The sequence below is a fragment of the Pseudoalteromonas luteoviolacea NCIMB 1944 genome (assembly GCF_001625565.1).
GTDB classification, from domain to species: domain Bacteria; phylum Pseudomonadota; class Gammaproteobacteria; order Enterobacterales; family Alteromonadaceae; genus Pseudoalteromonas; species Pseudoalteromonas luteoviolacea_F.
In genome coordinates, this window is the sequence record NZ_AUXS01000016.1 from 461,373 (window position 1) to 509,955 (window position 48,583).

A 48,583-nucleotide genomic window follows, 5' to 3' on the forward strand; every position below is an offset into this window, starting at 1 on the left:
TTGCGACCACGAATGACGGTTCGGAAGCCCCCATTGTCGAACTCTGTAAAAAGAATAAAATAAAATATTATCAAGGCAGCACCGAAGATGTGTTATCGCGTTATTACGAAGCGGCGACTCTATTTGGAGCCACCGACGATACAACCATAGTGAGGCTGACAAGTGATTGCCCTCTCATTGACCCTCAATTAACGAGACAAGTGATAGAGAAGCATCGTCAATCTCAATATGATGTTGTCAACCTAGGACCGCACAGCGGATACCCTAGAGGGTTAGATTGCACCGCTTTTTCATATCAATTATTGAAAAAGACCCATCTCTTGGCCACCAGCGCGCCCGATAGAGAACACGTGACACTTGGTATGGCAAAGTTTTGCTCAATATCAACGTACTCATTTGCCGAAGGAGAGTCTTTGGATCACTGGCGTCTCACGCTTGATGAACCAGATGACTATACGGCAATTAAAGCAATTTACGCTCAGTTCGGCGATAACCTTGATTTTTCCTATCTCGAGCTAAAAAAACAATTAAAGGAAAAGCCTGAACTTACCGATATAAATAAACACGTAAGTCAAAAAACTGTTTAGGGGAAACAATGGAATATATTATTTATGGTGCGGGTGGCAATGGTAAGGCCATTTTCGACGCCATGTCTAAACAGGGTGACAATGTATTATTTTTCATTGACTTATACTCAACTGAAGATAGCTACAAAGGCGTCCCAATTTATAAACCTGATGCCGTAGAGCCGAGTGAAACGCCAGTTTTAGTGTCGCTTTCTTGCCTAAGCCAAGTGGTCAAAAAGCAACTTGAACTCAAAGGCTTTAAAAACTGTTATAACTTAAATGAGGTGATGACAGGGTTTAAATATATATTTGACGCCTTTTTTGACGTTTCACATAAGCAAGCACTACAGCAAAGTGAAATTCAGTTTGTTGACAAATTAGATAACCTTCACAGTAAACTTGCCAATGCTCAAAGCAAGCAGTGTTTAGAGCGGATCAGAAAATTTAGGCAAAACCCAAATTATGACACCTATTTGGAAAATGATTGGGAAACCCAATATTTTCCAAAAGAGCTAATGTCGAAAGGCCTCGTTCAATCGCCATTTAAAATGGTTGATTGTGGCGCCTTTAACGGGGATACGCTGCAGCTCGCCACAAACATTACGCAGCAATATGATATTGAGTTCGACAGTATCGTTTGTTTTGAACCCGACCCAAAAAACTATCAAAATTTAATGACTAGACTCAGAGGAAAGAACGGCGTATTTCCTCGCGTTTTTACACAGCAAGCCGGAGTGTGGTCTAAAAATACAACCCTGAGCTTTAGCTCATGCGGAGACCAAAGCAAAATAACAGAAGATGCGAACGCACAGAGCAATAGTCTGCAGGTCGCAAAAATAGATGATGTTTGTTATGGACTCGCACCCAACTACATAAAAATGGATGTGGAAGGCGCAGAAATTGAAGCCTTAAAAGGGGCATCTGAGATTATTACCGATTTTAAGCCGAACCTGGCAATTTCAGTGTACCACCATCCAGAACACTTATGGCAAATAGCTGAGTTAATTGAAGAACTCCACAGCGAATATCAATTTTACTTACATGCACACGGCGATTTTTGTAATGAGATCGTGCTCTATGCAATAGCAGAGTAATACAGTAATTCCGAGCAGAGAAAACATGAAAGAGAAAACGATTTTAGTAACTGGTGCAACAGGCTACAAAGGCACCGTTTTAGTACCTAAGCTTTTAAATAAAGGCTATCGTGTCGTCGCTTTAGACACACAGTGGTTTGGCAACTTCCTACCTACACACCCTAATCTTACTGTTGTAAAAGGTGATGTGAGAGACACTCATTCAATTGATTTAGCTGGTATCGATAGCATTATTCATTTGGCCTCTATCGCCAATGACCCATGTGGCGACTTAAACCCTAAATTAACTTGGGAAGTCAGTGCATTGGCCACTATGCAACTCGCTGATAAAGCCAAAAAGTCTGGCATCAAACAGTTTATTTATGCCTCTTCAGGCAGTGTATACGGCGTTAAAGATGAAGAGCAAGTAACTGAAGACCTGTCTCTTGAACCTATTTCAGAATACAACAAGACCAAAATGGTTGCTGAACGAGTGCTACTGAGCTATGCCGATGATATGGCAGTACAAATCGTTAGGCCCGCAACCGTATGTGGCCTCTCAGCGCGTATGCGCCTTGATGTCTCTGTCAATATGTTGACAATGCAAGCGCTTAAAAACAAGAAGATCACTGTGTTTGGTGGTGCGCAAGTTCGTCCTAATATACACATTGATGATATTACCGACCTGTATATCTATATGCTTGAGCACCCAGAAAAAACTTCTGGCATATTTAATGCTGGTTTTGAAAATATCTCGATCATGGATATTGCCAAAATGGTACAAAGCAAAGTGGATTGCGAAATAGAAGTAACGCCTTCCAATGACCCTAGGTGCTACAGAATCAACTCTGACAAACTATTGGCAACCGGTTTTAAACCTAAAAAGGATGTAAACACCGCCATCGGCGAATTGATCACTGCTTTTGAAAATGGAGAGTTGGAAGATCAAGACCGTTTTTACAACCTAAAGTGGATGCAACGAGAAGTACTATGAGCAATAAACAAGGTGCAGTTTCTGAACTGCCAGTCCAACACCCTGCAGAATCCATAGCGCAAGCGTACACCGATACACTTAGCTGCGTGTTACAACAACTCGATACAAAGCAAATAGCACGACTTGTTGACAGTCTACTGGAAATGAAAAGGCAAAACGGCACCTTATTTATTTGTGGCAATGGGGGCTCAGCAGCCAATGCCATTCACTTAGCTAACGATTTCACTTTTGGCATTAACCCTCAAGGCAATGCCATTAAAGTAGAAGCGCTTGCCGCCAATAGTTCAGTATTAACATGTCTTGGTAACGATATTGGTTACGAAAACATATTCAGTCACCAACTTAAAGTCAAAGCAGGTTCAAATGACCTGTTATTGGTTTTATCGGGTAGTGGCAACTCTCAGAACATCATTAATGCTATCTCACAAGCTCAGACCATTGGGATGACGACTGTCGGCATTCTTGGCTTCAAAGGGGGTAAGGCTAAGCCCATGTTAGACCAAGTATTTCACTTTGATGTTCAAGACATGCAAATCTCAGAAGATACACAAGTTATTATTGGCCATATATTGATGAAAGCGCTTTATCAGGAATTAAAAAATGTCTAATTCTCCTATATTAGTACTGGGAAGCAATTCCTTCTCTGGCGCTTCTTTTTGTGCCCATATGCTCTCTCAAGAGCATCAGGTCATAGCCGCTAGTCGCTCAGAAGAGCCACATACTGCCTTACTGCCTTACAGCTGGCAAAAAAACCGTGACGCACTGGACTTTCATCAGCTTGATTTAAATCATCACTTAGATGAAATTATTGCGCTGGTCAAAAAGCACAAGATCAAACACGTATACAATTTTGCAGCGCAAAGCATGGTTGGACAAAGTTGGGATTACCCTGAACATTGGTTCATGACCAATTGTGTTTCTACTATCCAGCTTCACAACCAACTAAGACATATTGACCACTTAGACAGATATATTCATATCTCGACTCCTGAAGTATATGGCAGCTGTGAAGGGCTAGTACCAGAGCATAGAAATTACAATCCAAGTACGCCATATGCCGTTTCAAGGGCTGCTGCGGATATGAGCTTACACACCTTTTTTGACGTGCATCAGTTTCCTGTGCTTTATACCCGTGCGGCAAACGTTTACGGTGAAGGTCAGCAGCTCTATCGCATCATTCCACGCACCATTTTATTTGCCTTGTTAGGTAAAGTGCTTCCGCTCCATGGTGGAGGACACTCGACTCGCTCCTTCATCCATATTGACGATGTCTCTCGTGCTACCCAAGCCATTGCACAACACGGCCAACTTGGTGATATCTATCACATATCTACCGAGCGAACCATCTCTATTAGAGCGCTGGTTGAGCTACTTTGTGACATGCTACAAGTGCCATTTGAACAAGTTTGTGAAGTTACAGAAGACCGCCTCGGCAAAGATGCTGCATATTTGCTTGATGCAAGAAAACTACGTGACGAGTTAAATTGGCAAGATCAAGTATCGTTAGAAAATGGACTAGAGCGCACAATTGCGTGGGTTCAAAAACACCTTGACGATTTAAAACAACTACCAGATTCATATATTCATAAACCGTGAGAACTCTATGCTAGGACAAGAAATAGACCTATTGAAAAACTACCCAAAGTCAAAACGAGACACTAAGGGCAGAGCGAATGTGATCACCGAAGCTGACAGGGAAATTGCAAGGCAATACGGCAAAGACTTTTTTGATGGCGACCGCACTTATGGCTATGGTGGTTTTAGCTACTTTTCTCGCTTTTGGCAACCGGTTGTTCCTGACTTAAAAGCACATTTTGGATTGAGCGAGCAAACCAGCTTACTGGATGTTGGCTGTGCCAAAGGCTTTATGTTGTACGACTTACAGCAACTTATCCCAGGGATAAAACTACATGGTATAGACATTTCTGAGTATGCACTCGAAAATGCCAAAGAAGAAGTGAAGGATATCCTGACTCAAGGAAATGCAAAATCACTGCCGTTTGACGACAACAGTTTTGACGTTGTGATGTCAATTAACACCATCCACAACTTAGATGAGCAAGAATGTGCGCTTGCGTTAAAGGAAATTGAACGTGTGAGTCGTGGAAAATCCTTCATCACTGTAGATGCCTATCGCAATGATGAAGAAAAAGAGCGCATGCTCGAGTGGGCCTTGACTGCCAAAACTATCATGCATGTTGATGATTGGAAACAATTTTTCCTAGACAACGGCTACACTGGCGATTTTTATTGGTTTATACCTTAAATACGCACTCAACAAATACCTAGCAGGAGAATGACCATGCAAAACTTACTCCTTGGAAATATCCCAAGTCATGAGCGCCTTAACTTAGCGTTGCCTCATTACAACCTCATTGACAACTTAGACAAAAGCTTTGTCACGTTTGGCAGTTGTTTTGCCTCCTCAGTGAGTAGAGGGCTCTGGCGGCTAGGGTTTGACACTTATTTTTCTGAAGAAGAGAGCTTTCACTACTCACCAAATTCGATTAAACAATATTTTGAGCAGCTTTCTTCTTCAGCAAAAGATTTAGAAGATTATGTCGTCCCACTGGAGGATGGCAAGTTTAAATCTGTTGCGACACGGTATGTATCAGAGCCCGGCCAAAGCCTTGAGTCATTTTGTTCGTTTCTAAAAAACTCTAATCAACAAATGAAGCAGCGTATTGAAAAGGCTGACTTTATTGTACTTACTTTGGGCAATGCTACCTATCAAAAACTGAAAACTTCAGGCCTGACACTATGCCATGGTGGTGGATTACCAACCGATTTATATGAAGTCATTAAGAGCCCGTATGAAGAAGTACTCGGTGACCTAACTTCATGCTTAAAGCAATTGAAAGCGTTCAATGCATCTTGTCAGGTTATTCTCACTGTATCTCCACAGAGGTACGGTTGGTTGATGAATGCAAACTTGTCTACTGGCATTAACGAAATTTTAGATTTAGATAAAACGGCAGCCACTAATTGGCTATTAAATAGCAATATTGATAAAGCTAAGCTAAGGCTTGCTATCGACTCCATGATCGAAAGCAATTCTGTCGAGCACATGCATTATTTCCCTTCATTTGAAATCGTTATGGATGAGCTCAGAGATTACGAGGGCTTTAACCATGACGTTAAAGATTTAATGCACGTTAACATGCCAAATACGCCCAACTTCGTTATTAATAAGTTTTTAAACTCATTTTGTGATGAGCAGCTTAGAGAAGTATTAGCTTTCTTTAGAACAACACTCGATATTCTGATTGATATCTATCCGTCACGTCTAAAGAAAATGAGCAGTGAACAGGCAAAAAAATACATTGAAGATAAGCTGCCAATCATCTCAAAATATGTTGATGCAGTGCAGTGTGACAAGCTCGCTGGTTATGTTCTCAGAGGCATGATGATTGCTTTTCCTACCATCACCGCAGAGACTATTACAGCGCATAAATTGAAAAATCTTGAATCGTATTTGTCAGATCCGATGAAAGACAAGATATCACAGATAGCCGCATTACAATCCGAAAGCATATGCGTGATTGGCAATACTCAAGACTTAGATACGCTGTGCAAGTCGTCAGCGCTGTTAAATAAAAATGTAACGCGTATTCTTACCACCAACCAAGATGATAAGCTCTGGGGCATCCCTGTGGAGAGTGTAACTCCTGATACCCACATAGAAGAACAAGTTGTCTTAGTACTGGATGGCAACCTGCAACACCAACTTGAAGAGCAAGGTAAGTTACGCGCGAAGGTAATGATATAATGAAGTACACCGAAACCGCATCACAAATTAGACATACACTGTGTGATGTTTCTAGCAAGACAAAAACGCCCCACCTTGGGAGCTGCCTATCGTGTGTTGATATCTTGGTAGCTCTATATTGGGAGATCATGAATATAGATCCAAAGGCACCGACAATGCCTGATAGAGATTATTTTTTGCTCGGCAAAGGCCATGCAGCCAGTGCGTTGTACACCACTCTGGCCTATCGAGGTTATTTTTCTATAGAGTCTCTATATCAGCATGGTCAAACCAATAGTCAATTTGAAGAACACCCAGGCATTCACGCGCCTGCCGGTGTCGAAACCGTATCAGGCTCATTGGGCCACGCACTTTCTCTGGCTGCAGGTATGGCTCTGAGCACCCGTCTAAGTGGGAAAGAAAATCGCTTTTTCACACTACTTGGTGACGGTGAACTGAACGAAGGAACTATCTGGGAAGCCGCGATGTTTGCCGGGGGGAAAAAATTGAGCAACCTTGTTGCCATTGTCGACTTCAACAAACTTCAAGGTACGGGTGAAAGTTGTGAGATCATGCACTTAGAGCCATTAGAAGACAAATGGTCGGCTTTCGGGTGGCACACAATTCGAGTTGATGGCCATGATATAGCGGCGCTGATCAGCGCTCTTGCAGAAGCAGGCAAGCACGATAAACCGACCTGTATTATCGCCGATACGGTGAAAGGTAAAGGGATTTCCTTTATGGAAAATGACAATAACTGGCACTATCGGATCCCCAAAGCAGAAGAAGTAGAGAAAGCAAAGCAGGAGTTATCAGTCTGATGAGAAATGCATTCGCCAAAGTATTAACGGAACTTGCAAAACAAGACAGCCGACTCTTATTGTATTACGCTGATATTGGCAACCGTCTGTTCAATCCGCTAAAAGAATTTGCCGCCGACAGAGCTATAAATGCGGGTATTGCCGAAGCGAATATGGCTTCTATGGCAGCTGGCAGTGCCATGATGGGGCACAAACCTTTTATTTATACAATTACTCCTTTTACCACTGCCAGAAACTTTGAACAAATAAAAATAGATATCGCTTATCAAAATCAGCCTGTCATTATCGTTGGCACCGGTTCTGGTTTGTCATACGCTAATTTGGGACCAACCCATCATTCGTTTGAAGATATTGCCTTAATGCGTTCGCTTCCCAATATGAATATAGTCTGCCCTGCAGATGCGGACGAACTTGAAATATTAATGCCACAGCTAATTGCGCTTAATAAACCCTGCTATTTTAGGATAGGTAAAAAGAACGAGCCACAGGTTCACCCAAGTCGCCCAGAATTGAAATTTGGCAAAGCACATGTCATGCATCAAGGTGAACAAATCGCGATCATAGCAACTGGTACGATTATGCCATTAGGACAAGCGCTTTATGGCAAATTGGCTGAGTGTGGGCTTTCACCAGAGCTGGTCAGCTTACATACAGTAAAACCGCTCGATAAAGAATATTTGAATGGCTGTATGAGCCGCTTTAAGCATGTGATCACACTTGAGGAGCACAATGTAAATGGGGGTATGGGCAGCGCGGTACTAGAATATTTTAACGATCAAAATCACCAAATAGCGGTGCATCGATTCGGGATCCCTGATCATTTTATTGACCAAGTGCACAGCCCTGACGATGCAAGAGAAAAAGCAGGGCTAACGCTCGACGCTATTTCAAAAAGCCTGACCGAGCGAGGCGTTTTATGATCATTGGCGTTGATTTCGATAATACAATAGCAAACTACACTGGCGTATTTTACCAAGTTGCGCTCGATCTCGGGTGGATCCCAAAACAGACAGGGAAATCCAAACAGGAGGTGAAACAGTATTTCATTTCACAAGACAACGAAAAAAAATGGACCGAGCTACAAGGCATTGTCTACGGAAAAGAAATTTCAAATGCCAAGCCTTACCCTGAGAGCCTCACCCATTTAAAAGCGTTAAAGGCACAAGGGCATCAACTAAAATTAATATCACACAAAACCAAGTACCCTATCATTGGTGATAAAGTCAATTTTCACGATGCGGCCAAAGGGTGGCTTGAAACACATGGTTTTGTCAATTGCCCCAATGCCCCTTTTGATCCGGAACAGGTTTTTTTTAATGAAACCAAAGATAAGAAGGTCATGTTAATTGAATCGTTAGCATGTGACTTCTTTATTGATGACTTAGAAAGCATACTACTACACAAACATTTTCCCGCTGCGTGCAAAGGCATCCTATTCTCACCCGATAAAGTGAGTCAATCACCTCATTTGCAAGCCCAAGCATGGACACAAATTCCAGCACTCATTGTATGATTGAGACCAGTATCCTCAAATGGCTACAGGAAGTAGTCAACAACGAGCAGGTTTTGCTTACCCCGATTAATGGGGGCGCAAACAATCAAGGTTTTCGTGTCAGTTCAGGAACGGAGCAATTCTTTTTAAAGTGCTTTGAACCGCACAATAGCCGCTCACTGTCTAAATTGCGTAATGAATACGCCTTTGCGAGCCACTTATGCAAAGCTGAAATACACAATATTGGTAAACCCATTGCGTACAGTGAGGAATTGAAGGTATCGTTATTCTCATTTATTGATGGCCAGACAATTTCCAAATTAACGGCGAGTCACATAGATGCAGCCTTAGCCTTTATCGAAGTAATTAATACTCCGGCAATCTTTGATGAATCTCTGCCAGTGGCCAGCGAAAGCCCTGCGACCTTATATGGGTTTGTTGACATTATAGACAAACGACTCGAGAGGTTTGCTCAACTGAGCTTAAATGACAATCATCAGTTACAATCGTTGCTTCAAGCCATTGCATCTCGCACCCGGCAAATCGCAGAGACTGTTGAGCCTAGCTGGCATGAGCCGTTGCAAAAAACAATCCTCTCACCTTCGGATTTTGGATTTCACAATGCAATTGAAACATCCTCTGATATATATTTTATCGATTTTGAGTATGCTGGCCGTGACACTGTTTGGAAACTGTTAAGCGATTTTTTTGCTCAGCCTGCAATACCAGTCCCTTTGGAAAATATCACGCGCTTTTTGCAAAGCGCTGTATTTTCACAAATAAGCCAACGAAGGCAAGAATTTGTCACAATTTACGAGCTAACATTGATGAAGTGGTGTTTGATCATGCTCAACGAGTTTATTCCTGTCATTGAACAGCGAAGGCGATTTTCATGGAACAATTCTTGCTTGAACATAAACAATGATGTGCTCAGTCAAAAAAAACAGAGTCAGCTTGAAAAAAGTATGCGCTACTTTGCACATATACCTGAAAAGATTAAAACTTTAGATAAATATCTATGAAAAAACATATGAAAGCCGCCGTGCTTTTTGAAACCGGCAAACCTTTAAAATTGATTTCAAATATTAAAGTACCCGCACTCACAGCCGGACAAGTACGCGTCGAGATCCTTTACAGTGGATTGTGCCACTCCCAATTGATGGAAGTAAAAGGCGGCAGAGGCGAGGACAAATACTTACCTCACTTACTTGGTCATGAGGGCGTAGGTTTTGTCACCGAGGTGGGTGAAGGTGTCACAAAGGTAGCAGTAGGTGACAAAGTCATTATTGGTTGGATCAAAGGCCAAGGACTAGATGCACCCGGGGGGAAATACCCCCATGAAGACTACCTAATTAACTCTGGCAGTGCCACCACACTGACAGAACAATCCATTGTCGCTGAGAACCGCTTGGTAAAACTACCGGAGGGCTTTCCCGAAAAACTCGCAGTACTATTGGGGTGCGCTCTGCCAACAGGACTTGGATTGGTATTTAATGAATTAAAACCACTTCCAAATAAGACCATCGCTGTTTTCGGCCTAGGAGGCATAGGTCTAAGTGCGTTACTAGCGGCGAAATTGAGTCAGCCTACCAAGTTAATTGCCATTGATGTAAACCCAGATAAACTGGCACTTGCGAAACAACTTGGTGCGACACATTGCATCAACTCTTTAGAAGTTGATCCTGTCACCGAAATATACCGTCTCACTGAACAACAAGGTGTAGATTACAGCTTGGAAGCTGGCGGCACTACACAAACGATTGAGCAGGCTTTTGAAAGCGTTCGCGATGGCGGCGGCCAATGTATATTTGCATCTCATCCAAGTGACGACTTAAAAATACAATTAGAGCCGCATGCATTCCACCGCGGAAAGTCGATCCGAGGAAGTTGGGGAGGTGGCGCTCAACCTGATAAAGATATTCCGCTTTTTGCCGATATGTACTTTGAAGGAAGGTTAAACCTAGAGCCTCTGATCAGCAAGGAATACACGCTAGACGAAATCAATGAGGCAATTGACGATCTCGACAATAAAAAAATCGTCAGAGCTTTGATTAAAGTCACGCAAAGGTAATTCTATGAGTGAGAAAAAAATTCCGGTGCCCCATTTACCGCCTAGGTTATTGATGGATCTGTATACTGATTGTAACTTGAAGTGTCCGATGTGCATTGTTCACGGGCAACCAGATGCACCAGAATTAAAGGGGATGCTGAAAAAGAGCATGACATTGGCAAACGCCAAGAAAATTCTCGATGAAGCGATGCCTGCAGCACCCGCTGTTGGCCCCACGCTGTGGAGCGAGCCATTGATGAGCAAAGATATACTCATTCATCTCAAAAGTATGAAAATGAGAAATATGAATATATCCATGAACACAAATGGCTTATTGATGAACAAAAAAATGTCAAAAGCCCTCATTGAGATTGGTGTCGATAGTATTACTGTGAGTGTTGATGCCACGACACCGGATGTCTTAGAACAAGTTCGAGGCATTAAGAACCTAGATAAAATCAAAAATAATCTATTTACTCTGTTAGAGCTACGTGGCGAACACTCATTACCGCGGATCGGGGTTTCTTTGACTAAGCAAGATTGTAACCTACATCAGGTTGATGAATTTGTTGATTATTGGGTCGACATTGTCGATTTTGTTCGCATTGGTGAGATCTTTGAAGAAGGTACTTTTCCTAATGTGTCAGTAGATCATAGCCAACGTAAGCCCTGTCCAGAAATTTACTCGACGATGCCAATTCATACCGATGGCGATGTATCACTTTGCTGCCTTGATGGTTTCAAAGACCAGATCGTCGGCAATGTACTGGAAGACGGTGTATCGGGTGTTTGGAATGGTGATAAACTTAACGAAATCAGACACTACCATGAAACAGGTCAATGGGATAAAGTGCCATTCTGTAAATCATGCGAGCGCTGGTCTTCTTCAGATTACACCGAAGAAGTCATAGGAGAAGTCTTGATCAGACGCTCTACAGAATATACTTTCTATAACGATATCCATAAGCTAAACAACTGGCGTGAAAATTGTCGGCATGAAAGGGAACAGCAATCCCAACAAATAAATATAAAAATGGTGGATTAACTAATGCATGTTGGCATTTTTACTTACCAAACAGGACATTTGAAGACCTATCAAATGATCCAAAAATTTTTGGCAAAATCTTATAAAGTTTCACTTTTTGCATTTCCATTTCAACATAGGCCGCATCAAGCGCGCGCCTTTGAAGAGCGTCCGTATCAAATTATTCCACTAGATATCAAATCGTTCTGTCAAAAAGCTGGTGTGGACTATATTGAAGTCCCAGGGTGGGATGAAACAGGAGCTTCTGTGGTAAACAGCGTCGCACAAAAGCCCGATTACTTTATTACTGTGATCGCCAAGATTATTCCTCAACATTTTATTGACGGCAATACCATTATCAATGCCCACCCTGGCCTTCTGCCTGAAAATAGAGGTGTTGATGCATTTAAATGGTCTATTGTGAATCAAGCACCAGTCGGTATCAGTTTGCATGTAATTAACCGACATATTGATGCCGGACGTGTACTTAAAAGATTGGAAGTACCTGTGATAGCAAGTGACAGCTATGATGATCTATGCGCTCGCGCCTATGACATGGAGTGTGACCTTTTGGCAAACTTTGCACAGTATTTGGATAACAACCAAGCTTGCAACGAAGTCGATATCAATTCACCGCTGAGTAGAAAAAGCATACCCGAAGAACAAAACCAACAATTTGACCTTGTTTTTCAAGAATATAAGAAACGTGTTTGTTTATGAATACCCATTTGAACAATGTCATTTTATATGGCATCAACGGAGTCACTGACCTCCTTTATAACAACTTAGATGGCGATAATATTATTGCTACAACCGATGGCAGTGGTGCTTTCGAAGAGCAGCCAGTGCTTTCACTGGAGCAGCTTACACAGCATAGAGACCGCAATGTCATTATTTGCTCTATTTTTGTTGATGATATTGTTGCATCCCTGCTATCAATTGGCTTTCACATTGAGCAGATTTTCTTTTTCCATATGGTGAACAACCAAATAGAAAGTGCGTGCGACTTTCTTATTTCCCCTTGTCAAAAAGAAGATATCCTATATGCCATCTATGATTTAGGCAGTTCCATCGCAACATTTGACGCAACAAACTTTGCCGTATTGGCTGAGGCCAAACGCATTGAGCTAGGTAAAAAGCATATTCATTTTATTGTTGTACCAAAACGAAACTTTCAACAGAGTATTCGATTACATGCAGTTCATGCTGAAGACGACGTAAATTGGCGAGTGAACCACATCCTGAATCCACTCTTTCAATGTATCAAGTCTACAACCGGGATCAGCTATTTAAACGCGAGGGAAGAATTAAGCGGTATACTTGGTGAATCCGCACACGTATTTCCAAGCAACTTTTCTTTGCAACATACTCAGCCACAGATGGGCTATCCAGAAATCATCGCACAAACGCAAAAAGGGGTTGATGTTGCCCATTTAGAAGCGCCTGCGACAGCAAAAAGATTGGTCGACAACTACATTCAACACCACTGTGCTGACAAACAAATTATTACGATCACCATGCGCGAATACAACATGCATGAGCAGCGTAATAGTTCAGCCGATGGTTGGTCAAAATTTTTGGCAGAGCTCGATACTGACAAATACTATCCAATTATTATTAGAGATACATACCAAGCGACGACACCAATCGCTGAGTCACTATCACATATAGAGCAATTCCCACTTGCATCAATGGACCTAACGGTTAGAGTCGCACTGTATCAGAGAGCATTTCTCAACTTTTCGATCCCCACTGGCCCGGCGTACATGTTTTACTTTATTAAGCCTTGTCCATCTATTGTATTTAGAACATTTAATGAAGAACATTTCTCGACCAGTAAAGTCACAGTGGAGAAAGGCGGATTCTTTTTCGAACAGCAACCTGAATTTAGACACCATGATAATCAACGTGTTTTTTGGGGTGAGGAGAATTACGAGAATATAACCGCAGCTTTCAACGCTTTTGAAAAAGATTTTGTACATGACTAACGTGTTTTTCAATGACCAAAATACCATTGCTTTTGACCAAGCTGGTATTGCACATCTCAAAGAGGTTGCTCACACTCACCCTCAAAAATGTGCGCGATTTTGCCTGCACCACGACAATCAGGCTGGCGTGCAAGAGATGCTTTTAGTCATGCACAGAGACAGTCGATTTGCACCGCACCGCCACCCAAACTACAAATCTGAGTCCATTCATATTGTTGAAGGGAAAATTGGCATGAGTGTGTTTGACCAAAGCGGACAAGTGACACAGCTTAATGTGCTGGCACCTAATGCGCGGTTTTTATTTCGCCTTGAAGGTGGAACATGGCATTTGCCTATCGCACTGAGTGAGTGGGTCGTATTTCACGAAGTGTTTCACGGACCTTATAACAAAGAAAACGACGTCGAATCACTAGTACATTATCAATCAGAAGCGGCAATTAATTCGCTCTACAATCAGTTAATTTCACAATTTAAAGAAATGGAAAGTAATGAGTAAACTTGCAATATTTGGTGGAGAGCCAGCCATACAATCTGCAATGCCAAAACGTGTCGCATTTGGCCAAAATGAAATTACCGCACTCAATAACGCTGTTGAATTTTATTCTGGTGAAAGCGTTGACCCAGGTTACTTTGGTAAATTTGAACACGAATATTGTGAAAAATTTAACCAGTATATGGGAGGTGGCTATACGACTGCCGTGGCTACGGGAACGGCGGCATTATATGTCGCAATTGCCGCTCTAGAACTGCCAAAAAATAGTCATATTGTGATGTCCCCTATCACGGATCCAGGCTCATTCAATGCAGCTGTTTTGCAAGGTTTTAAAGTGTCGTTAGCCGACACAGCAACGAACAGTTTAAACACCAACTGGACACAAATTGAAAAGGTACTAACACCAGAAACCAGTGCCATTCTGCTCGTGCATTGTGCGGGCATTAACGCTGACATCGAAACCATCGCCAAAAATGCCAAAGCAAGAGGCATTAAGCTCATAGAAGACTGCTCACAATCACCAGGTGCAGAGGTCAATGGCAAAAAATTAGGTACTTTTGGTGATATTTGTGCACTTTCCACCATGTACCGCAAAAGCTTGGCTTCAGGTGGCAGCGGTGGGTTGGTATTTACACTGGATCAAAAACTGCACTACAAGTGCCTATCTTATGGCGATCGCGGTAAAGACTTTGAGAATCCTGAGTATCAAGAGCGCAATGCTGAAGGCTATTTATTTCCAGCACTCAACTGGAACACCAATGAGTTGTCATGTGCCATCGGCATCGCTTCTTTGCAGCGACTAGACGATACCATTCGCGATCGCGCTGACTTCTGCAAAGCCTTAACTGATATGATGCAACAGTCAAAATTTTGTACTGTTCCTCCATTTATCGAGGGAACTTCACCCTTTTTCTTGACCGTTTATTTAGAAGATCTCGGCGTCACTAAAACGCAGTTTTGCGATGCGCTGCTTGGCGAAGGTGTCGAGCTAAATCCACATTACAGATTTGTGATCTCACAATGGCCATGGGCAAAACCGTATTTAACCCAGTTTCATCATACCCCAAATGCCCAATCTGCCAGAGATCGATCATTCAATATTTATTTGAATGAAAATTATACCACTGATACAGCCAAAGCTATTTTTGCCGCAATCATCAAAGTCGAAAATTACTTTCTGGATCACCTTAGCAAAGAAATGTAAGAGAATTAATATGAATCAGTGTTTAGAACAAGAAAGCAACCGTCATTACCAACACCGAAACAATTGTCGTTTGTGCCTGAGTACGGACATTCCATTGGCGATCCCATTTGCACCAACCCCAATTGCAGAAAAATATGTCTCTGACCCTAAAGGTGTAAAAACTCCGCTATTCCCCGTAGATCTATATATGTGCAATAACTGTGGTCATGTGCAAATTTTAGATGTGATTGACCCTGAATATTTATGGGCAGATTACACCTATCACTCTGGTCAAACTCAGGGGATTATTGACCATTTTAATGACGTTTCACAACAAATACTTGGTAATTTTGGTCCGTTTAATAAAAAGTTTGTGATCGATGTTGGCAGCAATGACGGTACATTTTTGAAATGCTTCAAGTCGCAAGGATTTAAGGTTCTCGGCATAGATCCAGCAACCGAGATCGCCGCCAAAGCAACCAGTGAAGGCGTTGAAACAATTGCAGATCTAATGACTGAAGCCCGCGGCCAACAGATCCAATCCGAGTACGGACAGGCAGATCTCGTAACTGCATTTAATGTCTTTGCGCACGCAGATGAAATGATTGATTTGCTTAAAGGTATTGTGAAAGTTTTAGATAAAGATGGACTGTTTGTTTTTGAAGTATCATATCTAAAAGATATCATTGATAAAATGCTTATCGGTACTATCTTCCATGAGCATTTATGCAATCACTCATTAAAACCTATGATTGCATTCTTAGCTGCACAGGGGTTAGAAGTATTTGACGTAGAGCATGTCTCAATTCAGGGCGGATCAATCATTGGCTTTGCCCAGCACAAAAATGGCCCTCGCGAAATCAAGCCGTCTGTAGCAGCTATGGTAGAAGCTGAAGACAAGGCAATGCTGCACGAATTGGCAACGATGGAACAATTTGTATCTCGCTTTGACGCAATGAAACAACAAGTACGTGAAACCGTCCAAAATACGTTAGACAAAGGCGGTGTTGTAGCAGGTTATGGTGCGGCACGCAGTGGTCCAATGTTATTAACACAATACGAAATTGGCTCAGATGTTAGTGAGGTTTACGACGATCACAAACAAAAAGTGGGGCTTTTCACACCGGGTGATCTAATCCAAGTTAAGCCGACTCAAACCATTAATGAAACGCAGCCTGAGTTGACCGTTATTTTAGCTTGGATACATGCCAAAGCGATTGTCCGTAAGCATGAAGACTATCTTCAAAATGGTGGCCAATTTTTAACATTAACGCCAACCGTTCAATTAATTAATAAAGATAATTATGCCAACTTCATCGCGTAAAATTCGTTTAGGCTTTATTGGTGCAGGCTTTATTGGACAAATTGCGCATCTTGAAAATTATGCGCAACTGGACAATTGCGAGCTGCATGCAATCGCAGATCTGCGCCCTAACTTACTGAATCAAGTTGCCGACAAATTCGGCATAGAAAACCGCTATGGCTCACATAAAGAGCTACTGGCAGATGAACAAATTGATGCGGTTGTTGTTGTCACTGCACGCGCTCATACGGCAGACGTAGTGCGAGACTGTTTGTTGGCTGGCAAGCATGTCTTCAGTGAAAAGCCTATGGCTGGCAACAGTGAGATAGCGAGCGCTCTAGTTCAGCTCGCAGAGCAACACCAGTTAGTCTATTGTGTGGGTTACATGAAACGCTGTGATGCTGGGGTTATAAAAGCCAAAAGCATATTTGATGAGCTGATGGTTAAAAATACACTCGGTAAGCTTTTACAAGTTAGCGCACAATGTTATATGGGGAATAGCTACTGCAAAGCGGCAGGCTATATCCATGGTGATGAGGCCAGACCAGATATGGTCAGTGAGGCAAATTTTGCACCGAGCTTTTTAAGCGACAACAACAAGTCGCTATTTGCTCGTTATGTCAATGTCCATTCGCATTTATTGAACTTCGTTCGTCACTTTTTAGGCACCAAGCCATCCGTCGAGTACTTCAATACCCTTTCGCCTTTAGCACATGTCTGCGTTATGCGGGCAAATGAGCAGCTAGTAGTGCTGGAAACCGGAGAAGTTGAGCAAAAGGACTGGCAAGAAAGGTGCACATTTATATTCGAACAAGGTCAATTGATAGTCACATTGCCACCAGCCTTATTGCGCAATGTACCTGCCACTATTGAGCTGCAACAAAATGCCGAAGTATCTCAGCGCACCCATTTTCAGGTAGAGTGGTCTTGGGCATTTAAAAATCAAGCAGCTACATTTATAGACAGTGTTCAAAACGGAAATATCAATAACTTGATCAGTGCCAAAGAGGCTTTGGTTGATATTGAATTAGCAGAGGATATATGGAAAAAGCTCAGCAATTAACACCGATTATTTTTGGCGCCAGCGGACTACTCGGCGGACATCTATTCGAGCATTTTCACGCTCAAGATCCAAATACAATTGGTACTTTTGGCCAAAACCCGAAAACGGGGCTAGTCGAGTTTGATTTGGTCAATGGCAATATAGAGACTTTAAATCTGCAACAAGATCGCGGCTATGTTGCAATTATCTGTGCCTCACTGACAAATATTGGCTACATCAACGCAAACCCGCAAGCCAGCTTTGAAATTAATGTCAGTGCGACAGAGCGACTTATTCAATCACTGACGGACAGGCAAATACCGGTCGTGTTTGTTTCATCAGACAACGTCTTTCCTGGTCGTGCAGGTGCTTATACAGACGATAATATGGAAGCACCAGTATCTGAGTATGGAGTGCAAAAGCGTGCTCTTGAAGCAAGGTTGATGACGATCACCCATGGCAATTGTTGCATCGTAAGACTTGCGAAAATTATCGGCCAAGCTGGAAAAGATGGCACCATATTGAATGACATTGTCGGCCAATTGCAATCGGGCAACGAAGTAAAAGCAGCTTCAGATCTGATATTTAACCCCACAGCAGTCCAAGATATTGTGTTTGCAATTGAGCACCTAATTAAAGGTCAATACAAAGGCACCTATAACTTTTGTAATCCTCAAGTTTTTAGCCGATTAGATTTAACAAATATGCTTGCTAAATCGTTGCATATTGACTCAGCTAGTATCACAGATATTAAGTTTTCCGAACTTGATAGCTCAGGTAAAAGGCCTCTCAATACGACCATGATCAATTCCTCTATCTTTGATGGTTTTGACTTTACAAATGTTGAGACCTGTATTCAAAAAGGGTTGAGTTCATGGTGCAAATAGCCACTTCGAAAAAGTGTGTATTGGTACAGGGTAATTTTGACGTATTGCACCCGGGGCATATTCGGCTTTTAAGCTTTGCAAAAGCATGTGGTGACCAATTAGTAGTCGCGGTGAACACGGACAATGCAATGGCGGTAAAAAGCCGGGTCAGTGAACAACATCGTCTAGAGTTGGTTAACTCACTAGAGTGCGTCGACCATGCATTTTTAACTGGCGATACAGCCGAAAAAATTGTAGAACGACTTCAACCCTATGCTGTGGTCAAAGGTAAAGAGTTTGAATGCCGGGAAAACCCAGAACTTGATGCCCTCAAAGTCTATGGCGGTAAATTAATTTTTGGTTCTGGTGAGTTTGAAAGTAATGCTGAGCAGTACATCAAAAAAAATAACCGTGTCGCCAGTAACCTCGACTTTTCTGAGGTGCAAGAATATGCCAAACGTCATAGTATCTTGCCCTCCAGCATTGCCAGTACACTAAACCAAGTTAAACAATTGAATGTATTGGTCATTGGCGAAGTCATTGTCGACGAATATATTCAGGGTACAGCTGTCGGCATGTCTCAAGAGGACCCGACAATTGTGATGACACCGAATAAAACTGAAAAGTTTTTAGGCGGTGCTGCTATCACCGCCGGACACATTAAAGCACTAGGCGCCAAGTCGGTCTCTTTATTCTCTGTAATTGGCAATGATGACGCGGGTGAATACACCAAAGAAAAGGTTTTAAAGTATCAAGTAGACGCACAATTGTTTGTGGATTCAACTCGACCGACACCACTTAAAACCCGCTATCGTGCATCAAATAAAACGTTACTGAGGGTCAACCAAGTACGACAGCACAAAATTGCCAAAGAGCTACAAAGAGATATTCTCGAAAAAATAACCGATGTGATCTCCTCCGTCGATTTACTGGTGTTTTCTGATTTTAATTACGGTGTTTTACCGCAGCCCTTGGTGGAATCCATTGCAGCCTTGTGTCACCAACATGGCATAAACGTGGTGGCAGACAGCCAAACATCTTCACAAGTGGGAGATATTTCTCGCTATCATAATATGGACCTTATCACCCCAACTGAAAGAGAAACACGTGTTGCACTAAATAACCCAGATGATGGCTTAGTGATCCTCGCCAACAAACTGACAAATAGAGCAAGCCCTAAAAACCTTGTTATCACATTAGGTGATGAAGGGATCTTTATTCACGTGCCAGATCATAAGCATAACAGTTGGGAAAATGACAGATTACCGGCCTTAAACCGCAGCGCCATCGATCCAGCCGGTGCTGGCGATTGCTTTTTAGCGGCAAGTGCCTTAGCGCTGTCTGTAAATGCATCTCCTTGGGAAGCATTCTATCTTGGCAGTCTTGCGGCAGCATGCCAAGTCGGCTCTTTAGGTAATACGCCTTTATCTCTCAACGTACTTGAACAAGCAATTTCTGAATCATTTAAGTAATATGAAAGCAATACTCTTAGCCGCGGGGTTAGGTACTCGCTTACGCCCCCTGACAAATAGCATCCCTAAATGTTTGGTGCCCATCAACGGAGAGCCGTTACTGGGTTTGTGGATCAAAAAACTTATCGCACTGAATGTGGATGAAATTCTCATCAATGTCCACTACTTCGCAGAGCAAGTTGAGCATTATGTCGCTCAGTCCCCTTATCGCTCTCGAATTACTTTAGTAAAAGAAGAAAGCTTGCTGGGTACTGGGGGAACGCTTGTTGCAAACCAAGATTTTTGGAAAGATGACACAACCTTAGTTATTCACGCTGACAACTACTGTGAAGATACACTCACTGCAATGCTGCAAGCGCACCACCAACGACCAACTCACTGTGATGCAACCTTGCTGCTGTTTGAAACGCCACAACCTCAGCAATGTGGTATTGTTGAACTGTCAGATCATGGGGTTATCGCTGCGTTTCATGAAAAAGTTGCCAATCCGCCGGGCAACCTAGCCAGCGGAGCACTATTTATTTTTTCTGAGCACGTGTTTGACAAACATTTATCACATTTTTCAAAAGGGCACTTTTATGAGATCAGTATCGACTTCGTTCCCCTTTTGATTAATAAGCTGTATACATATAAAACTTCGGGTCTATATGTCGATATTGGTACACCTACTGCATACACAAATTTGCAGTCTAAATTAAAGTAGCAAATAATGAGATTAGCCGAGCAGTTACTAAAAGCAAACAATGAAAGTCGCGATGCCCTGCATGTCAATGACCGCTGCTATTCTTATCAGCAGCTGCTGAACATCGCAAACAACATCATGGGTCGTTTGAGTCAAAAGGCGCGCAGTATTGGTATTTTAAGTTACAGAGATATCACATATTTTGCTTCCGTGTATGGCTGCGTGACGAGTAACAGAACCTTTGTCCCGCTTGGTGTTAAGTTCCCAGTTGAGCGCTTAGTATCTATCGTACAGCAAAGTGCACTTCAAACTATTGTTGTTGCTCAGCAATATGCAGACCTCGCAGAGAAACTTTCTCAGCACCTGCCAGATGTAACATTTATTTATATCGATAATATTGAACCTGAACACGCTTCAAACCCGCCGATAAGTTTGGAGATCAATAAGCGCAATGAGATAGCGTATATTCTCTTCACATCAGGGTCCACTGGAGTACCTAAAGGCGTACCCATTAGCCACGAAAACTTACAAAGCTACTTAAACTATATGACTGACTATCTAAAATTGACACACCAAGATAGAGTCAGTCAAATATTTGACCCCACATTCGATTTAAGTATTCACGACATGTTTGTTACATGGTTAAGTGGCGCATGTCTATACGTTTTGCCCGAAACTGCAATGTTTGCACCCGGCAAGTTTGCCAAAAAGCATGAAATTACAGTGTGGTTTAGTGTGCCCTCTACAGCTGCCATTATGGCGAAGATAGGCATGCTCAAACCCCAAGCCTACCCTCTGCTGAGATATAGCTTGTTTTGTGGAGAGCCGCTTCCGGTGGAGTTGGCTAGAAAGTTTCAACTTGCCGCACCAAATAGCAAGGTGATCAACTTATATGGACCAACTGAAGCCACTATCGCTTGTACTCATCATGTTTTTGAGCTTGAGCGGGAATATAGCCACTGCTATATCCCAATAGGAACTTGCTTCTCGCATATGAAAATGGCATTAAATGCTCAAAGTGAATTACTTATTTCTGGTAAGCAAGTGTTTTCAGGTTATTTAAATAACCCAACAAAAACCCGTGATTCATTTGATGTTATCGACGGACAGAGATTTTACCGCACGGGTGACATCGCCAAATACAATCCTCTAAACGAATTGGAGTATGTCTCCCGTCTTGACGATCAGGTTAAAATACAGGGATATAGAATAGAACTGTCAGAGATAGACACGCTAAGTAAAGCATTAATCAGCAACCCGCTGGTACAGAGCATTGCTTACCCTAAAGGCACACCGCAATTCATAGCTTTATTTATTTGTGGTCAGGCCGATAAAAATATTGAACAGCAATTAATGACTAGTTTAAAGTCCAAATTACCCAGCTATATGATCCCAAAAAAGGTTCTATGGCTAAATGATATGCCTTTGAATTCAAATGGTAAAATAGACAAACTAGCCTTGTATGCTATGTTGGAGAAAGAATGAGCTTAGCAAAAAACATCGAAGAAACAATTTATCAAACACTGGCTGAAAAGCACAGTGAAGACGTTATCAATACCATCAATAAGGATGAAAGCCTTATCACCACAGGCCTGTTAGACTCGATGGATTTCATTACTATGTTGATGAACATAGAAAATACCTTCGATATTGATATTGATTTTGAAGACGCTGATCCTGTCGCATTTACTGCTATTAACGGCCTAGTAAAACTGCTTAGTGAACAACAAAATGCCTAATAAAGCGGACTGGCAGCAAATTTACAGCACAGAATATGTGAAAGCACCGGAGTGCTGGAAAACATGTGGTGGCTATTGCTGTAAAAACTTCTACGGTGAACACTTTAATATTCTTGATAAAAACGGGGTTTCATTACCCTTGTTAGAAAAAGAATATGAGTACTACCAATCTATTGGTGGTATTAGCAATATTACAGAGCCGCCCAAAAAGCGCACTTTTAACTTATCCAATGGTAAGTCTTTTAGTATATATTTGCTCTCCTGTAATTGTGGAGGCGTTTGCGAGCCTCACGGCCATAGACCCTTGATATGCAGAATTTATCCATACTTTCCTGTGGTTGACGCCACAGGAACTATTTATGACTTTGAATACGCTGCACTGATGGATTTATTCTACCGAGACCCTGATGCTGAACATAAATGTACGCTCGTAAGAGAGCAATCGGAACGTATTAAACGGGAGCTCACGATAAGTTTACGGCCTCTGCTACAAGACCCTGAAGTCGTGTTTGTATTTCGCTGTTTAAAAGAGCTTGTAGATAGGCTTAAACTAAAAATGAACGGCTATATTAATACCTTAGACGAAAAGCAACTCAAGAAATTTATCAGTAAGTATGAGTGGATGATCCTCTCGGGAAAACCATGGAAAGACAAAGCTTTTGCACAGCGTATTGATGATATCTATGAAGAAGTCAAAGCAGCATTTGGAGGGGAAGATTTCTTATGAAGGCCAACTCAACACAAGATATAAAAAATACATTGGCCGAGGTCGGTATAAACAAAAGTGACAATGTCTTTATCCACTCATCTCTGTTTACATTGGGAAGAGTGAGCGATGTTACTCCGAGAGATATACCGGCAGCCCTGCTCAATTGCTTCGAGCATGTAGTGGGAAAGCAAGGCAATATATTCATGCCCTGCTTTAATTATGACTATCCCAGAACGCGTAATGAAGATCTCCGCTCTCAAGAAACCGTTTTAGGATATTGGCCAGAGTGGTTTCGAAATCAAGATCAGGTTTCGCGTTCAGGCCACCCAATGTTCTCAATATGTGGCCGCGGACCAGATGCACAGCTGATTTGCAGATCTGAGCAACCAGAATTTTCTGCGTTTGGTGAAAACTCCACTTTTGAGCGACTGATTAATTCCGACAGTGTATTAATTCTGCAGGGAATAGGTATGCGTGTTGCCACCGTTGTTGTTCAAATAGAAGCAATGCTCAATCTAAAGTATCGCTTTAACAAACCCTTTATGGGGGAGGTCACACTTACCAATGGTCAGACCGTAAAAGACAACTTTTACCACTTTTGTTTTCCGATAAATAACGCATATCGCGAAGATTACTCTCAGCTTGAGCAATCATTGCTGGCAAACAACATTATAAAGAAACAAACATTGGGTCGTTCATTTATCTATGGAATTCGCATGAAAGCCTTGTATGAGTTTATTAAGCAGCTAACACAAAAAGATCAATACGCGTTATTAAACTGCCGCCCACAATCGCTCTATCGCTTTGAAGACGGCAAAGAAGTTAGTTACCCAGCGCCTAAATACTGATTTAGTTCATTGTATGCGGCAATCAGTACATCTGCTTGTCGCCACTGTTTACCACCTGAGCGACCAGAAATAATGATATTGTCGACACTACTTGCCAAAGTGCTGTAATTTTTTTCATTATTTTGTTCAAATGCTTCTGTGGGAACAGGAAATGTATTGTGAATGACTTGCTTAACATGACTTAAACATGTTGCGTCGGGGTCGACAACTTGCATCTCTTTTAATTCGTGCATAATTGCATCCAGCTGATAATTCTCCACCTCCTCTGGGCGACACAGTATTTCTGCGGACAAGGTGTTAAATTCACTTGCTGGATTTAAGTTAGGATACAATGTAAGTCGAAATATATCGCTGTATTTATCCCAGACCCACAGGTAATGTGACTGTTTGTCGATTAAAGGCTTGCTGAGGTTTAAATGAAATACAATGGCAGTTCTCAGCTCAGGTCGATTTGCAACAACTGGCAGACCAAGTGCGTTGAGCGCAATAAACGGTGGAGCGCTCCAAAACAGCAAATCACACTCTAGCGCCTGCGGCTCTCCTGCTATAAATACTTTCTCAACTTTGCGTGCTCGCGTTTCCAAAGATGAAATTTTGCAATTGCACCGAATATCAACCCCCGCCTGTACCACTTTAGTCTTTAAGTAATCGACCCAAGCTTGAATACCACAATGTGAGGTTGGGTAATAATAATCCGGTGTTGAAGATGCATCTTTTTGCTGCCTAGCAATAAAGTGAGCTTCAGTTTGGTAACCCAGTTTGGCGTCAAATACCGGCAGATCCTTTAGTACATTTGCGACCTCGGCATCAAAAGCCAAAATGCGCGTAAAGCCGAATAACCCCGCGCCCATTGTGAGCTTTGAAAGGTCAGTGTGACGCCCATATAACTTTTCTAAAATTGGTTTAATAATATGCTGTGTAAACGTCTCACCTAACACCTCTTGGCAATAAGGCATGATGTGGTTTTGGCTTGAAGGGCTGGTACTTTGAATTAACTCTGCACACCCTTGTTGATATGCCGCTAAACCAAGCTTTTTACTATCTGCAAATGGCGAGTTAAGGTCCCATGAACCACCAAAATAATTACCCGACTTGAGTTTTTTAATCACATTCCAATGCTTGTCTTGCTCACTTGGGGCGCCAAACAAAAGGGTATCTAGCTCTTCGATCCCTGTCGCATTGGGAATATGAGAACCCATGTCATAGTAAGCACCTAGATCATCTTTGACAGAGCGAAATAAACCGCCGACTTCATCACTTTGTTCAATTAGCGTGACTTCTTTAAAATTGCGTTTTAGTAGTAGCGCAGCCATTAAGCCACAGATGCCACCACCCACTACCACTGCTTTATCTTGCATAATTGCCTCTTGAACTTGAAAACTAGATATCTCTATACTGCCCTTTCGACAGTTCAGCCAACCTGATCTGTATCAGATTTAAAAGCGCTAATAGACCATTGAGCACTAAGGATATTCCCTGACAATGTTTGAGACGTACTCAAGGCAATATTCACCTTCTCAAAACCACTAAATAACGGTGTTACGTCCTTTTCAGATGCAAAATAAAGGCCATCAATATCCCGATAACCTTCACATGTAAACCCGGTTGTAAACTCTTTTGTTGCGTTCAATGCGCTGTCATGTGCAGGATGGCTATCGGCATACATTTGAGAAAATACGCGACCTTTTGGTTTGAGAACGCGAAGTACTTGCTGCAAAGCGACCTCTATCTGGGGCTTAGGTACACAATTGAGGGCGCTCCTATCAATCACCAGATCAAAACATTCATCTGGCCAAGGTAAATCTGTAAAGCAACCCACTTTAAGATCGGCTTGCAGATTGCTTTCCGATAGGCGCGCTTGTGCAAAGTCTATCGCACTTTTTGAACAGTCGATTGCTGCGCATGTTACACCTTCAGACGCCATGAAAACCACGTTATTACCAGCACCGCAGCCAAGCTCCAGTACCTTAAGATTGGGGTTTTCACGTTTCATTTGAAAGATCAGGGAAACAATGTCACTGAACGGATAACGGTTTAACTGTTTACCCGCTTGATAGATTGATTCCCAGCTCGCCATTACACCATCTCTAGCAGTGATTGCTGCTCTAGTTTGCCAATTGCGCTTTGCATATCAGTTACACACTTATTTTGAAGGTTGGCAATATCGATTGTATCGTGTTCACAGTCACCATAATTGAGCAGCATGCGCATATCATTGAGCTCTGAAGCTTGACGCTCGCGCTCTTTTGTCACCATGCTCACTGTCGGATACAAACCTCTACTGCCAAGGTTTGGCTCGCCATAAGGACAAGTATTTTCAAATGTTGCGCACTGTTCATGTGCTAAAAATATCTGCTCAAGTTTGTCAATGCTATCTAGCAGAGGATCAATACCCATGGCTTCTTTGTTGTCGAGCGATGTGTGGTATTCATCAAACCCGGTGTGAAATGCCCGACTTACGCAACATACAGGTAGTTGAAAACCAGGGGAATTATATTGCCGCTCATCAGAGCCCTTCAACGGGCTAAAAGGAATATTACTGTGCTTATAGCCAAAGCGATTCAAATGCGGCAGCAACTTATCAAGAATACCTTGCTCATTACGGCTTTGTTTAAAGACGAGCTCGTCTGGCTCTCCTCCCATACAATTGATCACTAACCCGGATACCATATTCTCTTTAAAATGCTCTCCAAGCATATGCAATACCGACAAGCTACCAATTGTTTCAGGGTTTAAAATAAATCGATAGGTATAACGACGATTTGGCCACTGCTTTATTCGATTGTATAAACCCAATAAAACCAGTGGACCGCTTAATTCATTGTTGGCCATTGATGGATGACAAAGATATGAGCTAAGCATTACTTCTTTTTTGGACTGGCCTTCTAGTACCGTTTGAGCGATATCCAAAGTGCCGTCTACAAATTCGCTTTTTACCACCGCTTTATATGTACCTGGGCGCAGCTTATCTCTTGATTCCTGAGAAAGACAGAAGCCCCAGCGTTTTTTATAGTAGCTAGTTACGTACGGAACTGCAGTCGGAAGATCTGGCAAACTATATAAGTGGTTCTGCAATTCATCCAGTTCGATATCTCTATCTACTGGCTCAGAATAATTTAAAACCTCTATGTTCAAACGCTTCATATCAGCGACTTTATTGCCTTCAGGGTCAAGTAAATAAGCATCTTCACAGTGCCACTCTTGCGGAATTTTCCAGTCAAAAACACGTGAGCCTGATTTAAATGAACAAATTTCTAACGGCATATAGCGGCCAAATATATCGTAGCTTTGACGCAAGCCCGGTCCCGTAATAGAACGTAAAATAGGGAACAACTCGTCGTACAGATCGCTATAAAACTCCGCCGTTTCTTGATAACTCACTATTTACTCCTTGCCCAAATCACACTTAGCACGATAGTTATCTCTGTAAAAATCTTTCATTTCAGTGATATAACCTTTCCATAATTCATTTAATTCGCTGTAACTCTCTAGCGTAAACTGATCATCTTCGTAGGTATACAGCAGAGACAACATAGGGCAGTGGTAGTACAGTAATGCACCTTTAATCATATGATGAAGGTGATGCAATGGCGTATTTCTAAAGGAGTAGATATACCTTGCTTGCCTAAGTAAGATATTTGATGCTTGCTTTCGAGTCGTTACTGGTTCATTTACCAAGCTGAGCATGTGCTCACAGATATCTTCAAATACATCAACACCAAGCAATTTGTCATCATACTGTTCAACGTCAAATTGCGTAAAGTAATCTTGTTTGAGAAACTCAATCTGCTCAAGTTTGTCTCTTGCGGTTGGCAAAGGTAACAACTCTTCGGCACGCACTTCATGTGCACCAACTAATTTTGCGCCGTTACCAATATTGTAAACATTCCTTCCAGTTGGGTAATGAGCAATCAGCTTCTCTAGCTGGCTGTGGGCCATCATAAACAAGTCATTACTTTCGACCTGCCCACCAAAATTAGCTGGTAAATATTTACCATCCATCCTCAAACAGGCAATCCCTTCTTCGCTTTCATCATCTTGGTTGATGCGATAGATGCTGTCTTTGCTATGGTGTTCACCGGTCAGTAAGTTACCATTATCAATACCAAATAAATAAATATTCTTGAAACCAGTAAACATGGCAAAGGAAAGCGCCGCATTTGCAACCACTGGGTTACAATATGGCATCAAAGGAATACCGACATTTCTTTGAGTCTGACTCAATATTTCCAGTAAGAATGTACCCGCCTCATTGCCTTTTCCAGCAATACCCGACCATTTGTATCTATCTGTGTTATCAGGATAAAGTGTATTGAGGCCGATCAAATTTGTCTTTTTGTATTCCTCGGCAGGAAAGATATCGCCAAATATTTTGTAGTTAGAATAAGGGCGCTCAACCAGTACATGAAAATCCACTGGAATACCTTTTTTATACAAAGACGCAATTGAAGTACCAGCTGCCATCAAAATGGCACGATCACAATTTTCTTTTATAAAGGCTTCAGCTTCATCTAGCGAGGGACCATTGCCTAAAATAAATACAGGTGTAGATAAATCCAAGCGTTTGTCTTTGGGCTGAACCAACATCGGAATGTTCTTTTCTAACAAATGCACCGTATGAGAGAGCCCAGTGATCGCATCGTTAAAAAACCCATGACCGAATTGAAACTTAAAGTATTGCTGTGACCACTGTTGGATAAGTTCGATAATTTCTGGCAGTGGCGTGTGCTGATAACAAAAGGACCTAACCACAGAGAAAGCGCCAATATTGTCGGCCAACACTTCCAAATCTTTGATAAAGTTGTCTTTATTCGCACCAAGCTGGAAAAACAACGAGCCACCTTGCTCATCTACTTTTTTTATAATGTCATACCAATTGGTACAAAATAAGCTGGCAAAGAATACTTCAAAATCAGGTTCAATTAGAAAGCAATAATCAAATGTGGTTTTTTCGAGCAGTAACTCAACATGATAACCTAAGCCAATGCCAAAAATCATAGCAGAGGGAAAGTTTTCAGGTAACTGCGCAAAGTGCGCCTTATCCTTTGCTTTTATCTTACGTAAAGCCTTTGTCATTGCCCCCATATAGCGCACATGAATGCGTGTATCATTCGGATCAGACTGATATGCTGTATAATCAGTCGCGCTGAACATAGGGTGTTGTATGCTGTGCTCAACTTGTTGTGTCACTTGACCAATAGGGTCATCACTGTATATCGGCGCTGAAAGGTTTGCGGGGACAAAATTGCCGTGTCCGGTTGATGTGACATGAAGACAAAAATCTTCACGCACGTTGAATTCTTTAATTGCGTTGGCGATATCCGGGTAATACTCTTCAAAGCAAGTGACATTGCGAGCAAATCTTTCGTTTGCTTCTGTTGCAAATTTTGCTTCCCGAGCCTGATGTTCAATTGAATTTGCTAACTGCTCGTCAATAATTTGAATTTGTTCTTCGAGGGATTTTTGACTCATATTAAACTTGATTGTTGGTTAGATGCTTTTATATGCGTTTATTTTCTTTTTATTGCCTAAATGTCGAGATAGCTGCGTAGTGACATCACCCTTTTGTTGTCGCAGCCTGTCATTTATAGCTGATATATTCGCATAGCAATTTTGTAGGTGCGCGACTTGCTCTTGGGTCAAGTTGATATCATCACTTGTGAATATCTTCTTCAAAGACAAGTCTAAATTAGTTAGTACTTTTTCCGCGCTTTCTAGCTCACCAGCCTGACAGTGAGCTTCCAGTTCTTCTATATGGTCTTCAAGCTTAGCTAGCTCAGCCGACATTTGCATCAGCACCATTTTGGTTTAGCGTCTTTTCTCGTACATCATAAGGAATAGCATCCCAAGCAGACTTGATTTCTTTCAACAAATTAGAAACCTCTTCTATAATTGCTGGGTCGTTTTGCATACTCGCATCCAACAAACGCTCTAGCATGTAAGTATACAGAGCATATAAGTTTTCTGTGACTTCACCACCAACTTCAAAGTCTAGGCAATCTCTCAACGCACCAATAATGGCCGATGATTTAGAAATGTGTTCAGACTTGGCTTCTAAATGTTTTTTCTCAATTGCCACTTTTGCGAGGACCATTTTTTCAATCGCGCCCGCCATGAGCATTTGGATCACTTCATATCTATCAGCACCAGCAACACGCGTTTTAAGTGCCTCACGCTGATAATTTTTGACTCTTGCGTTATACATAACGGCTCCTTACAGTGTTATTTCTTGCTAGTAAATCCTGGCAGGTTTGCAAGCTGCGCACCTAAATAGTTTTGAGTTTGCTGCATTTGCGCTATCAAAACGTCTAGGCCAGCATATTGTTTCCTTAACCTGTCTTCCAGAGATTGCATTCTATACTCATGGTTTATGACATCGTCTTCAAGGTCTTTGATCTGACCATTGAGACTGTCTTCCCTCTGTTTTAGCAAACCACCTGAATCTACGTAGTTGCCAAGTAACGATTCGAGTTCTTTGGCAACCCCATTAGGTCCTGCAAACGCTGTGCCAATATCATCGAAATTAGAATCCATTGCGTCATTCAGACTACGTACTAGCGATGACTTTTCAAGGTAGCCTTCTTTATCTACGCCCAAACCAATATCAAATATCGATCCGAATGGTCCCGCGTCTGTTAGCGGTTTAGAGAGCGCTGATATTAATTGATCATCTAAACTACGCATAGATGAGTCACCATTTAATGGCCTACCTATTCTTGTCTGAAAGCCAATCTGACCAATAACTGCATTATAGTTGGTAATGAGTTCATCAATTAATGTATTGACCGACTCTCTGTCATATTCAACACTTAGTTTAGCCGTTTCGTACACAGATGTGGTTGCATCTTGAACGCTTTTTGCTTTTGCCGTGATGGTCATGTCTTGCACGGCGTCTTTAAAGGTATTGGTAGAGCTGGTTACTTCCAAACCATCAACGGTAATTTTTGCATTTTGTGCTTTATCATCATCCGCAATGGTCATCCCACCAGCGGGGTTAGTCGTTGCATCATGGGTTTCTAGCGCATCCATTTCGGACGTATCACTGGTAATTACCAAGTCATTGCCATCCCCAGTAATGCTAGAAGTTAATACCAATTTACTGCCAACCGTCGGATCACCTGTGTTGACGATGTTCGCTGTGAGTCCAAAGTTATTATCGTCAGCATTAATAGCATCTCGCAACTCATTCAGCGTCATGCCCGCTGTGACAGTTAAATCAAAGGAATTGGTGCCTGCTGCAAACGACAAGGTGCCGCCTGATGCACTGACTACAGTGTCACTTGACGCAAACGCGTTGTCCGCGGTTACAGCACGACTACCTTGAGCAAGTTGTGTTACTGCAATATCAAAGTTACCAACTGAAATATCTGACGTTGGTGTAACACTGATGATATCACCGCTTGTAGGCTGCGTAATATTCGCAACCCTTTTATTGAAGTTTGAGATATCTGCCAATTTTTCGACAGTATCGTTAAGTTTGGAGATAGCAGACTTCACTTCGCCAACCGCCGATAACTCGACTTTGAGCGCTTCGTCCTTTATTGCGAACTGTTGCATCTTGGGCCTATTTTCAGCATCAACAGACGCTTTAATAATGCTTTCAAGATCTAACCCTGAGCCTACACCAGCAGATGTAATAAGTGGCATTTTGCTACCTCCAACTAACAATCAAGCTGTTCTATCAAACAGCACACCTTTACCTGATACCTTATCGGCAAATTCATCCAAAGCCTTAGCTACTTCTCGAAACTCTTCAGAAGGAATTTCTCTGATCACCTCATCACTACCTCTGTCAATCACTCTAATGAAAGGGGGATCCCCATTTTCATCAAATTCAAACGACAAATTCGTCGAAGTTACAGGCAAAACATTACTTAGCCGATCGAGATTGGCTTTCACCTCCTCAAACAATTCAGGTTGTAATTTACCCTCTTCTTCCTTTTTTTCTCGAGATTGTTCAAGCTTGTTATTACCTTCAACAGCTCGTAATGTTTCTTGTCCTTCTTCGGGCTTCGCAATATCAGGAGTTGGCACCATGCCGTTCGCTCCAACTCCAGTAGCAGATTGAACGTCTTTCATAATACACCTCCAAGTAACAAGCCTAATATATAGTATACGTCAAGTTTGTATTGAGTCCCAAACTTGACGCAACCATAGCGCCAAAATTAACCAAGTAGAGAGAGTGCGACCTGAGGTCTTTGGTTAGCCTGACTTAGAATTGAACTACTTGCCTGCTGCAGTATCTGCATTTTAGTTAAGCTAGCTGTTTCGGTAGCAAAGTCTGTGTCTTTGATACGTGAACGTGCAGCTGATAAGTTTTCAGATACGTTAGACTGGTTACGAATAGTTGATTGGAATCGGTTTTGAACCGCACCCAATTCTGCCCGCTTTTTATCCACTACAGCAATCAATGCATCCATACCCGCTAATACAGCTTGTGCATTGGCTTGAGAAGATACGCTGATAGAACCTGCTTGGAAGGTGTCACTGAAGGTATATGAGTTTGACGCTCCAGAAATAGAACTTACGCCTGAAGATAGTCCCGATAAGTCATTGCCAGCAATCGCACTTGCGATACCTGCAATACCCGAAAGGGTGAAACCACCGTTTGCAGATACATCATTTGCAGTACTAGACACATTTTTCATACTAAATGCGATCGTTTGAACTGCATCGGCACCAACCTGGAAGCTGGCATCATAAGAGCCATCTAGTAGGTTTTGACCACCAAAAGTAGTATCTGCCGCAACCCGGTTAACTTCAGCTGATAGTGAACGGATCTCTTCTTGAACCGCCAATCTATCTTCATCAGTATTTGAACCGTTTGAAGCTTGTTGTGCAAGTGTTCTAATACGTTGGAACATTTGCGTTGTTTCATCTAACGCACCTTCAGCGGTTTGCGCCAATGAAATACCATCGTTTGCATTTCGAATACCTTGATTAAGACCGTTTATCTGGCCTGTTAATCGGTTTGAAATCTGCAAACCTGCTGCGTCATCTTTAGCACTGTTAATACGAGTACCTGATGACAACCTTTGGAATGAAACATCCAAAGCGCTTGACGAGTTGTTTAATTGCCTTTGGGCATTCAAAGAACTCACATTGGTGTTTACGTATAAAGCCATAATAGCCTCCGCTTTATCAATTTTGGTCGCTAGAACGGGATACCCCTACCCTGTTTTAGCGATTGTCAGAGTCCTAAAGTTATAGTTCTCTAACTCCGCTATCGACTGATAAAGCGAAAGCTTTAGCTTTATTTGCAAATATTTTTAAAAATAAATTAATTACCCTTGTAATAAGCTCAATGCAGCTTGTGGTCTCTGATTCGCCTGACCCAATATTGTTTGGCTAGCTTGTTGTAAAATCTGATTTTTAGTAAGCATAGCTGTTTCATGTGCAAAGTCAGCATCTCTAATACGCGATTTTGCAGCGGCTAGGTTTTCAGAGATATTCGATTGGTTACGAATTGTCGATTGGAATCGGTTTTGAACCGCACCTAGCTCTGAACGCTTTTTATCCACAACTGCGATCATGGCATCCATACCAGCCATAACAGCCTGTGCATTCGCTTGTGAAGAAACACTGATAGAGTCTGCTTGATATACATTACTAAAAGTAAATGAGTTAGAAGCGCCTGAAATCGCACTGACACCATCAGATAAGCCAGATAGATCGTTTCCACCTACCGCACTCGCAATACCGGCAATACCTGACATAGTAAATCCGCCATTGGCTGCCATTGAGTTTGCCGTTGCACCAACGTACTGCATGCTAAAGCCAATTGTCTGTACCGCATCGGCACCGACTTGGAAATTAGCTGAGTAAGAGCCGTCGAGTAAGTTTTGACCACCAAACGTCGTATCCGTGGCAACACGGTTTACTTCTGCCGCTAGTTGTCTAATTTCCTCTTGAACTGCTAAACGGTCTTCATCGGTATTTGAACCGTTAGCCGCTTGCTGTGACAAAGTACGAATACGTTGAAACATACTGGTAATTTCGTCCATCGCACCTTCAGCAGTTTGGGCCAGTGAAATCCCGTCGTTTGCATTTCGGTTACCTTGGTTTAGACCCAGTATTTGCGATTGCAAACGGTCTGAGATTTGCAGACCCGCTGCATCATCTGCAGCACTATTGATACGAAGACCTGAAGATAATCTCTTAAAAGATGTATCTAGTTCTACGCCCGACTGCTGCAACTGTCTTTGTGCATTCAGCGAGCTGACGTTAGTATTTACAAATAAAGCCATGGTTCACTCTCTCTATTCAATGCTCTTATTCAAGAGCAATATATGAGTACAAGAAGGCAATCCGAATCGATAAGGTTTTTAACGATGGGGCAATAAACTGCCACTTGTACAACTATTCAAAGTTTGAATAAGTAAAAGCAAGCTACATGCCAACTAAGAGAAGAATTTTTGACGACATTGAAACAAAAACAATAAACATCTGATTTTATTTGAATTTTTGATTTTTATGTAAAAAAAAGGAGGCCAATGCCTCCTTTTTTAAAAGTTTGAGAGTGAGTGTCAATATTTTATTCTAAATATTGGCACGGAAAGTGCTAACATTAATGTGTTCATTGAATACATGAACTGATTTGGATTATAAGCTCCTCCGCTTTACCATCCAATTCCGGTGTCTGTGTTAATACCCCATCAAGCACAGACACCATTTTCATCCTCCGCTTTACATAGCCTCTACTTTATTAACCTAGAAGACTTAATGCTGCTTGTGGACGTTGGTTCGCCTGACTTAGAATCGTTTGGCTCGCCTGTTGTAGAATCTGCATCTTAGTTAGCGATGCTGTTTCTGTAGCAAAATCAGTATCTTTGATACGAGATTTCGCAGCTGATAGGTTTTCAGCAATGTTCGATTGGTTACGGATTGTAGATTGGAATCGGTTTTGAACCGCACCAAGTTCCGCACGTTTTTTATCAACTACGGCAATCAATGAATCCATACCAGCCAGTACAGCCTGTGCATTTGCCTGTGACGATACACTGATTGAGCCAGCTTGGAACGTATCACTGAAAGTGTAACTATTCGAAGCATTTGAGATAGCACTTACACCACTCGCTAAGCCTGATAAGTCGTTGCCACCGATTGCACTGGCGATACCTGCAATACCTGATAACGTGAAACCACCATTTGCTGAGATATCGTTTGCCGTACCGGCAACATTTTTCATACTAAAACCGATGGTTTGTACTGCATCTGCACCCACTTGGAAGCTTGCTTCATATGTACCATCTAAAAGGTTTTGACCACCGAAGGTCGTATCTTCAGCAACACGGTTAACTTCTGCCGATAGAGAACGAATTTCCTCTTGTATTGCTAAACGGTCTTCATCTGTGTTTGAGCCGTTTGAAGCCTGTTGTGCCAATGTACGAATACGCTGGAACATTGAGGTTACTTCATCCATCGCCCCTTCAGCTGTCTGCGCTAAAGAGATACCGTCATTCGCGTTACGGTTACCTTGGTTTAAACCGTTAATTTGTGAAGTTAGACGGTCTGAAATTTGTAGACCTGCCGCATCATCCGCTGCACTGTTGATACGGAAGCCTGATGATAAACGCTTGAATGAAACGTCTAAGGCATTGCCTGAATTGTTTAACTGTCTTTGAGCATTCAATGAACTTACGTTAGTATTTACATAAAGTGCCATGGTAATTCTCCCACTGTAAACTGAGTACTTACTCTCAAACTTATAACTCTCTTGGCCTTCGAGTTATTTAAACTGTCCGGCTTGGTTAATTAAGTTATCGGACGGCAAAAAGTTTCCTTTAGAATTTTTTTAATTTTTTTTATAAATCACTGTATTTAAAAGACTAAAAATGTAATTTCCAGCCTTCTAGGAATAGAGGGAAAGGACTTTCCGCTTTGACAAATAACCGAGATAAGGCAATGTTTTTATATGTGGGTCAAGGGGTTAACAAGTAAACTTTAATATTTGGCGGGTTTAATAATAAAAAGCCGTCAAATCGATGACGGCTAAATAGTTTATCGAATGTAATCGAGCAAGGACAAATTGGATAACCTGCCGTACGTCGCCTGGGAAGCCTGAAGTTGCGTTTCATGTTTGGTTAATTCAGTAATGGCCTCAGCCATATCCAATTCAATCAAATCTGCACGCGCAATTTTGTTGTTAATATCCAAATCCGTGTTTGCGTCAGTGATCCGCGTAGCGGTATTCATTCTGCCGCCTAACCCCGATTGGATCTGTGAAACCCGATTTTTTGCATTCTCCAACCCTATCATTGAGTCCGCCAATACTTGGCGATAATCTTTGTCGGAAAGGTTGGGGTCTTGCACTGCGGTAATGAGGCTTTCCAAGGTATTTAATACATTGTCTTTCTCGGGCGTGCCCAGTTCGAACGTAATCGTATCGGCAGCCCCCGCAGTCCCGGTAAAACTAAACTCCATACCCGCAACTTTAATATTGTTCTCAGTATAAGTACCGGTCTCAAATACCGTTGCACCTTGCATTAATCGGTAACTTGGGGGAGCAGTTGTGCCATTGAGCTCTAATTGAAATTCATTTCTCGTCGCTGGCGCCGTTGGGTCTGGATTGTAATTGGCTTTGTGGAACAGGTCGAAAGGGCCTTGTTGTGTAACATATACATCTGCACTGACAATACCACCAGAAGGCGTAGCCGTATTGGTTGTGACATTCAGGCGCTGCTCTACACTTTCAAAAACATCATACCCATTATCACTAGACTTAATCTCAACACCTTCGGCCACTTTAATTTTATGCTGCCCCTGATCGCCTCGATAAGCATATCGATTATTGTTGCTGTCAAATTCATAAGTTCGAGTGTTATCTTGATAACCCGAAAAGATATAACGACCATCTTCCGTTTTGGAGTTCATTAACTCTAAAACAGCAGTTTGAATTGACTCCAGCTCTTCAGAGAGTGCCGCCTTATCAGGCGCGGTCAATGAACCATTACCAGCGTTAACGGTAAGCTCAATCGAGCGAGTCAAAGAATCTTTAATGTTATCAAGCACACCTTCTTGCGTGTCAAGACGGCTTTTTAACATCGTTAAGTTCTTAGTGTACTGTTCATTAGTCTGGATCTTGTCGGAGTAGAGTAATGATCTCGCCATTGCAGAAGGATCATCCGATGCAGTTAATACACGTTTTTGTGTATTAACTTGCTTCATCGAATTATTCACTTCTTGCTGACTGTTCAAGATAGAATTCAAGTTACTTTTGAAAATCATGTTATGAGATAAACGCATAATTACCTCGCAGCACTAAGCAGTGTATCAAACACTGTTCTGGCAGCACTTAAAATTTGTGCTGACGCAGAATAAGATTGTTGGAAACGCAATAGATTTGCCGCCTCTTCGTCTAGGTTCACACCAGCTACCGATTCAAACCACGCCTCAGACTGAGCAGCAAGCGCATCATACGCTGCGCCATTTGTTTTAGCTTGGTTGGCGACTACCCCAATATCGGTAACTAGCCCGGCGTAAGCTTCATTAAATGTATTTAAATTGTCCGCAACGGCGGTAGTAACCACATTTTGCCTTACTAATTGTCCAGATTGTAATTGACTTAATACCAATCCATTACGGTTATCATCGAAACCGCCTTGGTTGAATTCAATGGTATAAGTATCACCTGTTGATGGCTCACCATCGATATTGAAGTCAAAACCATACCCCGCAAACACACCACCAGCCGACGCCAAGATATTCTCTCTCGGCGCAGGTGCTGTAAATGTCGTTGTACCGCTTGCATCGGTGATCTGGTATTCATCTGGGTTACCTGTTTTCACCAACGTGATCGTGCCATTTGTCAAAGTTGGAGGACTCGTAGCAGCAAAATTACTACTTGCTGGATCTGTACTTGTCACTGTACCGACAGAAATAGTTGCGTTACTCACATTATTGGCTGAAGACTCAGTTCGAATTGGAGACGCAAGCGCTAGACTCTCTGGTCTATCAGTTGCCAGTGTCATGGTACCAGCCGCCGCTGAGTTCAATTTTATGTCAAACATATCTCCATCATTTGGCGTGGTAACTGCACCGTTCACATCGGTAAAGCTGATTTGCAAGCCAAATAAATCTGTGCCTGCGGGCGCAGATTGAGAATTTAAAGGGTTTACATAAGGAACTGTCGTCGCAGTGCCAATGGTATTGCCTTGCGCATCAATCGCTGCAACAGTAATTTGGCTTGAACCGGCATCATAAGAGACTCTAAAATCCGTTGCAGGGATCTCGTTACCTTTTCCTGGTTCCAATGTCGCAACGAGCTGGGTTGTACCTGTATTGCTTCTGTGAGGATAACCGGCTGTGGTCGGAATTGAAAATATATCTCCGCCTAAGTTGCCATCTAAATCCATACCGAGTTTATTTTGTTGGTTGAAAGCGTCAGCCAAAGATAACGCTATTTGGCCCAGCTGGTTTTGTGCTGGGATCAATATTTCATCACGAAACGCCAGTAACCCGCCAATCTTGCCCTGTAATTTGGTTTGATCTACATCCAGTGCAACTGCTGTACCGTCGGTGACATCAAGTTTCAATTCTTTCTTGCTTGGATCAGGATCGCCATCTAGTGAAAACAAATTAAAACTGCCATTTTCCATCACTACCGACTGACCAGACCCTAAGAAAACCAGCTTCTCGCCATTTGAACCGTCAAGGGTTTCAATATCAACTAACTCTGCCAAATCTTTAATTGCCTGATCACGCTCATTGAGCACTGAGTTTGCATTATCACTATCAGGGTTCGCATTAAGTGCACCTACCTGACCATTCAAATCACTTATTTTTTGAATTAAGTTATTGGCCTCTTGTGAGTAAATTGATAACTGCTCATTTACGATATTATTTTGGTCGAAAACAATACCAGACAGTCGGTCCATTTGATCAATGAGATTTTGTGCATCGGTGAGAAACAATGACCGCGTCACCGTAGACGAAGGTAGGTTCATCGCTTCTTGTAAATTATTGAACAGAGAGTTAATGCTGCTGTTTAAATTATTTGAGTCTTCGCCAAATAGTGTATCAACACGTGTAGACTCAGTTACAAACTGATCATAATAGGACTGACTAGATACATCTCGGTACAACTGCTTTTGCGCAAATTCATTTAGTAAGCGGACGGTTTCACCACGACCCACTTGATTACCAATTAACGTAGCATGTTCAGTACGCTCTCGAATGTACCCAACTGTGTTTAAATTGGCGATGTTTTTACTGGTCGTTTGCAGTAGTTCACTACTTGCTCTTACGCCAGATGTGCCAATATTCATTAAGTTAAAAGACATCTTAGTTTACTCCCTGACGTGCAAATGAGGACACTGCTGATTGAAAATGTGATCCACCCAATACATTTTTTATTTTATTCGCATAATTAGGATCAGTCGCATACCCAGCCTGTTGCAGTGCATCTAGGTACTCGCCGGGTTTAGACGCTTTTTGTAACGCCTCTTCATAGCGAGGATTGGATTGTAGAAAGTCAACGTAGTCGCTAAAGCTATCTTTTAACGAGTCATAAGCGCGAAAATTTGCTTGTTTTTTAACAGGTAAGCCCTGTTCAAATTCGAGTGTCATTTTACTGGCACTGTCTCCTGTCCAGCGGCTATCCGCCTTAATATTGAATAAGTTAAAACTACTATTTCCATCTTGTTTGGAGATAACATGTTTCCCCCAACCAGTTTCCAGCGCCGCTTGTGCCACCATCACAGCTGGGTTTAAGCCTATTTTTTCTGCCGCAGACTTAGCATAACCCCATAGAGTTTTCACAAACTCTTCTGGGCTTTCAAAAGCCTGAGGATCAGCAGGGGTATCTGCCACATCTTTTACTGTGCTTTTTTCTTCTACTACATCTTTATCGGGCTGATTAATTGGAGTTTGACCGCTAGCAATTCGATCGCTTTGCAACTCGGCGCCGGTACGCACAACTGATGAAGGCATATAGCCATTTTTTTCCGGAGACAGCTGCTGCACAATCAAATCTGCTAGACCTAAACTACCTTTATTCGATAATTCCAATGCCATTTGTTGGTCGTGCATATCACGATAGAATTTGACACTGCTAGAGTTGAAGGGGCTATCTTTGTCTTCGAAAGCCTCATTGGCTTTACGCATACTGGTTAACAGCATTTGAGTAAAAATTGACTCAAACTGCTGCGCAGCTTTTTTTAGCGCTTGTTTTGATGCATCACCATCACCCGCGCTTTTTAACGCATCCTGTCTCAATGAGTTCAGGTTGTTTAAATCAAAAAAGCTTTGATTATGTGTTGGATCAGTATTCATAGTTCAAAAACACGTCGCTAAAAAAGAATATTATTAACAATGCAAATTTTGAGCCAAAAAAAAGCCTCATAAAAATGAGGCTAACTTATTGATTATTAATTGATCATCATATGACAACAAGTTGACCATGTATTGCGCCAGCTTCTTTTAGCGCTTCAAGTATCGCCATTAAATCACCTGGAGCTGCACCTACAGCGTTAATAGCACGAACTAAGTCATCTAAGCTGCTACCGGGGTCAAAAACAAATGCTCTTGAATCATCTTGGTCTACATCAACAATACTCTGACGCGTGACAACTGCATCTGCATCAGTAAGAGGCTGTGGTTGCGACACATTGGTCTGTTCTGCAATGGTTACCGTTAACCCACCGTGCGTGATTGCGGCGGGCTGTAACTTAACATCTTTACCAATTACAATTGTGCCAGTTCTCGAATTGACAATGATTTTTGCCGATGTATCTGCCGGTTTAAACTCCAAGTTTTCAAGTGTAGACAGGTAAGCCACTCGTTGCGATGGATCTCGAGGTGCAATCACTCTGACTGAAGCGGCATCTAGCGCACTGGCGCTGTTTGGCCCGACTAATTCGTTGATCGTATCTGCTAAACGCTTTGCCGTGGTAAAGTCAGGACGATTTAAATTGAATGTAATGTGATCACCTTGAGTGAACGGACTTTTGACAGCGCGTTCAACCATGCCACCATTTGGGATTCGACCAACAGTGGGCGTATTGATCACCACTCGGCTCCCATCTAATCCCTCAGCACCTAATCCACCGACAATCATGCTGCCCTGCGCAATGGCATATACATTGCCATCGACACCTTTTAAGAAGGTCTGTAACAACGTCCCCCCTCTTAGACTACCAGCACTGCCAATTGAAGATACTGTCACGTCAATACTCTGACCTGGCTTTACAAAAGGTGGTAAGTCTGCGTGAACCGCTACCGCAGCCACATTTTTGATCTTTGGTTTTAAATTTCCAGGTAAGGTAATACCAAAGCTGTTCAGCATCGCTTTAAAGCTTTGTTCGGTAAAGCGACTTTGCTCCCCCGTTCCTGGCAGGCCCACAACAAGACCGTAGCCAATAAGCTGGTTGCTTCTTACCCCTTCGACAACACTAACATCTTTAATGCGCTCAGCTGCTGCTTCAAGCGATAAGATGAGTGTAAAGAGTACTACTAGAGTTTGCACAATACGCATAATTGACTTCCTTAAAATGGCATCAAGGTGCTCATGAAGAACTTGGTCAACCAACCAGCACTTTGAACTTCTTGTGTTTGCCCTTTACCCGAATATTGGATCCGTGCATTTGCAATGCGGTTGGATTCCACTTCGTTTTCAGCAGAAACATCCTGTGGTCTAACCAAACCTTCAAGACGAATAAATTCCTCTCCAGTATTAAGAGTTAACCATTTTTCGCCTCGGATCACCAAATTACCATTCGGTAAGACTCGCATTACATTCACTGAGATATTACCAAATAAACTGTTTGATTGATTTGCTTGAGCATCGCCCTGATAGGAAGAGTTGGCCCCCATATCTAGTTGGATGGCATCACCACCAATATTAACTGGGGCATTGCCAAGACCAAGAAATGGATCGACGTTGACCTCACTATCTTTATCTAACTTTGAGTTTGCCGCTTTTGAAGCTTGTGTCGACTCTCTGAGCACCACTGTAATGATGTCGCCCACTCTCACCGCTTTTTTATCCGAGTACAGATCATTCGAATATGAATTGAACAGCGATCCTGTTGAAACCACAGGCTCAGCTTCCATGTCAGGATACATAGGCGCGTAGTATGGATCATCTCTAACTACATCACTATTTTCTGTTGACATGCAACCACTTAGGCCTAAGCCTAGCGCAACTACCAATATACATTTACGCATGATCTGCCCTACCTTAATTAAAGTTGTTGATTGATGTAACTCAGCATTTCGTCAACAGACTTGATCACTTTTGAGTTCATTTCATAAACACGCTGGGTCTCTATTAGATTCACCAGCTCTTCGGTAACATTTACGTTAGAAGTTTCAAGCGCCCCTTGCACCATGCTGCCAAGCCCTTCAACCCCCGGGTTACCTTGTACAGGCGCACCACTTACCGCAGTTTCGGTATACAAGTTTTGACCGATTGGTTCCAAACCTGATGGGTTAATGAAGTCACTGATCACAAGCTGACCAATAACGGTATTTTCTGCTTGTCCATTAATGCTGACAGAAACTTCACCATCTTGAGAAATCGTTATCGAGTTTGCGTTATCTGGTACTGTCATTTCCGGTTGCACCGGGAAACCTGCGCCAGAGGTTACCACACGGCCCGTTTCGTCCGTTGTAAACTGACCATTGCGCGAGTAGGCGATTGTGCCATCAGGCATTTGAATTTCAAAAAAGCCAGGACCTTGTATCATCCAATCAAGAGAGTTTTCGGTACTTATCATATTACCTTGTGAAAAGTTCTTTTGGTTGGCAACCACCTTAGAACCAGCACCGAGCATTAAACCTGAAGGAAGTTCGGTATCTTGTGATGAACGCCCACCTGGCTGGTTAATATTTTGATAGAGTAAATCTTCAAAGATTGCTCGGCTCTTTTTATAACCAACGGTACTGGCGTTGGCTAAGTTATTCGAGATAACTGAAATGTCAGTTTGCTGGGCGTCGAGCCCTGTTTTACTTATCCACAATGCAGGATTCATAATCTATACCTCACTCTCTTATACTATGCGCAGGAGCGAAGTGTGTCGCTCGTCGATTTCTTCTGCTGACTTCATTAATTTCATTTGCATTTCAAACTGCCTCTGGTGGTTAATCAAATCCACCATCTCATGAACTGGATTGACGTTGGACATTTCCAAATAGCCACTCATGACTTTTGCTGTAGGTGATACTTCACAAAAGCCGCAATGGCCATCTTCAAGCTGATCTTCTTTGGGTCGAAATAGACCATCATTACCTTTCTCCAACTTTGAGTTGTCTGCGGTAATAATTTTGAGTCTATCTACAGTTTCCAAAAAATTGGCGGGCGCCCCCTGAGGGCGAATCTGAATTGAACCATCATCGCTAAATACCACTTTGTCTATTGGAAGAGGAAGAATGATTGGTCCACCTTCGCCAATTAATTGACGACCATGACTGGTCACCAAAGAACCATCACTTGTAATATTTAACGTGCCCACTTTTGTATAAGCTTCTTCACCGCTAGCATCCATGACGCTTATCCAAGACTTGTCATCAACCGCGATATCCAAATCTCGTCCAGTTTCTGCGACAGCACCACTTAACATATTTGTTCCTGGACGCTCTTGCATGGCGAATACACGTGTCGGCAAGCCTTCACCAAACGCTTGCATAGAGCGAGCTTGAGCAAAGTCTGCTTTAAAACCCGTGGTATTAGCATTTGCTAAGTTGTTCGCTTTTAGCGCTACACCGCGTAAGCTTTGTTTAGCTCCAGACATGGCGACATATAGCATTTTATCCATGAGAACGACCTAAAACTGTTCAATATATAGTGATAAAAGCAATATTAGTGCCAAGGTGAGTGTCAAAAAATAAAAAAGCCGCGAATGCGGCTTTTGAAATGTGATTAGTGTTATCGGATTTGCAATATATTTTGTTGTAGTGTCGAGTTTACTTCCAGTGCCCTTGAGTTTGCTTGGAAGTTTCGCTGCGCACTTATCAAATCAACTAGCTCGTTGGTCAAGTTAACATTCGATTGCTCTAATGCTGAAGAGTTGATTGACCCTAACGTACCTGAGCCCGGCTCACCTGCGATAGGCTCACCTGATGTTAAACTTTTCTTCCAACCTGTATTTCCAGCCTCAGTTAGACCTTGTGAGTTAGAGAATCGTACCATTGCTACCTGACCTAAGAAGGTAGAGTCACCATTACTGTAAGAGGCAACAATCTTACCGTCCGCGCCGATATCAATACCCGCTAATCGGCCAGTAGTCGCGCCGTCTTGGTCAAGCGCCTTAACTTCGAATCGACTCGCAAACTGAGTTGGTAGTTTAGAACTAGTATTAGTTTCATCACGCCAGTTCATCTGGATATCTGACGGGAATGTCGCACCGTTGGTCAACAAGCCAGATAAGTTAGTACCGGTAAGTGTTAATGGATTGAATGTAGTACCGGTGTTTGGCACTGCTGGGTTACCTGTATCTTCAGGAAAACCTTGCGCGTTAAAACCAAATTCGGTGATTGGGGTCCCAGGAGGCGCCGCAATCTGCGTACCGGTGGCATCAAACTGTTGGCCTCCAAGCGTCGCATATACCTGCCACTCATTTGCATTGGTTGTAGGGTCTTCCTTACGGAAAAAGAACTGTAATGTATGAGGTTCACCCAGTGAGTCGTAAATAGTCGTCGACGTCGAGCTGTTATATGACGCGCTCACTGTAGGATCAAACGGTACAGACGGTGCCGTTGCACGTGAATCTAGGTTAAACGAAGAATAAACATTCGTGGTAGCACGAGGAGAACCTGACGCATCCGGAATTTGCAATGCAGAAGATGTACTCAAACTCACCGAAGTCGTATCACCTGTACTAGGATCAACTGGGAAGCCCTGTAAAAAGTTACCATTGGCATCAACGATAAAGTTATCTTTATTGAGTTTAAATGCACCGGCGCGTGTAAATGTATAGTCTTGACCACCTAATTCCTCACTTGTTGCAAAATAACCTTCACCTGTAATCGCAAGGTCAAGTGAGTTTTGGGTAAAGTTTAAAGAACCTTGGTGAAACTGTTGGGCAACCATTGTCGTTGAAACACCATCACCATTTTTAGTTTTACCTGCACTAAATACTGACGAAGCGTAAACTGAAGCGAACTCTGCACGCGACTCTTTAAAACCTGTCGTATTTACGTTTGCAATGTTGTTAGCTGTGGTATCCAAGTCTTTTTGGGCAGCAGCTAGTCCTGTTAAAGCAATATTAAAACTCATACTCTAATACCTCTATAATTAAGGTTAAAATCTTTTGATTACGCTATTTCTGCAACGTCAGTTAATCTAACTGCACCAGCTTTGGTGTTAATTACAATGCCCTGAGAGCCATTAACATTAACACTATCAATATTTCTAAAAGTCGCTGTAGGCAAAGATTCAAACTTACCGTTTGTTTGCCCTTCAGCTTTAATCGTGTATTCACCAGGAGGCACTGGGTCGCCGCTTTGATTCAAGCCATCCCAATCAAAACGTGTCGCACCAACACTCTGTTCCCCTAGCTCTATTTTCCTAACGAGCTCATTTTTATCATTAACAATACTCAAAGTGAGCTTTTCAACGGGCTCTGCAACAATGATGGATCCTCGTGACTGCATGCCTGGACCATGCTCAACAGTGTCGGATTCTAGCAGTGCCTTTTTACCAATTAACGCCGAAGCTTGAAGTGCTGAGTTTGACGTCATTGATGCAGCTAGTGATTCAAACTTGGTATTCAAGTTTGATATTCCCTCAGCCATGGTAAAATTTGTCATCTGAGAGATCATTTGATCATTGTCAGCAGGTTTACTCGGGTCTTGGTAAGACAACTGCTGGGTGAGTAACGCAAAGAAGTCTTCCTGCTTTAGCTCATCATTTTTCTCAGTTGGCACTTTTTTATCTGGCCAACGCAACGAGTCTACTAAAGACGTAGTTGCGGAATTGACATCATTACTCATCAGCTATACTCCCAATTAGCGCTGACCAAGCAACAGAGTTTTACTTAACATCTGTTTTGCTGCGTCTGCTACTTGAACATTCGTTTGGTACGAACGTGAGGCGGAGATCATATTTGTCATCTCTTCCACAACATTCACATTCGGTTTATAGATATAACCATCTTTATCAGCACTAGGGTGGTTTGGATTGTATTCAACCTGTAAAGGCTTATCGCTCTCTACAATTCCTAAAACCTTAACGCCTACCGAAGAACTCATTGTATTTGGGTGCGCTGCGGCCGCTTTGTTTAACTCAGCGGCAAAAACAGGGTGCCTTGCCCGATACACTTTGTCCTGACTAGAACTGATGCTGTTTGCATTGGATATATTACTGGCAGTGGTGTTCAAGCGAACATTTTGTGCACTCATGCCAGAGCCTGCGATATCAAAAACGTTATATAAACTCATAATTAGGCTCCTTGACCACCACCAAGCGCTTTTTTCAAGCTTTTAAATTTACCACCCAAAAAGTTCAAACTAGCTTGGTACTCTAATGCATTCTGTACATACAAGTTTCGTTCCACCTGTATATCCACTGAGTTACCATCACCTGTATCTGTTTGATTTGGATTACGAAATAGTTCATCACTGTTAGTCAATCTTGTCCCACCACTAATGTGTCTTTCGTTGGTTCGGGTCATTTGATTGCCGCTTTGTTGTGCCGTCTTTGCCGCACTAAGTGCTCGGCCAAAATCGATGTCTTTTGCTTTGTAACCGGGAGTATCAGCATTCGCAATATTACTTGCCAAAATCTCGGCACGTTGAGAGCGGATCAACATTGTATGCTGATGCACCCCAAGCGCTTTATCAAAACTAATTGCCATAACCAACTCCAAAAATTTGACTATATGCAGGTTAATGCAAAAGTAGGACCAACTTTAAACTCAATTAAAAACTCATATTTAAAACTTTAATATCAGAAGCTTATAAACAAACCTTTAGTCCAACACCTTTGTCAATAATATGCTTTTAACTCTTATATAGCTTTGTACAAGCAGGTTTTATTCTGTAAATTGGGGGGAGAATTGATATAGAGATCACGCTCACTTTATTGAATTGCTCAGGATTGAATTATCACTGTAGCGGCTGGAAAGTACATTTGTACCTGCACGTATAAGTTTGCAGCAAAAAGCCGCCAGCAATGGGGGGATGGTTAAAAAAGTACTAATACCGAACAGATGGCTGCCTGTCACCAACCTTTAGGGGCAAGGAGCACCGCAACTAATTTGTACGCAAGGTAATATAAGCCGTTTTAACCGGAGATAACCAATGTACCTCTCTAATCCAAGAAATCGTGCAAATGGTTACCGACAGCGAACGCAGTAAGGTGTAAAAGGTTAGCGACAATGAACGAAGTGAATTCGCTCTTTTTACGCAAGGTGAAATGAGCTGTTTTAATAGTTGTTAAGGCAATCACCTCTAACACCTAGCTAGTATCGAATACATAGATCCTGAAGCGAGTTCAGGATGACGGTATTAATCAACAGACCTAAATTCCCCCCACCTCGTCACCCTGAACTTGTTTCAGGGTCTAAAGTGCAAAAGGCTACCGACAGCGAACGCAGTAAGCACAGTTCTTTTGCGCAAGGTGAAATGAGCTGTTTTAATAGTTATTAAGGCAATCACCTCTAACACCTAGCTAGTATCGAATATATGGATCCTGAAGCGAGTTCAGGATGACGGTATTAATCAACGGAGCTGAATTCCCCCCTCCTCGTCACCCTGAACTTGTTTCAGGGTCTAAAGTGCAAAAGGCTACCGACAGCGAACGTAACGAGTACGGTTCTTTTGCGCAAGGTGAAAATCGTGCAAAGTATTAATGACAATGAGCGAAGCGAATACGTTTACTTTGCGCAAGGTGAAATGAGCCATTTTGACCATTGCTAAGGCAATCACCTCTAACACCTAACTCGTATCGAATACATTGATCCTGAAACAAGTTCAGGATGACATTGTGCAAAATGTAACGTCTGCGAGCGAAGCGAGTACGTTCAGTTTGCGCAAGGTGAAATGAGCAGCTTTGACAGTTGCTAAGTCTGCCACTCTTAAAGCCTAGCCAACATCGAAAACATGGATCCTGAAACGAGTTCAGGATGACATCGTGCAAAAGGCTACCGACAGCGAACGCAGTGAGTACGGTTCTTTTGCGCAAGGTGAAATGAGCTGGTTTAGCTGTTACTGAGGAAATCTTAAGCTTATCTAGTCGGCGATGAAGGTTACTCCCTTCACCTGGCGCTAATTCGTCTCTTTATCAATGTGCATGACCTCGGCAATATTCGAGACGATTTAGAACGCAAAAAAGCCCGACTCTTTCGAATCGGGCTTTCTGTTATTTGGCGCTTGGCAATGTCCTACTTTCACATGGGAAACCCCACACTATCATCGGCGCTATTTCGTTTCACTACTGAGTTCGGCATGGAGTCAGGTGGTTCCAAAATGCTATGGTTACCAAGCAAATTCTTTGCTTTTAGTTTTTATTATTAATTTTTTAAATTGGGCCCTGGCAATGTCCTACTTTCAC

At 42.3% G+C, this 48,583-nt stretch carries 49 protein-coding genes and 1 rRNA gene (1 of these 50 running past the window's edge); 27 read left to right on the plus strand and 23 right to left on the minus strand.

The window, feature by feature from the left end; translation table 11 throughout:
* The 26 genes in view from N483_RS06855 to N483_RS06980 are tightly spaced (at most 54 nt apart) and all read left to right on the plus strand, a layout consistent with a single transcriptional unit that may run on beyond the window.
* Window positions 1-587 carry the 3' portion of a cytidylyltransferase domain-containing protein gene (locus tag N483_RS06855; protein WP_023401785.1) on the plus strand. It extends 157 nt beyond the left edge of the window, so only the last 587 of its 744 coding nucleotides appear in the window; the start codon falls outside the window, past its left edge; it ends in the stop codon at window positions 585-587.
* 8 nt (window positions 588-595) lie between these two features.
* Window positions 596-1,660, plus strand: a complete 1,065-nt coding sequence (locus N483_RS06860) for an FkbM family methyltransferase (protein WP_023401784.1) — start codon at window positions 596-598, stop codon at window positions 1,658-1,660.
* Window positions 1,661-1,685: 25 nt separating this feature from the next.
* Window positions 1,686-2,633: an NAD-dependent epimerase/dehydratase family protein gene (locus N483_RS06865; protein WP_023401783.1), complete on the plus strand. Its 948-nt coding sequence runs from the start codon at window positions 1,686-1,688 to the stop codon at window positions 2,631-2,633.
* Complete coding sequence (locus N483_RS06870; protein WP_023401782.1) at window positions 2,630-3,241, plus strand: SIS domain-containing protein; 612 nt, start codon at window positions 2,630-2,632, stop codon at window positions 3,239-3,241. Before N483_RS06865 ends, N483_RS06870 begins: the two co-directional genes overlap by 4 nt.
* The gene (locus N483_RS06875; protein ID WP_023401781.1) at window positions 3,234-4,229 is read left to right on the plus strand and encodes a GDP-mannose 4,6-dehydratase; all 996 of its coding nucleotides are present in this window, start codon (window positions 3,234-3,236) and stop codon (window positions 4,227-4,229) included. The genes N483_RS06870 and N483_RS06875 overlap by 8 nt, the downstream gene beginning before the upstream one ends.
* Window positions 4,230-4,236: 7 nt before the next feature.
* The gene (locus tag N483_RS06880) at window positions 4,237-4,899 is read left to right on the plus strand and encodes a class I SAM-dependent methyltransferase (protein WP_023401780.1); all 663 of its coding nucleotides are present in this window, start codon (window positions 4,237-4,239) and stop codon (window positions 4,897-4,899) included.
* 36 nt (window positions 4,900-4,935) lie between these two features.
* Window positions 4,936-6,402: a GSCFA domain-containing protein gene (locus tag N483_RS06885; RefSeq protein ID WP_023401779.1), complete on the plus strand. Its 1,467-nt coding sequence runs from the start codon at window positions 4,936-4,938 to the stop codon at window positions 6,400-6,402.
* Window positions 6,402-7,202 (plus strand): transketolase, encoded by an 801-nt coding sequence (locus tag N483_RS06890; protein ID WP_023401778.1) that lies wholly within the window; start codon window positions 6,402-6,404, stop codon window positions 7,200-7,202. The genes N483_RS06885 and N483_RS06890 overlap by 1 nt, the downstream gene beginning before the upstream one ends.
* Complete coding sequence (locus N483_RS06895) at window positions 7,202-8,122, plus strand: transketolase family protein (protein WP_023401777.1); 921 nt, start codon at window positions 7,202-7,204, stop codon at window positions 8,120-8,122. Before N483_RS06890 ends, N483_RS06895 begins: the two co-directional genes overlap by 1 nt.
* The gene (locus tag N483_RS06900; RefSeq protein WP_023401776.1) at window positions 8,119-8,715 is read left to right on the plus strand and encodes a hypothetical protein; all 597 of its coding nucleotides are present in this window, start codon (window positions 8,119-8,121) and stop codon (window positions 8,713-8,715) included. Before N483_RS06895 ends, N483_RS06900 begins: the two co-directional genes overlap by 4 nt.
* On the plus strand, window positions 8,712-9,716 hold the full coding sequence (locus N483_RS06905; protein WP_023401775.1) for an aminoglycoside phosphotransferase family protein: 1,005 nt from the start codon (window positions 8,712-8,714) through the stop codon (window positions 9,714-9,716). Before N483_RS06900 ends, N483_RS06905 begins: the two co-directional genes overlap by 4 nt.
* Window positions 9,713-10,765, plus strand: coding sequence for a zinc-binding dehydrogenase (locus N483_RS06910; protein ID WP_023401774.1), 1,053 nt, complete (start codon window positions 9,713-9,715; stop codon window positions 10,763-10,765). Before N483_RS06905 ends, N483_RS06910 begins: the two co-directional genes overlap by 4 nt.
* Window positions 10,766-10,769: 4 nt before the next feature.
* On the plus strand, window positions 10,770-11,789 hold the full coding sequence (locus N483_RS06915) for a radical SAM/SPASM domain-containing protein (protein WP_023401773.1): 1,020 nt from the start codon (window positions 10,770-10,772) through the stop codon (window positions 11,787-11,789).
* Window positions 11,790-11,843: 54 nt separating this feature from the next.
* Entirely contained in the window at window positions 11,844-12,488 is a 645-nt protein-coding gene (locus N483_RS06920; protein ID WP_231105426.1) for a formyltransferase family protein, read from the plus strand.
* On the plus strand, window positions 12,485-13,756 hold the full coding sequence (locus tag N483_RS06925; RefSeq protein WP_023401771.1) for a hypothetical protein: 1,272 nt from the start codon (window positions 12,485-12,487) through the stop codon (window positions 13,754-13,756). The genes N483_RS06920 and N483_RS06925 overlap by 4 nt, the downstream gene beginning before the upstream one ends.
* Window positions 13,749-14,252, plus strand: coding sequence for a WbuC family cupin fold metalloprotein (locus N483_RS06930; RefSeq protein ID WP_023401770.1), 504 nt, complete (start codon window positions 13,749-13,751; stop codon window positions 14,250-14,252). The genes N483_RS06925 and N483_RS06930 overlap by 8 nt, the downstream gene beginning before the upstream one ends.
* Entirely contained in the window at window positions 14,245-15,453 is a 1,209-nt protein-coding gene (locus N483_RS06935; RefSeq protein ID WP_023401769.1) for a DegT/DnrJ/EryC1/StrS family aminotransferase, read from the plus strand. Before N483_RS06930 ends, N483_RS06935 begins: the two co-directional genes overlap by 8 nt.
* Window positions 15,454-15,463: 10 nt before the next feature.
* Window positions 15,464-16,756, plus strand: a complete 1,293-nt coding sequence (locus tag N483_RS06940; protein WP_023401768.1) for a class I SAM-dependent methyltransferase — start codon at window positions 15,464-15,466, stop codon at window positions 16,754-16,756.
* On the plus strand, window positions 16,737-17,798 hold the full coding sequence (locus tag N483_RS06945) for a Gfo/Idh/MocA family protein (protein WP_023401767.1): 1,062 nt from the start codon (window positions 16,737-16,739) through the stop codon (window positions 17,796-17,798). Before N483_RS06940 ends, N483_RS06945 begins: the two co-directional genes overlap by 20 nt.
* Window positions 17,777-18,664, plus strand: coding sequence for a sugar nucleotide-binding protein (locus N483_RS06950; RefSeq protein ID WP_023401766.1), 888 nt, complete (start codon window positions 17,777-17,779; stop codon window positions 18,662-18,664). The genes N483_RS06945 and N483_RS06950 overlap by 22 nt, the downstream gene beginning before the upstream one ends.
* Window positions 18,652-20,115 (plus strand): PfkB family carbohydrate kinase, encoded by a 1,464-nt coding sequence (locus tag N483_RS06955; RefSeq protein ID WP_023401765.1) that lies wholly within the window; start codon window positions 18,652-18,654, stop codon window positions 20,113-20,115. The genes N483_RS06950 and N483_RS06955 overlap by 13 nt, the downstream gene beginning before the upstream one ends.
* A 1-nt stretch (window position 20,116) precedes the next feature.
* Window positions 20,117-20,818, plus strand: coding sequence for a nucleotidyltransferase family protein (locus tag N483_RS06960; protein ID WP_023401764.1), 702 nt, complete (start codon window positions 20,117-20,119; stop codon window positions 20,816-20,818).
* Window positions 20,819-20,824: 6 nt separating this feature from the next.
* Window positions 20,825-22,282, plus strand: a complete 1,458-nt coding sequence (locus N483_RS06965) for an AMP-binding protein (protein ID WP_023401763.1) — start codon at window positions 20,825-20,827, stop codon at window positions 22,280-22,282.
* Window positions 22,279-22,536: a phosphopantetheine-binding protein gene (locus N483_RS06970; RefSeq protein WP_023401762.1), complete on the plus strand. Its 258-nt coding sequence runs from the start codon at window positions 22,279-22,281 to the stop codon at window positions 22,534-22,536. The genes N483_RS06965 and N483_RS06970 overlap by 4 nt, the downstream gene beginning before the upstream one ends.
* Window positions 22,529-23,263 carry a hypothetical protein gene (locus tag N483_RS06975; RefSeq protein WP_023401761.1) on the plus strand — a complete coding sequence of 245 codons (735 nt, stop codon included), beginning with the start codon at window positions 22,529-22,531 and terminating at the stop codon, window positions 23,261-23,263. The genes N483_RS06970 and N483_RS06975 overlap by 8 nt, the downstream gene beginning before the upstream one ends.
* Entirely contained in the window at window positions 23,260-24,093 is an 834-nt protein-coding gene (locus N483_RS06980; RefSeq protein WP_023401760.1) for an AAC(3) family N-acetyltransferase, read from the plus strand. The genes N483_RS06975 and N483_RS06980 overlap by 4 nt, the downstream gene beginning before the upstream one ends.
* On the opposite strand, the gene N483_RS06985 is transcribed toward N483_RS06980, so the two are convergent.
* The 22 genes from N483_RS06985 to flgB form a co-directional block, all read right to left on the minus strand.
* The gene (locus tag N483_RS06985; RefSeq protein WP_023401759.1) at window positions 24,072-25,451 is read right to left on the minus strand and encodes an FAD-dependent oxidoreductase; all 1,380 of its coding nucleotides are present in this window, start codon (window positions 25,449-25,451) and stop codon (window positions 24,072-24,074) included. The two genes, N483_RS06980 and N483_RS06985, sit on opposite strands and share 22 nt — an antisense overlap.
* A 53-nt stretch (window positions 25,452-25,504) precedes the next feature.
* Complete coding sequence (locus N483_RS06990) at window positions 25,505-26,170, minus strand: class I SAM-dependent methyltransferase (protein WP_023401758.1); 666 nt, start codon at window positions 26,168-26,170, stop codon at window positions 25,505-25,507.
* Window positions 26,170-27,474: a DUF4910 domain-containing protein gene (locus N483_RS06995; RefSeq protein WP_023401757.1), complete on the minus strand. Its 1,305-nt coding sequence runs from the start codon at window positions 27,472-27,474 to the stop codon at window positions 26,170-26,172. The genes N483_RS06990 and N483_RS06995 overlap by 1 nt, the downstream gene beginning before the upstream one ends.
* Window positions 27,475-27,477: 3 nt before the next feature.
* Entirely contained in the window at window positions 27,478-29,565 is a 2,088-nt protein-coding gene (locus N483_RS07000) for a 6-hydroxymethylpterin diphosphokinase MptE-like protein (protein WP_023401756.1), read from the minus strand.
* Window positions 29,566-29,583: 18 nt separating this feature from the next.
* Window positions 29,584-29,880: a hypothetical protein gene (locus N483_RS07005; RefSeq protein WP_036977307.1), complete on the minus strand. Its 297-nt coding sequence runs from the start codon at window positions 29,878-29,880 to the stop codon at window positions 29,584-29,586.
* Window positions 29,870-30,298 carry a flagellar export chaperone FliS gene (gene fliS / locus N483_RS07010; RefSeq protein ID WP_023401754.1) on the minus strand — a complete coding sequence of 143 codons (429 nt, stop codon included), beginning with the start codon at window positions 30,296-30,298 and terminating at the stop codon, window positions 29,870-29,872. The genes N483_RS07005 and fliS overlap by 11 nt, the downstream gene beginning before the upstream one ends.
* Before the next feature lie 17 nt (window positions 30,299-30,315).
* A complete protein-coding gene (fliD, locus tag N483_RS07015; RefSeq protein ID WP_023401753.1) occupies window positions 30,316-31,740 on the minus strand; it encodes a flagellar filament capping protein FliD in 1,425 nt (474 codons plus the stop codon).
* Between the two features lie 21 nt (window positions 31,741-31,761).
* Window positions 31,762-32,172 carry a flagellar protein FlaG gene (locus tag N483_RS07020; RefSeq protein WP_023401752.1) on the minus strand — a complete coding sequence of 137 codons (411 nt, stop codon included), beginning with the start codon at window positions 32,170-32,172 and terminating at the stop codon, window positions 31,762-31,764.
* Between the two features lie 86 nt (window positions 32,173-32,258).
* Complete coding sequence (locus N483_RS07025; protein ID WP_023401751.1) at window positions 32,259-33,218, minus strand: flagellin; 960 nt, start codon at window positions 33,216-33,218, stop codon at window positions 32,259-32,261.
* A 159-nt stretch (window positions 33,219-33,377) separates the two neighbouring features.
* Window positions 33,378-34,340, minus strand: a complete 963-nt coding sequence (locus tag N483_RS07030) for a flagellin (RefSeq protein ID WP_023401750.1) — start codon at window positions 34,338-34,340, stop codon at window positions 33,378-33,380.
* A gap of 458 nt (window positions 34,341-34,798) precedes the next feature.
* Window positions 34,799-35,758 carry a flagellin gene (locus tag N483_RS07035; protein ID WP_023401748.1) on the minus strand — a complete coding sequence of 320 codons (960 nt, stop codon included), beginning with the start codon at window positions 35,756-35,758 and terminating at the stop codon, window positions 34,799-34,801.
* A 335-nt stretch (window positions 35,759-36,093) separates the two neighbouring features.
* Window positions 36,094-37,338 (minus strand): flagellar hook-associated protein FlgL, encoded by a 1,245-nt coding sequence (gene flgL / locus N483_RS07040; protein WP_023401747.1) that lies wholly within the window; start codon window positions 37,336-37,338, stop codon window positions 36,094-36,096.
* 2 nt (window positions 37,339-37,340) lie between these two features.
* A complete protein-coding gene (gene flgK / locus N483_RS07045; RefSeq protein ID WP_023401746.1) occupies window positions 37,341-39,374 on the minus strand; it encodes a flagellar hook-associated protein FlgK in 2,034 nt (677 codons plus the stop codon).
* 1 nt (window position 39,375) lies between these two features.
* Entirely contained in the window at window positions 39,376-40,365 is a 990-nt protein-coding gene (gene flgJ / locus N483_RS07050; RefSeq protein WP_023401745.1) for a flagellar assembly peptidoglycan hydrolase FlgJ, read from the minus strand.
* Window positions 40,366-40,471: 106 nt separating this feature from the next.
* Window positions 40,472-41,566: a flagellar basal body P-ring protein FlgI gene (locus tag N483_RS07055; RefSeq protein ID WP_023401744.1), complete on the minus strand. Its 1,095-nt coding sequence runs from the start codon at window positions 41,564-41,566 to the stop codon at window positions 40,472-40,474.
* 11 nt (window positions 41,567-41,577) lie between these two features.
* Window positions 41,578-42,258 (minus strand): flagellar basal body L-ring protein FlgH, encoded by a 681-nt coding sequence (flgH, locus tag N483_RS07060; protein ID WP_023401743.1) that lies wholly within the window; start codon window positions 42,256-42,258, stop codon window positions 41,578-41,580.
* A 17-nt stretch (window positions 42,259-42,275) separates the two neighbouring features.
* Complete coding sequence (flgG, locus tag N483_RS07065) at window positions 42,276-43,064, minus strand: flagellar basal-body rod protein FlgG (RefSeq protein ID WP_023401742.1); 789 nt, start codon at window positions 43,062-43,064, stop codon at window positions 42,276-42,278.
* An 18-nt stretch (window positions 43,065-43,082) separates the two neighbouring features.
* On the minus strand, window positions 43,083-43,847 hold the full coding sequence (locus N483_RS07070; RefSeq protein ID WP_023401741.1) for a flagellar basal body rod protein FlgF: 765 nt from the start codon (window positions 43,845-43,847) through the stop codon (window positions 43,083-43,085).
* Between the two features lie 110 nt (window positions 43,848-43,957).
* Window positions 43,958-45,307 (minus strand): flagellar hook protein FlgE, encoded by a 1,350-nt coding sequence (gene flgE / locus N483_RS07075; protein ID WP_023401740.1) that lies wholly within the window; start codon window positions 45,305-45,307, stop codon window positions 43,958-43,960.
* A 38-nt stretch (window positions 45,308-45,345) separates the two neighbouring features.
* Entirely contained in the window at window positions 45,346-46,023 is a 678-nt protein-coding gene (locus tag N483_RS07080) for a flagellar hook assembly protein FlgD (protein ID WP_023401739.1), read from the minus strand.
* A 15-nt stretch (window positions 46,024-46,038) separates the two neighbouring features.
* Window positions 46,039-46,470, minus strand: coding sequence for a flagellar basal body rod protein FlgC (gene flgC, locus N483_RS07085; RefSeq protein ID WP_023401738.1), 432 nt, complete (start codon window positions 46,468-46,470; stop codon window positions 46,039-46,041).
* A gap of 2 nt (window positions 46,471-46,472) precedes the next feature.
* Window positions 46,473-46,886: a flagellar basal body rod protein FlgB gene (flgB, locus tag N483_RS07090; RefSeq protein WP_023401737.1), complete on the minus strand. Its 414-nt coding sequence runs from the start codon at window positions 46,884-46,886 to the stop codon at window positions 46,473-46,475.
* A gap of 852 nt (window positions 46,887-47,738) precedes the next feature.
* On the opposite strand from flgB, the gene N483_RS26885 reads away from it, so the two are divergent.
* A complete protein-coding gene (locus N483_RS26885) occupies window positions 47,739-47,882 on the plus strand; it encodes a hypothetical protein (RefSeq protein ID WP_155735404.1) in 144 nt (47 codons plus the stop codon).
* 518 nt (window positions 47,883-48,400) lie between these two features.
* Here the strand turns inward: N483_RS26885 and rrf are convergent.
* Window positions 48,401-48,515, minus strand: a 5S ribosomal RNA gene (rrf, locus tag N483_RS07095).
* Between the last annotated feature and the right edge of the window lie 68 nt (window positions 48,516-48,583).

Coding starts and splice junctions, on each gene's coding strand:
- N483_RS06865 (WP_023401783.1), top strand. CDS start 1,686: ATGAAAGAGAAAACGATTTTAGTAACTGGTGCAACAGGCTACAAAGGC.
- N483_RS06905 (WP_023401775.1), top strand. CDS start 8,712: ATGATTGAGACCAGTATCCTCAAATGGCTACAGGAAGTAGTCAACAAC.
- N483_RS06935 (WP_023401769.1), top strand. CDS start 14,245: ATGAGTAAACTTGCAATATTTGGTGGAGAGCCAGCCATACAATCTGCA.
- N483_RS06890 (WP_023401778.1), top strand. CDS start 6,402: ATGAAGTACACCGAAACCGCATCACAAATTAGACATACACTGTGTGAT.
- N483_RS06885 (WP_023401779.1), top strand. CDS start 4,936: ATGCAAAACTTACTCCTTGGAAATATCCCAAGTCATGAGCGCCTTAAC.
- flgH (WP_023401743.1), bottom strand. CDS start 42,258: ATGCGTAAATGTATATTGGTAGTTGCGCTAGGCTTAGGCCTAAGTGGT.
- flgB (WP_023401737.1), bottom strand. CDS start 46,886: ATGGCAATTAGTTTTGATAAAGCGCTTGGGGTGCATCAGCATACAATG.
- N483_RS07025 (WP_023401751.1), bottom strand. CDS start 33,218: ATGGCTTTATACGTAAACACCAATGTGAGTTCTTTGAATGCCCAAAGG.
- fliS (WP_023401754.1), bottom strand. CDS start 30,298: ATGTATAACGCAAGAGTCAAAAATTATCAGCGTGAGGCACTTAAAACG.
- N483_RS06920 (WP_231105426.1), top strand. CDS start 11,844: ATGATCCAAAAATTTTTGGCAAAATCTTATAAAGTTTCACTTTTTGCA.
- flgL (WP_023401747.1), bottom strand. CDS start 37,338: ATGCGTTTATCTCATAACATGATTTTCAAAAGTAACTTGAATTCTATC.
- N483_RS07070 (WP_023401741.1), bottom strand. CDS start 43,847: ATGGATAAAATGCTATATGTCGCCATGTCTGGAGCTAAACAAAGCTTA.
- N483_RS07020 (WP_023401752.1), bottom strand. CDS start 32,172: ATGAAAGACGTTCAATCTGCTACTGGAGTTGGAGCGAACGGCATGGTG.
- N483_RS06950 (WP_023401766.1), top strand. CDS start 17,777: ATGGAAAAAGCTCAGCAATTAACACCGATTATTTTTGGCGCCAGCGGA.
- flgJ (WP_023401745.1), bottom strand. CDS start 40,365: ATGAATACTGATCCAACACATAATCAAAGCTTTTTTGATTTAAACAAC.
- N483_RS06930 (WP_023401770.1), top strand. CDS start 13,749: ATGACTAACGTGTTTTTCAATGACCAAAATACCATTGCTTTTGACCAA.
- N483_RS06900 (WP_023401776.1), top strand. CDS start 8,119: ATGATCATTGGCGTTGATTTCGATAATACAATAGCAAACTACACTGGC.
- N483_RS06955 (WP_023401765.1), top strand. CDS start 18,652: ATGGTGCAAATAGCCACTTCGAAAAAGTGTGTATTGGTACAGGGTAAT.
- N483_RS06895 (WP_023401777.1), top strand. CDS start 7,202: ATGAGAAATGCATTCGCCAAAGTATTAACGGAACTTGCAAAACAAGAC.
- fliD (WP_023401753.1), bottom strand. CDS start 31,740: ATGCCACTTATTACATCTGCTGGTGTAGGCTCAGGGTTAGATCTTGAA.
- N483_RS07055 (WP_023401744.1), bottom strand. CDS start 41,566: ATGCGTATTGTGCAAACTCTAGTAGTACTCTTTACACTCATCTTATCG.
- N483_RS06880 (WP_023401780.1), top strand. CDS start 4,237: ATGCTAGGACAAGAAATAGACCTATTGAAAAACTACCCAAAGTCAAAA.
- flgG (WP_023401742.1), bottom strand. CDS start 43,064: ATGAATCCTGCATTGTGGATAAGTAAAACAGGGCTCGACGCCCAGCAA.
- N483_RS07005 (WP_036977307.1), bottom strand. CDS start 29,880: ATGTCGGCTGAGCTAGCTAAGCTTGAAGACCATATAGAAGAACTGGAA.
- N483_RS26885 (WP_155735404.1), top strand. CDS start 47,739: ATGACGGTATTAATCAACGGAGCTGAATTCCCCCCTCCTCGTCACCCT.
- N483_RS07080 (WP_023401739.1), bottom strand. CDS start 46,023: ATGAGTAATGATGTCAATTCCGCAACTACGTCTTTAGTAGACTCGTTG.
- flgC (WP_023401738.1), bottom strand. CDS start 46,470: ATGAGTTTATATAACGTTTTTGATATCGCAGGCTCTGGCATGAGTGCA.
- flgE (WP_023401740.1), bottom strand. CDS start 45,307: ATGAGTTTTAATATTGCTTTAACAGGACTAGCTGCTGCCCAAAAAGAC.
- N483_RS06925 (WP_023401771.1), top strand. CDS start 12,485: ATGAATACCCATTTGAACAATGTCATTTTATATGGCATCAACGGAGTC.
- N483_RS06945 (WP_023401767.1), top strand. CDS start 16,737: ATGCCAACTTCATCGCGTAAAATTCGTTTAGGCTTTATTGGTGCAGGC.
- N483_RS07035 (WP_023401748.1), bottom strand. CDS start 35,758: ATGGCACTTTATGTAAATACTAACGTAAGTTCATTGAATGCTCAAAGA.
- N483_RS06915 (WP_023401773.1), top strand. CDS start 10,770: ATGAGTGAGAAAAAAATTCCGGTGCCCCATTTACCGCCTAGGTTATTG.
- N483_RS06985 (WP_023401759.1), bottom strand. CDS start 25,451: ATGCAAGATAAAGCAGTGGTAGTGGGTGGTGGCATCTGTGGCTTAATG.
- N483_RS06970 (WP_023401762.1), top strand. CDS start 22,279: ATGAGCTTAGCAAAAAACATCGAAGAAACAATTTATCAAACACTGGCT.
- N483_RS06980 (WP_023401760.1), top strand. CDS start 23,260: ATGAAGGCCAACTCAACACAAGATATAAAAAATACATTGGCCGAGGTC.
- N483_RS06860 (WP_023401784.1), top strand. CDS start 596: ATGGAATATATTATTTATGGTGCGGGTGGCAATGGTAAGGCCATTTTC.
- N483_RS07030 (WP_023401750.1), bottom strand. CDS start 34,340: ATGGCTTTATTTGTAAATACTAACGTCAGCTCGCTGAATGCACAAAGA.
- N483_RS06960 (WP_023401764.1), top strand. CDS start 20,117: ATGAAAGCAATACTCTTAGCCGCGGGGTTAGGTACTCGCTTACGCCCC.
- N483_RS06910 (WP_023401774.1), top strand. CDS start 9,713: ATGAAAAAACATATGAAAGCCGCCGTGCTTTTTGAAACCGGCAAACCT.
- N483_RS06940 (WP_023401768.1), top strand. CDS start 15,464: ATGAATCAGTGTTTAGAACAAGAAAGCAACCGTCATTACCAACACCGA.
- N483_RS06870 (WP_023401782.1), top strand. CDS start 2,630: ATGAGCAATAAACAAGGTGCAGTTTCTGAACTGCCAGTCCAACACCCT.
- N483_RS06990 (WP_023401758.1), bottom strand. CDS start 26,170: ATGGCGAGCTGGGAATCAATCTATCAAGCGGGTAAACAGTTAAACCGT.
- N483_RS06965 (WP_023401763.1), top strand. CDS start 20,825: ATGAGATTAGCCGAGCAGTTACTAAAAGCAAACAATGAAAGTCGCGAT.
- N483_RS06875 (WP_023401781.1), top strand. CDS start 3,234: ATGTCTAATTCTCCTATATTAGTACTGGGAAGCAATTCCTTCTCTGGC.
- flgK (WP_023401746.1), bottom strand. CDS start 39,374: ATGTCTTTTAACTTAATGAATATTGGCACATCTGGCGTAAGAGCAAGT.
- N483_RS07000 (WP_023401756.1), bottom strand. CDS start 29,565: ATGAGTCAAAAATCCCTCGAAGAACAAATTCAAATTATTGACGAGCAG.
- N483_RS06975 (WP_023401761.1), top strand. CDS start 22,529: ATGCCTAATAAAGCGGACTGGCAGCAAATTTACAGCACAGAATATGTG.